The following is a 43,425-nucleotide window of genomic DNA, read 5'->3' as shown; positions in this document are numbered from 1 at the left end:
AAACAAAAAGGCTAATCAACAAAGATTAACCTCATATATTGTTCTTCATAAGTATCACTTCTGAAAGTGCCTATTTAAGCATAGGCGCATGCTTGACCATGCTAAACATGTACATAATAAATTAAAAGAGGCTAATCTGACAGATTAGCCTCTTTTAATTTTTACTTTGCCTTACTTCCGATATTTCCGGCATCAATCCTTCTTCTTCCTAATTTTAGGCAGAGGGGTTTATTTAGCTTTAAATGGATTTACCTTGTGCCCTATATTAAGTTCTATCAGAATAATAGGCCTTGGGTAGCTCACGCAGGTTGTAGCGGTTGGCCATAATTTCTCCATAAGCACCGGCCGATCGAATCGCTATGATATCTCCCCGCTTGGTATGTGGCAGATCAACGGCCTTCCCAAAGCAATCGCTGGACTCACAGATGGGTCCTACCACATCATATTTCTCAATGGCTTCCCGGCTGCTTAGGTTCTCAATTTTGTGATAGGCCTGATACAGGGCAGGACGTATCAGATCACTCATGCCGGCATCTACAATGGCAAATTTAGTGTTAACACCATTTTTTACATAGAGTACGCGACTGAGCAAGCTGCCACACTGTCCTACCATGGAGCGTCCTAACTCAAAATGCAACTCCTGGCCAGGCTTTAAGTCCAGGCATTCATCAAATAGTTTGAAGAAATTTTCAAAGTCGGGTATGGAGTTTCTATCGGGTTGTTCATAATCGATGCCCAGGCCACCTCCCACGTTCACAACCCTTGGAAACAGTTGTTGGTCGATGAACCATTTTTGTAGTTCATTTACACGTAGGCACAGGTCTTTGAAAGACAGCAGATCCATTATTTGCGAGCCTATGTGGAAGTGAATGCCTTCGAGGCTTACATTTTTAAGCTGTTTCAGCACTGTCACCACAGCTTCTAAATCCCACTGGTTAATGCCGAATTTGTTTTCTTCCAGCCCGGTGGTGATGTAATGGTGCGTGTTGGCATTCACATTTGGGTTGATGCGGAGTGCTACTTTTGCAATTTTACCTTTTTTACCCGCCAGCTCGTCAATGATCTCCAGCTCAGGAATTGACTCTACGTTGAAACAGGCAATGTCATTGTCCAGCCCCAGATTAATTTCCCAATCGGCTTTGCCAACCCCGGCAAAGACAACGCCCTTGACATCAAAACCTGTGTCCAGTGCCTTTTTTACTTCGTTGCCACTCACGCAGTCGGCGCCAAACCCTGCCGTTTTAATGGCTTCTAAAATGCGGTCGTTGGCATTGGCCTTTACCGCATAGTGTACTCTGAAACCGTATTTGCCCGCTTCCTGTTTAACGGTTTTAAGCGTTTCGTTTAACAGAGCCATGTCGTAGTAGTAACAGGGCGTTTGCAAGTTATCCGGAGTGTCGGGGAAACTAAAGTTCATTATTTACCTTATTAAAAAGTTTATCACTTAATCGATTTAGAGCCTCCTTTTTATCCTGTGCAGCAATTAATAGCGACAGGTTGTAGTTGCTTCCACCGTAGGAAATCATGCGGATTGGAATATCTTTTATGGCATTAAATATGGTGTTGGCATAACCCTTGTTCTCGGCCACCAGATCGCCTACTACACAAACGATTACCTGGTCGCGATCTACTTCTACGGTACCATATTTTTTTAGGTCGCTAACGATCTCGTTCAGGTGTTTGTTATCATCGATAGTGACTGACACGCCTACCTCCGAAGTGGTAATCATGTCAATGGGGGTTTTATAACTTTCGAATATTTCAAATACTTTACGCAGGAAGCCGTATGCCAGTAACATTCGGCCCGACTTTATTTTAATGGCGGTGATGCCATCTTTGGCAGCCACGGCAGCCATGCGCTCCTTATGTTGTTTGGAGGTGATCATAGTGCCTTGGGCCTTGGGCTCCATCGTATTTAGTAAATGCACCGGTATATTGGCTAATTTGGCAGGTAATACACTGGTTGGGTGCAGAATCTTGGCACCAAAATAAGCCAGCTCGGCTGCTTCGTCAAAGGAAAGTTCAGAGATACATTCTGTGTGCTCCACATAACGCGGATCGTTGTTGTGCATCCCGGTAATGTCGGTCCATATCTGTATTTCTTCAGCCTTCGCAGCGGCACCAATCAGTGATGCTGAATAGTCACTACCGCCCCGTTGAAGGTTGTCAATTTCGCCAAAGGCGTTGCGACATATATAGCCTTGAGTGATATAAATTTTGTGATTGGGTTGAGCTGCCATCACCTTTTTCAGATTCTCCCTGATATATTCCGCATCCGGTTCGTTATTCTTATCGGTGCGCATGAAGTCAAGGGCGGGCAACAGGGCCGAATCAGTACCGTTCTCTTCAAGGTAATAGTGAAATAAAGCCGTTGATATGAGCTCGCCCTGGGCAAGAATGGCCTTTTCTTCAAATACGGTAAACATATCGATAGTATAGGATTTGATAAAGTCAAAATGTGACTTAATCAACTCCATTCCTTTGCTGCGATAGTCATCGCTTTTGTATAAGGTCTTGACTTCCTTTTCGTATTTCTTCTCGAGAGTGCTGATAATTGCGGTTGCGCTGTCGCGATCTTGTTGGTATAGGTAGTTTGCAATTTCGACAAGGCTGTTGGTAGTGCCCGACATGGCGGATAGCACCACTATTTTTTGATGGTCGTCGGCTAAAATATCTGCCACCTCTTTCATGCGTTGTGCCGAACCAACAGATGTGCCTCCAAATTTAAGTACTCTCATTTGTGAATGTTATAAGATGATTAACAAATACGTCTTTGCAAAATTATAAGTTTTTGGGCAGTGATGATAGTCTAAGTGTAAGAAATATGACGGGTTGAATTTTGATTATTAACAAATTACCCTATAAAACGCCGAAAGTCACCAAAAATAACAAAAAGTTAAAATAATAACAAAAAATATTTATTTCATGATTATTGTTAATATATTCAATAAAACTTATTGAATATCTATGTTTTTACTTTGCTTAAATGCTCCTACCTTTGCGGCAAATGTAGCGCATATGCAAATTTTATCGGCACAGTTTCATAAAAGTAGTTCAAAGGCCAGTCAGTGTCCTCAACCCGATCGCCCCGAATACGCCTTTATTGGTCGTTCCAATGTGGGTAAATCATCATTAATTAATAAGCTATGCGGTCGTAAGGCCTTGGCAAAAACCTCCTCTACGCCCGGCAAAACACAGCTTATTAACCACTTTGATATTGATAATTTGTGGTACCTGGTGGATTTACCGGGCTTTGGTTATGCCAAAGTATCTAAAACGGTAAGGGCCACTTTTGGCAAGCTGATTACCGATTACATTTCGAGCCGCACTAATCTGATGTGTCTTTTTGTTTTACTCGATTCACGTATCCCCATGCAGGATATTGATCTGGTATTTATGAATACAATGATTGAAAATGGCGTGCCCATTGCCCTTGTTTTTACCAAAACTGACAAACTGAACAAGTCACAGTATTCTACTAATATGAAGCAATACGAAGCGCAACTGCTCGAGCATTGGGAGGAATTGCCTCCTGTCTTTTATACCTCTTCAAAGAGTGGTGCGGGTGCCGATGCGCTTCTTGATTTTATAGGAGAATTAAATGAAAAATGGTAAGTAATTACAAATCAAGGATATAATATAAAAACAAGGCAATTAGGCTTTTTTATGAAGTTTGTTCGCGCAACAAAAGCACGTTTTGCTTACCTTTGCCGCCAGAAAGCAATATTCAAATAATCTGATAAACATCAAATTAAATGCCTCCGAAAGCTCCAATTAAGATATTTGCAGGAACAAGCACGAAATATCTTGCTGAAAAAATAAGCCTTTGCTCGGGCAGAGAGTTAGGTAGTGTTAACTGCTTGCGTTTCAGCGATGGTGAATTTACTACAATGTATGAAGAGACCGTACGAGGGTCTCATTTATTTTTATGCCAGTCAACATTTCCTCCTTCAGATAATCTTATGGAGTTGTTGATGATGATTGATGCAGCTAAGCGTGCCTCAGCCTATAAAATTGTGGCCGTAATGCCGTATTTCGGTTTTGCCCGTCAGGATCGCAAAGATCAGCCGCGCGTTGCCATTGGTGCTAAATTGGTGGCCGATATGTTGCAGGCGGCTGGCGTAGATCGTGTCATCACCATGGACTTGCACGCCGACCAAATTCAGGGATTCTTTAATATTCCGGTGGATCATCTTTACGCCTCGTCTATTTTTGTGCCTCATATTAAGCACATGAATCTGGACGATCTGGTAATTGCTTCACCTGACGTGGGAGGAACCAAGCGTGCCAATACCTACGCTAAATTTTTGGAAACACCCATGGTGATTTGCCACAAACATCGCTCAAAAGCCAATGTAGTAGATGAGATGCGCATTATTGGTGATGTGAATGGAAAGAACGTAATTATCGTTGACGATATGGTGGATACTGCCGGTACACTTACGAAGGCAGCGGATATGATGCTGGAGGCGGGAGCCAAGAGTGTTCGCGCATTTACCACTCATGCTGTGTTGTCGGGTCCTGCTTACGAGCGTATTGAAAATTCAGGGCTGACTGAATTGTATGTCACCGATTCGATTCCATTAAAGCAGCAATCTGATAAGATTAAGGTCCTGTCGGCGGCGCAGCTTTTTGCCGATACGATTGAAAAAGTATATAATTATCAGTCGATAAGTAATCAATTCTTGATCTAAAGTATTAACTTTGCAGCCGCTTTAGAGCAAGCGTGTGATGGGAAATTTACCACACATGGTTAATTTTGAGTAGCACTTAAATAAAGAATTATGCAAACAATTGAAATTAAAGGTACTGTACGTGCCGAGTTAGGTAAGAAATCGACCAAAGCCCTACGTGCTGAAGGTAAAGTACCTTGTGTTATTTACGGTGGTGAGCAAAACATTCATTTTACTGCTCAGGAGTCTGAGTTCCGTAAAGTGATTTACACCCCTAATGTTTACATCATCAATGTAAATATTGATGGAAAAGTATATCCTACTATTCTTCAGGATACGCAGTTCCACCCTGTTAAAGAGCAGATGTTACACGCTGATTTCCTTGAGGTGAAAGAAGACAAGCCTGTGGTAATCGAAATCCCTGTTAAACTGAATGGTTTTGCAGAAGGTGTGAAGGCTGGTGGTAAATTGCAGTTAGAGAAGCGTAAGCTGAAAGTACGCGGTCTGGCTAAGAACCTGCCTGATACATTGGATATCAACATTGATAAGCTTGGACTGGGTAAGACCATGCAAGTGGGTCAGTTGGAATATGAGAACCTTGAGCTGTTAAATGCTAAGAATGCTGTTGTGGTAGCTGTACGTTTAACACGTGCTGCACGTGCTGCTCAGCAGTCAGCCGAGTAATCATTACAAATGATATACGAAACCTCCATATTTATTTATGGAGGTTTTTGTATTTTAGCCCAACGGTAAATATGGAATATAAATGCTGAGGCTCTTTAAACGATTTTTTAAAAGCGAGAAAGATAATACACCTGCAGACATGAAGTACCTGATAGTTGGATTAGGAAACATTGGTGAAGAATATGATCAAACGCGTCACAACGTGGGTTTTGAGGTTTTGGATGCCATTGCCAAAAGAAATGACGTGCGCTTTGAGGAGGAACGCTATGGTGCTGTGGCTCGGTTTAAATTCAAGGCGCGCAGTTTTATTATGCTGAAGCCCAATACTTATGTGAATCTGAGTGGTCGTGCCATTAACTACTGGCTGCAAAAGGAAAAAATAGCTGTCTCTAACCTTTTGGTGGTTGTGGATGATCTGGCACTGCCTTTTGGTACTTTGCGGCTTAAAACCAAGGGAAGCGATGCTGGTCATAATGGGCTGAAGAGCATACAAAGTAGCCTGGGTACTGCTGCCTATTCGCGCTTACGCTTTGGTATTGGTAATGATTTTGCCAAAGGTAGGCAAGTTGATTTTGTATTGGGCAAATGGAGCGATGAAGAGTGGGTGGATTTGATGGAACGCACCAAGGTAGCCGAAGAAATGGTGAAGGCCTTTGCCACTGTGGGTGCTGCCCGAGCCATGAGTCAGTTTAATAATAAATAGATGAGTGCAACAGGAGTAAGAATTGATAAGTACCTGTGGGCTGTGCGTTTGTTTAAAACACGAAGCCTGGCTGCTGAGGCCTGCAAAAAAGGGAAGGTATCCATTAATGGCATGCCGGTAAAATCATCGCGCATGATTCATCAGGGCGATGAGATTGATATTCGCATCCCACCCATCATCCGTCGCTTTAAGGTGTTGGATGTTGCCGAGAAACGCATGGGAGCCAAGCTGACACCTGATTTTGTGAAGGATATTACGCCGGCCGAACAGTTGGAGATGCTGGAATTATCCCGGCTGGCCAGTAATGCCAACCGCGATAGGGGTACGGGGCGACCCACTAAGAAAGACAGACGTGACCTGGAGAAATTACAGGATGGCGATTGGGATTTTTAAAGTTTAGACTATGATTATAGCGCAACAAAAGAAGAAGGAAAATATTATTGAATACCTCTTGTATATGTGGCAGGTAGAGGATTTGATTCGTGCCAATAAGTTGGATATGGGCCAGATTGATAAGCATATTATTAGTGGTTATCAACAAGCAGAGGATACATTACTTGAGATACGTGACTGGTGGGCTAACTTATGTGAGATGATGCGTTTGGAGAATAAATCCGAGAAAGGTCATTTGCAGATTAATATTAACACTTTAAATGATGTAAATCGTTTGCATAACGCTTTGTTGAAAGCGCCCAATGAAGTGGCTTATCAGCATTTATACAATAGTATGGCGGCCAGTATACAGGAGTTCGATAATAAATCGGGAAATGCCCTGGCCAACGATATCGAAATCTGTCTGACTGCTATTTATGGTGCTTTTCTGATGAAACTTAAAAATCAGACGGTATCGCAACAAACTGATTCGGCACTCAAAAACTACAGTAAGCTACTTAGCCTCCTGGCAAAAAAATATAAGGCTGAACAAGAGGGTACCTTGGATCTATAAAGCAGATAGAATTTAGCTTTGTACTTAAGTGATAGAACAGCTGCGCTTGCCAAAGAATCGATAGCGATTACCGGCCAAGTAGTAGTAGCATCTGCGGCGCCATGGCTTTGGTAGTATTTTTAATAGCCACGCCATCAATAGAAACCCACCACCAAGAATGGCCAATAGTTTAAGCAGGGCTTCATCAGCTATGTAGTGACTGGAACCGTCGGTGAGCATGAGTTCGTTGGGTACATCGTTCATCACCAACTGAAAAGGGATAAGATGCAGCTTGTTTTCAGCACCCACATTTTTTAGGAATATAATTAAGCCATCACAAACATGACACTGTCCATCGTAATAGACAATGGGCAGGGTATTGTTCGTGGAATTGGGTCTCATGGGTTTTGGTTTTGTCAGCCTTCGTTATCGATACAGCTGTGTTGATCATCGGTTTCGCAATCGTTCGGTGACTCTCCCAGATTGCCCGATTTAAGAAAATTATCGACATTATCTACAAAGCCTTTTTTTTGAAAAATATCGAAGATAAATATTTTGTCACTAATGTCTTTGCAGTTGTGTGCCCAGCATCTTATCATATACTTTCGTTTAAAGTGTAAAACAACCTCGCCGACTATGAATGATGTACCCTGGTGCACGCTAAGTTAATGGATAAACCGTTAGTAGGGTTCACTCATTGCCGCACATGAAAAACATCACAAAACGCGAAATAGTTCATTTAAGGCTCAATCACCACCACATCGGCACGCCGGTTAATGATGTCTAATGTTTTGTTTTTACCCTTCCTTTTTTGGATCAACAGGTCGTCTTCTCCCTTGGGATACAGATGGAAGCGCTCTCTATTGATGCCCAGGTCATCTACAAAGTAGGAGAGGACCTCTTCGCAGCGCTTTTGGCTGATGGCTAAATTCTCAGTGGCATCTTCAAGATGATCGTTGTATCCGTATATGTCCACTCTTGCATTGGGGTGTTTAGTCATGTATAAAGCAATGGTGGCCAGTTCAATATGATCCCGCGTATCCAGCTTATTATTGGCTGCGTTAAAGTATACCGATACCATGTGGTTGCTGCCGTAAATGCGCAGGGCATGGTGGCGAATAGTGATGGAATCGGTTTTAATAACCCGCGTGGAAGCATAGTCTTGCAGCTGCTGTTCAAGCATTGCCACTTCATCGGCCAATGGATCTTTCTTGGGCTTGCCAAATACATTGAATCCATAGCCACGGTGTGTCCAGCGGGCATGTCGTTTATTCTTTTTCCCCAGCTTATATGCCAGGTGTATGTTGGTGTACCAATATTTATCGTTATCGGCACCCGACAGCACGTTATCCAGCTTATCTTCGATGGACCAGCGCATTGAGGTTTCAAATCCAATGTCAAAATTGCGATTGATACGGTATTGTAGGCCAAGCGTCATTGGGATAAGTAACTCACTGACGCGTCCTACCTTGCGGTCGGGCTTATGGGCATCATAGCCCAAAACAAGATAGCCTGCCTCTGCATTACGGGGCGCCCAGTCGCGATAGTGCACCACAGCATCGTTGTCTGTATAATGAACGCGTGTTCTATAGGCCGTTAGTCCTGCACCAATTTTCAGAAATACATTCCAGCGATCTCGCATTGGACCGGGATAGGCAAACCATTGATTAATGTAGGTGACGGCATTGATTGAATAATCGTACAGGTTACCAGCACTGTAAAAGGTTTCGTTACCCGAGTGGAAGTCGCTGCTTATTAATTGAAAATCAAAGGCCCAGGCCGGATGTATTTGCTTCGATAATTTTACCATGGGGCCAAAGGTCCAGTGACGATCGGGAAAGACCGCATAGGAAGTTAGGTCGTTTTGCATGACCAATGGGCCATAGCCAATGGCCAGCGACCAGGTGTTGAATACCTTATCACGCGAATATCGCTGGTATTCTTCCAGATTCCGATGATCGGAGGCAAACTGTGCGTTGACGATGTTTGTTATGGCGAGCAGCACAGCTGTACTCAGGGCTATGTTTCTTAATCGTTTCATAGGCTACTCGATAATCACAAATAGATCAACCCTGCGATTCACCAGATGAAGGCCGCGGGGGGCCAGCTTTTGGGTATCCGATAAGAGCTCAGTTTCTCCTTTATAGTCAATTTCAAAGCGTTCGCCATCAATGGCATATTCATCCACCAGTACTTTCATGGCTGCCCGGCAACGACGCTGGCTGAGTTTGATATTATAGTCGTACGATCCCCGTTCGTCAGTGTATCCTACTATTTTCACTCGCAAAGATCGGTCGCGAAGCATGGCCTGAGCCACCTGTGCCAGTGTCATATGTGCTTCTTTCGTAATGACTGATTTATCAAAGTCGAAAAAGATGGAGGCAGCGATATTTTCCTTAAACTCAATTGATTCGGTTATAATTGTACTGGTATCAGCACTGGCTGAGTCTTGCATGGCCAGGTATTCGATCTGTTGTTTTAAGGAATCCAGCTTGTGAGCCATGGGGTCGTGCTCCCGCTGACGGCGGTAATTGAGGTTAAAATCCTTGTAGGTCCAGGCAGCATGTCGCTTATTCTTTTTACCCAGTTTATAGGTCAGGTTCAGCGAAGTAATCATGTACCCATCATTGTCTGCACCCGTGAGGTTAACATCCAGGTTATCGGCATTTAAGTGATGCATCATTATCTCAGCCCCTAAATCGAAATTTCTATTGAGACGATATTTAACGCCTACACCGAAGGGAATCACCACTTCACTGTTGCGTTTAGTCTTTTTATTGGGTGCTCCTTCACCCCGTCGTTCATAGCCCATTACCAGATAGTCGTCATCGGTCCAGCCATGGGGTGTGGGATAGCCACCGATTGTTTCATACACATGCTTTACCTTCAGTATATCACCGGGGTTTAGGTATTCAATCTCGCCGGTCTCAGGATCGGTGTAACTGCCTTCGGTTAATCGGAAGAGTCGGCTTCTAAAGTAGCTGAGCCCGATCCCCAGCTTGGCATAGATGTTCCATTTGTCGCTGATGGGACCAAAAATGGCCAGTTGATTGATATTGAGGGTTCCGTTTAGCGTGATGTCGTACAGATCGCCCTCGAAGTAGCGGGTGTTCTTCTGCCCGTACATATTGGCTCGCATCCATTGCAGATCGAGTCCCCAGGGACGGTTAAACTGCTTGCTGATCATGATGGTGGGTGCAAATTTCCAGTTACTGCTCGGAAATGTAGTGTAGTCAATTACGTCCACATAATAAATAACCGGTCCAGCCCCCACGGTTATCGACCAGGTATTGTATTTATTGCCCTTTCGATATATTTGCTCTTCCGATAATTGTCCGGCATTATTCTGCGCCATTAGTTCCGCAGAAGCAAGCAGGGTATAGCTTAGCAGGAGTAAAAGTTTCTTCATTAGCGTAAGGTTTGTCCCAAAAATATTACGCTAAAGCTATGTTATTTAGTGATTTGTGTAACACTGACCCTACAATATTTTTATTAACTCTTATTTTTACTCCATAAACGCCAGTAAATACTCGTCAAATAAAAAGCCCTTTCTGCATGAGAAAGGGCTTTGTTTGATAGCGAACTATTTCGCTTAATTATTTTTGTATTGCTCAAGGCCGTCGAGCAGCCAGCTCTTGTATGCTTTAATGTCCGGGTTGTAGGCCGTTGGAGTGTTCAATGTTGTCTCCTCTTCGTCGATAATTACATAGTAAGGCTGTCCCTGCTGCTGATAACGTTCCATCTGAAACTCAGCCCATTTTTGCCCTACCGTGCGTATTGTTTTGCCGGTTAATTCGGATACATACGGTTCATCCAGCTTTTTGCGATCATCTACATATAAGGATACTAATATAAAATCGTTGCTCAGCATGTTTTTAATGTCCAGGTTGGACCATACTTTATCCTCCATTTTGCGGCAGTTAGTACATCCTTTACCTGTAAAATCAAGCAGTAATGGTTTGTTAACTTCCTTGGCGTAAGCAAGCGCTTTGTCATAATCTTTAAATGCAGGGATGTTTTGCGGTCCATAGTTCATGCCATCGGGCATGGTAAATTGAGCTGTTCCACCACCCGTGACCGGTGATTGATAGCCAACACCGAATGGCGATTCTGAATAGTCTTTCGAAGGGGGCATTCCGCTAATGAGGTTAACAGGAGCTCCCCATAAGCCCGGAATCATGTAAATGGTGAAAGCTAATGTTGCAATACCTAGCATAAAGCGTGATACCGGTATGTGTTCCATGGGTGAATCGTGTGGTAATCGAATTTTTCCTAAGAAATAGAAGCCCATAGCACCAAAAATAGCAATCCAGATAGCAATAAATACTTCTCGCTCCAAGATGTGCCAGCCCATGGTCATGTCCGCAATGGATAGAAATTTAAAGGCAAAGGCCAGCTCCAGGAAGCCCAGGATTACTTTTACCGAATTGAGCCATCCGCCTGACTTGGGCAATGAGTTAAGATAACCCGGGAACGCTGCAAAAAAAGCAAAAGGTAATGCCAGTGCAGAGGAGAAGCCCAGCATGCCTACAATGGGTCCAATAAGGCCACCACGCGCCGCATTTACCAAGAGGGCGCCTACGATGGGTCCGGTGCAACTAAATGAAACCAGGGCCAGTGTAAAGGCCATAAAGAAGATGCCCAGGAATCCGCCCTTATCCTCATTCTTAGTGGTGAAATTAACCCATGAGCTGGGCATAACAATTTCGAAAGCTCCAAAAAAGGAGGCTGCAAATACAACCAATAGTAAGAAGAAGAACAGGTTAAACCACACACTGGTTGATAATTGGTTAAGTGCGCTGGCACCAAAGATGGAGGCTACGGCAACACCCAAAACCAGATAAATAGCAATGATAGAAAGTCCATAGCTCACGCCGTTGCGAATACCGGCCGCCTTGCTTGAACTTGTTTTGGTGAAGAAGCTCACAGTCATGGGTATCATTGGAAATACACAGGGTGTAAGTAATGCTGCTAAACCACCACCAAAGGCCAGAAAGAAGATGCCCCAATAGGACTGTTCGGTGCTGCTGCTATCTTCACTTTCAGTTTCACTTACTTTCTCGGCTACAGGAGATGAGCTGTTTACCGTTAGTTCAAAGTCAACCATATCGGGTGGCATGCAGGTTTCGTCGTTACAGATCATCGACTCGATATAGCCTTTAATAGTAACTTCGCCTTCTTGCTTTAGCTGAACCACTTTTTTAAAGGTCGCCTTATTGTCAAACCAGCGTAACTCGGCCCCAAAGGTTTCGTCAAAATGAACGGTTGGGGTGGGTTCTTCACTGATGCCATCCAGAACGGTGTAGGCAGGGTTTTCTTCAATTTCGATGTTGGTGGGTACGGCTGTATTTTCGGGCAGTACCGATGAATAAATATGCCATCCTTCGTCAATGCTTGCCTCGCAAACAATCTCAACCTTTCCATCGTCCAGGTTGTTGGTGGAGAATTTCCAGGTGATGTGTTGCTCAAACTGGGCAATACTACCGGATAAAACCGTTAACAAAAGTACGAGTGTTGCTAATGTTTTTTTCATTTTATTTTATTTGTTTTCAGTTACCGTAGAAATACCCTGATGGATGATTTGATTCATCTATCAGGTATCTACATCTGTAGATGTTTGCAAAGTTACAATATTTACCTTGTACAGCATTGGTCACACCTTGTTATCGCAACGTTAATGTAGCTTCCAAGAGTATGATTTTGCGCACGAAGCGTTTCGTTACCATTGTACGATAAAAGACACCTGAAGTGTTGAAGGGGGTGACAGGGAAGGGGATGTATTTGCATGACTTATATCAGTAGAAATAAAAAAAGGTTGACCTATGATAGGTCAACCTCATTTTTATCATTATCTAATATCTTGAACTCCAGTATTCCTAGAGAGTCGGAAGGTAGCACCTTCAGGCCGTGCGTATATTCAAATTTCCATTTCAATACTTGTGATGGAAACCCTTTTTTCAGATACGCATACACCATTGGATGTACATTCAGGGTCAATTTCTTCATTTTTAGGTCATGCACAGCTTTTTTTACAGCAGCCTCGATATTCTCGGCCCAAAACAATGATGGTGCAATGGTACCGGTTCCGTTACATGTGGGACATCCTTCGCTGGTCTTGATATGCAACTCAGGTCGTACTCGCTGGCGTGTGATTTGCATCAATCCAAACTTACTAAGCGGTAAGATGTTGTGTTTGGTTCGATCAGACGCCATGGCCTGTTTCATTTTTTCGAATACCTTTTGACGGTTTTCGTTGTTTTGCATATCGATAAAATCGACCACGATGATGCCACCCATGTCGCGTAAACGCAATTGTCGGGCAATTTCATCGGCAGCAGCCAGGTTCACTTCCAAAGCATTGTTTTCCTGATTGGAAGCTGATTTGGAACGGTTACCACTATTAACATCTATCACATGAAGGGCTTCGGTGTGCTCTATAATCAGGTAGGCACCGCTTTTAAACGAAACGGTTTTGCCGAAGAGCGCTTTAACCTGTCGGTTAACATGAAACTGGTCAAATATACCGGCCGCACCTTTGTAATGTTTTACAATTTTTTGACGGTCTGGGGCAATTAATCCCACATATTCCTTAATCTCCTTGTATACTTCCTCATCATTCACATAAATCGTATTGAATGACGGATTGAGTATATCACGTAATAGCGCTGAGGTACGTCCTATTTCACCCATTACCAGTCCGGGGGCTTTCACATCTTTAATACGTGAAGTGTGTTCTTCCCACCGTTTAACCAGCATGCGGAGCTCCTTATCCAGTTCGGCTGCCTGCTTACCTTCGGCAACGGTGCGGATGATGACTCCGAAATTCTTTGGCTTAATACTCGTCAAAAGTCGTTTAAGTCGGGCTTTTTCTTCGGACGAAGAGAGTTTCTGGCTTACCGACACTTTATCGGAGAATGGTAATAGTACAATATTACGCCCTGCTATCGATAGTTCTGATGTTAATCGTGGGCCTTTGGTTGATATTGGTTCTTTGGCTACCTGAACCAATACATGCTGGCCTCCTGTAAGAACTTCCGGAATGGTTCCGTGCTTATTAATGTCGGATTCCGGTTTAAGCTTGTGCAATGACACTACTCCTTTCTTAGCTTGTGCAATGTTGAGGAATTTCTGTAAGGAACGAAATTGTGGTCCAAGATCTAGATAATGTAAGAAAGCATCTTTCTCGTACCCTACATCAATAAAGGCGGCATTTAGTCCGGGCATAATTTTTTTAACACGGCCCAAATAAATATCGCCTACTGCAAATTGAACATTGCTGGTCTCCTTGCGGAGCTCAACTAAGCGTCTGTCTTCCATTAATGCTAATGAAAGATGATCAGGAGTGACATCTACAAACAGTTCTGCATTCACTATAAGATCGCAATTTTATTTCAAAGATCGTTGTATATAAATACAAACAACAAACAGAAAGTGTTCTACTTTCTGTTTGCAAATTCTTAAAGACTAAAGAAATTACTTCTTCTTCTTATGACGGTTTTTTCTTAATCTTTTTTTACGCTTGTGCGTAGCCATCTTATGTCTTTTTCTTTTTTTTCCACTTGGCATGGCTCAACGTTTTAAATGGTTATAATTATTTTGTTACGTTATTTTTAACTTTTGTTACAAAGCTCTTAGAAGGCTTGAACGAAGGGATGAAGTGAGCTGGGATAATAATGGTTGTGTTCTTAGAGATGTTACGTGCAGTTTTTTCGGCACGCTCTTTAACAACAAAAGAACCAAAACCTCTCAGGTATACATTCTTACCTTTAACCAAAGAACCCTTGATAGTATCCATAAAAGCCTCAACAGTCTTCTGAACTGTAACCTTTTCAATTCCAGTATTTTTTGAAATCTCGTTTACGATATCAGCCTTTGTCATTTTTTCTTAAAATTATTTAATTATCAATTATTTACGGTCGTTTTCTAAAATTCAGACTGCAAAGATAGAGTAAATCTCAATAAAAAAAAACAAATGCTTTACTTTTGCTTAAAAAATTAATAATGACTGATTTCGCACTAATTTTGTCGCATTGGTATAGGAATAACCAGCGTGAGTTACCCTGGCGCAACACCGTGGATCCCTATAAGATATGGTTATCGGAAGTGATACTGCAACAGACGCGTGTGGCGCAGGGATTGGATTATTATCATCGATTTATTGATAAGTATCCAACGGTTAATGACTTAGGAGCGGCTAGTGAAGCAGAAGTACTGCGTCTTTGGCAGGGTTTGGGGTACTACACCAGGGCACGTAATTTACACGCAGCAGCTCGCTACATTGTGAAGGAATTAAACGGTCACTTTCCCGACTCTTATAAAGGTATACTGCGATTAAAAGGAGTGGGCGAATACACCGCAGCTGCGATTGCCTCCATTGCATTTGCTCTGCCGCATGCCGCCGTTGATGGTAATGTTTATCGTTTTTTGGCGCGTTATAAAGGCATCGATACGCCTATCGATAGTGGTCCGGGGAAGAAGGAGTTTGCCGCTGTGGCGACCGACCTGCTCGATGCACAACAGCCAGGGCAGCATAATCAGGCGATGATGGAGTTGGGGGCCACTGTGTGTAAACCAACTAACCCCCTATGTGATAAGTGTCCTTTTGTACTTAGCTGTGTGGCTTACACCGCGCATCAAATTGATAAACTACCGGTGAAGCACAAGTCGGTGACACAGAAGAAGCGTTATTTCAATTATTTTTTTGTTGAGCAAGAGGGAGGTATCTATGTGGAACAGCGTAAAGAAAAAGATATTTGGAAAAATTTGTATCAGCTGCCTTTGCTCGAAACTGTTCGGCATACGGCTGCAACGCGATTGCCGGGAATGAAGGAACAGCAGCTGGTTCTGCTGGATGAAAGAAAGCATATGCTAACACATCAGCTTATTCATGTGCGGTTTTTTGCGGCTGGTGCAGAAGTGCTGCCCTTGTTGGGTGGCAATTACCAATTGGTCCATAAAGAATCTCTTAAACAGTACCCGTTTTCGCAGCTGATAGCGAATTTTATAAACGAAAAAATAGGCCTTGAGCAAGATTAAACTACTTTTGTTTTTACATTAAAGTTTGTAATTTTAAACTTGTAAACTTAATATTTAAGATATGTCGGTTAATAAAGTTATATTGTTGGGTAATGTAGGAAAAGACCCTGATGTGCGGTATTTTGAGAACGATAACGCGGTGGCTAACTTCCCCCTGGCAACTACCGAAAGGGGCTATACTTCACGCGATGGTCAGACCGTGCCCGACCGAACCGAGTGGCATAATATAGTTGCCTGGCGCGGACTTGCCAAAATAGTAGAAAGCTATGTAAAGAAGGGGACCCCACTTTATATCGAAGGTAAAATACGCACTCGTTCATACGACGATAAGGATGGTGTGAAACGATATATGACTGAGGTTTATGCCGATAATATAGAACTGCTGGGACGCAAGTCTGATAATCCTGCTACGTCTCAAAGTGCAGTAGGAGCTGCCTCACAGCAGGCTACTGCCCAGAGTCAGGCACCGGCTAATCCGCCGCAGGAGGACTCGTTTATGGGTGGTGACGAGACAGATGACCTGCCATTTTAATTACGACGATCTAAAAAATATTTTGATTGGAAACCGATAGTATCAGTCAGATAATTCATTCCAGCTCTCAGGGGCTGGAATTTTTACCATTCACCCTGGCTACCCTCATAGCCTTGTTAGTTAATGTATTGCTTTTGTTGCTCTCGGCATTGATTTCCGGTTCCGAGGTTGCTTTTTTCTCCCTCGAACCTGCAGATTTACAGTGCCTGAAGGAGGAGGATAGTAAAAAGAGTCGAATGGTGTTGCGGCATTTGCAAGACAAAGAAACCTTGCTGGCAACCATTCTCATCAGTAATAATTTTGTGAATGTTGCCATCGTTATACTCACTTCTTTTATTGCGGCAGCCATTGTTGATTTTGGGGAGAACGCCACCGTTAAATTTATTTTTGAAATAATTTTCATCACGGGTCTTATCCTGTTTTTTGGCGAGATATTGCCCAAAGTGTATGCTTCACAATATTCGCGTAAGTTCGCTGGTTTTATGGCTTATCCGCTTATGTGGTTTACGCGCCTTCTGAAGCCTTTAAGCCTTATGCTCACGCGTTCGACCAATCTGGTAAACCGGCGTATTGCCCGAAAAGTGGGGAATCTTTCCATGGATGATATTTCGCATGCGCTGGAGCTTACCGGTAGCGATATTTCTGATGAGAAAGACATTCTGGAGGGCATCGTTAAATTTGGTAACATTGATGTGTCGGAGATTATGACGGCCCGTGTTGATGTGATTGATGTGGAAATAAAGAGTGGCTATAACAAGGTGCTGCAGGTGATCATTGATTCCGGCTATTCGCGCATTCCGGTATTTGACGAAACGCCCGATAATGTAAAAGGTATTTTGTATGTGAAAGACTTACTTTCTCACCTTGATGAAGGAGATGATTTTGAATGGCAGCAGTTGATACGCAAAGCCTACTATGTGCCGGAAACAAAGATGATCAATGACTTGCTGGAGGAGTTTCAGGCACAGAAAATACACATGGCTATTGTGGTGGATGAATATGGCGGAACAATGGGTATTGTTACGCTTGAAGATATATTAGAGGAGATTGTGGGCGATATAAGTGATGAGCGCGATGATGATGAGGATTTCTTCACGAGCCTGCCGGATGGCTCACTGGTGTTTGAAGCCAAGGTGCTGTTAAACGATTTCCATAAGATTACGGAAACCGATGAGGAGTTGTTTGCCGACGTAAGGGGCGAGGCCGAAACGCTGGCGGGTCTTATATTAGAGCTGCGTGGTGAGATACCGCAAAAGAACGAAGTGGTAAAGTACGAGAATTGTATATTTACCATTGTGGCCGCCGACAATCGAAGGATTAAAAAAGTGAAGTTTGAGCTAAAGAAATGAGAATGACAGGAAACAAAATAAAATGGATGGGCTTGATAATAGCTGTGCTGTGCATTGTTACGGCCTGTAAACAGCAACATACTCCCAAGCCGAGGGGTTATTTTCGAATTTCTTTTCCTGAGCGGGGCTATCAGGTCTTTAATGAGGCTCATCCCTTTCGCTTTGATTATCCGAATTATGCCCACGTAGTGCGCGACACAAGTGCCAATGCTGAGCAGCACTGGGTGAATGTTGTTTTTCCTGATTTTGACGGGCAGATACACATCAGTTATAAGGCGGTGAATAATAATTTCAATGAGCTTATGGAGGATAGCCGTAAGTTGGCTTATAAGCACACCATTAAGGCCGATGCCATTAATGAGCGAATGTTTTACAATGAAGAGCGGAAGGTTACCGGTGTTCTTTATGAGATTAGGGGAGAAGCAGCTTCGCCCTTACAGTTTTTTGCCACCGATAGCCTGCATCATTTTATCCGGGGTGCCCTTTATTTCAATGCCATACCCAATCAGGATAGCCTGGCACCTGTAATTAATTTTGTCCATGAAGATGTGATGCATCTAATGGAAACGATACAATGGAATAACTGACTCGCCATGCCATTACATGCCTTGATTGATGATTGTCCACCACTTCAAGTGGCGGTATGGGAAATGGAGGAAAGCCTGCCTGATTTACGTAAGCTCATTGATCTGTCTGATGAGGATCGTCAGCGGCTCGAAATGTTTAGGCTCGATCGACGCCGAAAGGAGTGGTTGAGTTGTAGGGTAGCCCTTCAGCAGATGCTTAGCGCATATCCGGCAGTGTGCTATGCCAACAGTGGTAAGCCGTCGCTGATCAACGATAGACGACATATCAGCATGTCGCACACGGCAGGCTATGCAGCGGTGTGCCTTAGTGAGCAGCCCACCGCACTCGATATTGAAATATGCTCGCCCCGCGTTGAAAAGGTGAGTACCCGCTTTGTTCATCCCGCCGAAGTGGCTTATATACCCGGAGACAGAAGGAAAGAGTATCTGACCGTGCTGTGGTCGGCCAAAGAGACGCTCTATAAGTACTACGATGTTTATGGTGTAGTGTTTAAGGAGCAGTTTGTTATTGATCCTTTTGAGCTGAAGGAGGCAGGTGTGTTGTCTGCGTCTTTTTATCATCAGCAGTCAGTCAGGAACTTAAAGCTTTATTATAAGTTCACAGGGGATTATACCCTGGTATATTGCTAATTGATTAATCATGATTTACGAACAGATATATAAGCCTTACCGGAAGGGGCATAAGCAGCTGGCCTTTCTCATCGATCCCGATAAGTTTCCCTTGCATCAGATGGCTAGCCTTAAGCCTTTGTTGGATGAGGCAAAGCCTGATTTGATATTGGTGGGAGGAAGTCTGGTAAGTGTGGATACGGGAGATTTTATTTGTGCGCTAAAAAAGCACATTGATCTGCCGGTTATTCTCTATCCCGGATCGTCGTTGCAGGTTTGTAAGGAGGTGGATGCCATCATTTTTTTGTCTTTACTATCGGGGCGCAATCCCGAATTTCTCATTAGTCACCATGTAACGGCTGCTCCTTTGATCAAAGCCCATGGGATAGAGGCCATACCTACGGGTTATTTGCTGGTGGATGGTGGTAAACCCACATCGGTACAATACATTAGTCAGACACAGCCCATACCGAAGGATAAAAATGATATTGCCGTGGCTACTGCGCTGGCGGGTCAATACCTGGGTATGAAACTCATTTATATGGATGCCGGTAGTGGAGCAGTATCCCCCATTCAGCCGGCTATGATTGCCCAAGTGCATGAAGCCCTGGATATACCCCTGATGGTAGGGGGCGGTATTACCACTACAGACGGTGTTGAGAAGGCTTTTGAGGCCGGTGCTGATCTGGTGGTGGTGGGCAATGTGCTGGAAAAGGATTTATCCTTGCTCCGTGATTTTTGCGCCGTTAGACAATGTTTTAATAAATAAGGTTGGGCAATGGTTCTCCCTCGCAGCCATTGGGAAAAGGGATCTCCAGAAAGGAGCATACGGTTGGTGCAAAGCGTGTCATGGATATGGCCTGATAAACATCCTGAGGGTTAATTTTCCAGCCATAAAAAATCAATGGCAAGTAGGCAGCACTCCAGTTGCGCTTGATGCGTCGTCCATCCGACAGTTCTTCGTACCAGCCCGGCTGTACCTTAATGGCGATGTCGCCCGATCGATCAGGATGGTAGTTGTGTTTTAGACTGTTATAAGAGCTTATGTTAGCTGCGGTGTATTGTAGTTGTGTAAGGGGTATGGCATAAGTCACACCCTGCATGTCGCTAAGGAAGCGAGCCGCCTCTTTTTTCATCTCTTCCCGATTAACTTTTCGCTCGGCGATCAAGTCATGATTCAGGTAGATCTGACCGTCATTGTAGGTCATCACCCATTTGCCTTGTCCATATTTGGCCATGAGGAAAAGATTGGCCAGTGAGGCTGCTTTATCGCCACTAAATAAACCGGTGGGTATATTCTGTTTGATGATATCCTCCATAGGCTTGATCGGTGCTGATACCGAAGTAAGAGCTACTAATGTATTTTCCAGACCCACCTCCTGGTCGATATTTTTCAGTAGATTGGCAATCTCCTCATCCAGGCGCATCAGCATGTCCTGCGTTTCGGCATCGAATCCTCCCTGTAGTTTACCATGTACCGTGCGTGCCGTAAAATGCAGGGTAAGAACATCGGTAACCGGCCCTTTTCCCAATTCCTCATTGATAATTTGGGCCATGGCAAAGTCGCGTATCAGCTTGTTTCCATAGGGCGAATGAATAACCGGAATGTAGGCACCTACTCCTTCTTGTTTATCAAGGGTATATAAAAAAGGCTTGGCATTGGCGCGTTGATCGCTGAAATATCGCATCTGGTGGTACTGTCTCAGGTCTTTCAGAGGTCCCCAGGTGCGGCTGCTGTAGGTTTGCAGTAACTGTTTGTCATTGAATTGCTGAACCCACTCAGGAGCTTTCAGGCTGCTGTCTTGTGGACTGATTAGCTGTATGTCTCCGTGGTGAGGGTTGACACGGTAGAGGTAATCGGGTGCATGACCACCGCTCCATACAAGGTGGCTGGGGTTAATGCCGATGACTGATATACGTGCCCGTTGGTTGTACATCCATTTTAGCTCGTCGCTAATGGTGGATGTTTGCAATAGCCGAGCCGAAGGTTGTTGCCGGGGCGTGTCGGGTAAGGGGTTGATTTCGCCGTAGGCTGCATTGATTTCTTTTTTGCGCACCCGGTCGTACCACCAGTCGGATACAATGCCATGAGTGGCCGGATGGCACCCTGTTGACAGTGTGGCCAGGTTAGTGCCAAAATAACTGGAGGCAGAGGTGTAGGCTGCATTGCGATAGAAAGCTCCCCCGTTGATAAGACGATTAAATCCGTTGTCGGAAAACTGATCACGAAAAGCTACAATCTGCTCGGTGCTCAATTGATCAACTAAAATGAACACCACCAACTTGGGGCGTGAAGAGGCCACTTTTTGACTTTGGCCGGCATGTGCAATTGAAAGTAACAGGATGAAGAAGAGTACAGCTTTTTTAATCATATCTACCATGTTGGGAGGCCAAATATAGCTATGATAGGCAATATGAGCAAGCTGTTGTGCCTGGGTTGTTTTCATTAATATGGAGTTGCGCTATCCGTTGTTGTCCTGTTTCGCATGCTGGTAGATAAGTACTTCGGCCGATTCGCTGAAAATGATACCGCCGGCATTGGCCTTTTCCAGCAGCTTGGCCGCAATTTCAGCGAAGCTATTGATGCGTTCTTCCCGATCCACTAATTCAATGATGATTGGTGTCTCCTGCGACAGTGAAAAAACTTTACTGTCGTTGATCAGGCTGTTGGCACCATACGATATTAGCCCTTTGGTGACGGTGACACCTGCCATCTTATATTTTTTGGCAGCGAAAACGATGGCTTCAAATAAGGGGCGTTGATACACCCTGTCATCCTCGCCGATAATTATCTTTAATTTCTTTGCTTCTCCTTCTATTATCATTGCGCGAGGTTTTTAATGTATTGACATGGGGTAAAAGTTTGATTTAGCCTGTCAGGACGCCTCTGTCGGGTCATTTCAATTAAACTGGTGAATAAGCAAATTACGGATATTAGCTTTCAATTTCAACCTTGTGCCTGTATAGAGGTGGGGGAGTGCCGCTTCATCCCCATGCAATCTTTGCTCAACCGGCAGCAGATGTGGGCACCGTAAAAAGAGGGAAATGCCTGTTTTGTTTGACCTTAATGACTTGCATGTTATGCAAATATTACTAATTTTACAGATACCCATATTTTACCTAAAATAATTACAAACTCTTAAATTAAGCTTTATGAAAGTTTACCAAGCTGATCAAATAAAAAATCTGGCGCTGCTCGGTGGTAGCGGCTCGGGTAAAACCACCCTCGCCGAAGCAATGCTTTACGAAGGCGGTGTCATCAAACGTCGTGGCGACGTTGAGAGTAAGAATACAGTAGCAGATTATAACCGGGTGGAGCATGAATATGGTTACTCGGTTTTTTCGTCTGTACTGTTTACCGAGTACTTAGAAAAAAAATTCAATATCATCGATTGTCCCGGATCAGATGATTTTATAAATGGTGCCATTACCTCTTTAAATGTTACCGATACGGCCTTGATGGTGCTGAATGCTACGCAGGGAGTTGAAGTGGGTACCGAAAACCTGTTTCGATATACGGAGGAATATAATAAGCCCGTGATTTTTGTTGTGAATCAGCTTGATCATGAAAAGGCTAATTTTGACCAGACCATGGATAGTGCTGCTGAAGCCTTTGGTAGCAAGGTGGTTATTGTTCAGTATCCTGTTAACGTAGGTCCTGGCTTTAATGCCGTTATCGATGTGTTGAAGATGAAAATGTATCAGTGGGGTGCCGATGGAGGCGAGCCACAGATACTGGATATACCGGCCGATCAAAAAGAACGAGCCGATGAGTTACATAATGCCTTGGTAGAAGCGGCTGCTGAAAATGATGAATCTTTGATGGAGCTTTATTTTGAAGAGGGAACACTTAATGAAGATCAAATGCGACAGGGTATCCGCAAGGGGCTGATCGGCCGTGATATGTTTCCTGTCTTCTGTGTGTCGGCCAAAAAAGATATGGGGGGTCGTCGTTTAATGGAGTTTCTGGGTAATGTGGTGCCCAACGTATCGCAGATGCCCGTGCCGGTCGCCAGCGATGGTACTGAAGTGCCTTACGATGTAAATGGCCCCACTTCCTTATTTGTTTTTAAAACCAGTATTGAACCTCACCTGGGTGAGGTGTCCTATTTTAAGGTGATGTCGGGACAGGTAGAGGAAGGCATGGACCTTATTAATGTGAATCGTAAGGCCAAGGAGCGCATTGCTCAGTTGTATTGTGTAGCCGGTAACAATCGCCATAAGGTGGACAAGTTAGTGGCCGGTGATATTGGTGCTACCGTAAAGCTTAAAGAGACGCATACCAATCATACATTAAATAGCAAAGGCACAGACTTTATGTTTGATGCCATAAAATATCCTAACCCTAAATATCGCACGGCCATCCGTGCAGTCAACGAGAGCGATGAAGAAAAGCTGGGTGAAATCCTGCAGCGCATGCACGAGGAAGACCCAACCATCAGCGTTGAGTATTCGAAAGAATTGAAACAGATTATTGTGCATGGCATGGGCGAGTTCCATCTTAACACCATGAAATGGCGCATCGAGCATAACGATAAGATTGAGGTGGAGTTCCTGACGCCCCGAATCCCCTATCGTGAAACCATTACCAAAGTGGCACGTGCCGATTATCGCCACAAGAAGCAATCAGGTGGCTCCGGTCAGTTTGGTGAGGTGCACATGATTATTGAACCCTTCTACGAGGATATGCCAACCCCCGGTTCCATGAAGATTGATGGGCAGGAGATTAAGTTGAATGTGAAAGGTTCGGAAGAGCACAAACTCCCCTGGGGAGGTAAACTTATTTACAACAACTGTATTGTTGGTGGCGCCATCGATGCTCGTTTTATGCCGGCTATTCTAAAAGGTATTATGGAAAAGATGGAAGAAGGGCCACTCACCGGTTCTTATGCGCGCGATATTCGTGTGTGGGTGTACGATGGTAAGATGCACCAGGTGGATTCTAACGAGATATCTTTTAAGTTGGCCGGTCGTCATGCCTTTAGTGACGCTTTTAAAAATGCAGGGCCTAAAATTCTGGAACCTGTTTACAACGTGGAGGTGAAGGTACCCAGCGATCGCATGGGTGATGTGATGAGTGATTTACAAGGACGTCGTGCCATGATTGAAGGCATGTCCAGCGAAAAGGGCTTTGAGGTGATTAAAGCCAAAGTGCCCCTGAAGGAGATGAATAAGTACTCAACATCCCTAAGTAGTATCACCGGAGGCCGTGCTTTTTATACCATGGAGTTTGCTCAATATGATAAGGTGCCACCCGAAATTCAGGTGGAGCTAATGAAAGCCTTCGAAAAAGAACAGCAGGAGGCATAAGCTGATATTAATGGAATATAAAATAAGCCCCTTCTTTCCTTATGATTCTGGAGAGAAGGGGTTTTCTATTGCTCGTACGTCCTAATGGGTCAGTATGTCTCAGCCTGAGTAGCCGATCGTTTATGTTTATACAGCTTAGTTGACAATAAGGTGAACAGCGCCTTCCAGGTGGATTTTCTTATCATCTTTATTAAAACCTTCCGCTTCTATTTTGTAGAAATACACACCCGGCTCAGCCTTGCGACCGCCAATGCGTCCATCCCATCCTACCTCGGGGTTATTGCTCTGAAATACTTTGCGTCCCCAGCGGTTGTAAATGAGCATGGTAAATTTATTCACTGAGCGATAAAGTACCCTGAATTCGTCATTTTGTGTGGGGGTGCTGAAGGGCGTAAAGGCATTGGGTACCCTTACCACCATATCGGTGATGCTAAAGTTGAGGGGCTCACTCTCTGCTTCACATTCCGAGTCGTTATTGCGTACATAAAGTACTACGCTGTAATCGCCATTGGCTTGAAAAGTGTAAGGTGTTCGGGCTCCATAGTTCATCAGGGTTTCATTGGCGGTCCACTTGTATTCGGTGATGTGTCCTTTTGATAAGGGCTCGCCCTCAAACTCATCGCCATAAAACTGCACAGTCATGGGTGCAGAACCTTCGGTGGCTTCGTTGTCCGCCACATCTTCGGTTTCGTAATGCATAACGGCCTCAACAGCCATGGCTGTGTAAAAGTGAGCGCCGCTGGACGCCGGTATCGCAGGACTAAATTTACCGCCTACCACCACGCTGTAGTCGGTATCCTCGGTGGGCGCACTGATGCGAAAGGTGTAATCGTTTTGTTCATTGGCCGGACCGGCAGGCTCTGAGCTCCATTCATAACCGTAGTCCACCATTACTTCGCTGTGATCGCTGCGGTGGCGGTAATAACTTAATATTTTGTTACTCGTGTATGCCATTACACGCACGTCGTTGCACGATTCAATCGGGATTCCCACAGAGTCAACCTGGGCAGCCGGCACAAAGTTCCAGCAATAAAGAGCTTGTCCATCCACATCAACCCGGTAGCCGCTTTCGGTAATGTTGGTGAGGGAGGGCATGGTAGCTCCTGCAATGGGTTCAAAGCTATTGCTTGCTTCGGCATAGCGATACCATTGATACGTGCCTCCAAGAGGTGCCGTTAATGTGGCTCCGGCAATGTTGGTATAGAAAAAAATAGAATCTTCCTGGGTACCGTCACCGTATTGTGTGGTCTCAGTGTAAAAAGCATTGGAAGTGATTTGAGCATATACAGGTATTCCTGTGCTGAGGATAAGTAAAAATAGGAACACTCTACTGGCGACTAAATATCTTGGCATGGCTCGAAGACTTTATTAAAATGGGCAGTTATGTGCTTAATAGCCCGCTTTTTATTAAATGTTGTTAGGTTGTTGCATGCGGATGTATGCTAACATGCAACAGATAAACTTTTCTTCTCAAATCTATAATAAATATTCAAACGATAAAAAGGTTAATATTATTACATTTCGCTTTCGTTCTCTCAAAATGAACTTCTATTTTTGTAGTATCAAGTACATCATTTATAAATCAGATTTATAGTGCAGGATTATTTAGAGGGATTAAACGAGTCGCAGCGAAATGCTGTTGTGGAAACAGAAGGGCCGTCGCTGGTGATAGCCGGTGCCGGATCGGGTAAAACACGCGTTTTAACCTATCGCATCGCTCACCTGTTAGAGCAGGGCGTGAAGCCTTATCATGTGCTGGCGCTTACTTTTACCAATAAGGCAGCGCGGGAGATGAAGGAGCGTATTGGCGCCGTGGTGGGTAAACATGTGGCCGGCAGCCTGTGGATGGGTACTTTTCACTCCATATTTGCCCGTATCTTGCGTTATGAGTCAAAGCATTTGGGCTATCCCTCATCGTTTACGATTTACGATACGCAGGATTCTAAAAACCTAATAAAGAGCATAGTGAAGGAGATGAAACTCCCCGAGAAAGCCTATCGCCCCGGTAGTGTATTGTCGCGTATTTCATCAGCCAAGAATGATTTGGTAACGCCCGCTACCTATGCGCGCGATGTAAATCGCACAGCGGCCGATAAAGCCTCGCAGATGCCTATGGTGTACGAAATATACACGCGTTATATGAAGGCCTGCTATAAATCGGGAGTGATGGATTTTGATGATTTACTACTCAATACCAATATTCTTTTTCGCGATTTCCCGGATGTGCTCAAGAAGTATCAGAGTCAGTTTAATTATGTGATGGTCGATGAGTATCAGGATACTAACTATTCGCAGTACTTGATTATTAAAAAACTGGCCGAAGGTCATCAAAACATCTGTGTGGTGGGCGATGATGCCCAGAGTATTTATAGTTTTCGCGGTGCGAAAATTGAGAATATTCTGAATTTCAGGAATGATTACCCCGGCTATAAGCTTTTTAAGCTGGAACAAAACTACCGTTCGTCTCAGAATATTGTGAATGCGGCCAATAGTATTATCGAAAAGAATAAAGGACAGATTCATAAAAATGTATTTTCGGCCAACGATGTGGGCAGTCCGATAAGGGTACTCAAGGCCTACTCCGATGTTGAGGAAGGCTTTTTGGTGAGTAACGATATTGTTGAGCGTCGCATGAAATCGCACAGTGAGTTTAAAGATTTTGCCATACTTTATCGCACCAATGCACAGTCGCGTGTTTTTGAGGAGGCCTTGCGGAAAAAGAACCTGCCATACAAAATTTATGGTGGTCTGTCTTTTTATCAGCGCAAAGAAATAAAAGATTTACTGGCCTATTTCCGTCTGATTATCAATCCCACCGATCAGGAGGCCTTGAAGCGTGTAATTAATTATCCTACACGCGGTATTGGTAAGACTACCATGGATCGTCTGACTGCTGCCGCCAGTGCCACTGACCAGAGCATTTGGCAGGTGATGATAAACCCTAATTTGACGCAGATAGGTATCAATGCCGGCACCCAAAAGAAACTTTCCAATTTTGTGGCCATGATTGCGCAGTTTAAGGCACAACTCGATAATCTTTCGGCCTACGAGTTGGCGGCTGAGGTGGCTTCGGCCAGTGGCGTTATGAAAGACCTCAATAGCGATTCGTCCATTGAAGGCAAGGGGCGTATCGAAAACATTGATGAACTATTAAACGGTATAAAAGAGTTCACTGAATCGCGTCAGGAGGAAGGAGAACCTGCCAATCTGGTTAACTTCCTGGAAGATGTAGCTTTGCTGACGGATCAGGATAATGAGAAGGCCGACGATATTAATAAAGTAACCCTCATGACCATTCACTCGGCCAAGGGACTCGAGTTTAAGAATGTTTACGTAGTAGGTGTGGAAGAGGGTTTGTTTCCGGCTACCCAGTCAACCGACAGTGAAAAAGGCCTGGAAGAAGAACGACGCCTGTTTTACGTGGCCGTCACCAGAGCCGAACAAAATGCGACTATCTCCTTTGCCCGCTCGCGCTATAAATACGGTGAGTTAACGCATACCCGCCCCAGTCGTTTTATTGGCGACATTGATCCGGCCTATCTTGATATCAATCCTGAGGATTTTGTGCGCAACGAACGGCCTCAACCCAACTTCAGAAAGCCACAAATGAATACCGGCAGTGCGCTGAAGCCCCGCATTCGTATGAATTATAAGCCTGAAAGTGCGGCATCGAAGCCCAAAATTAATATTAGTACCGGTGCTGTTCAGGGCTTGCAAGAAGGTATGCGCGTTGAGCACGAGCGCTTTGGGCAGGGCGAGGTTATCAAAATAGAAGGAGAGGCACCCAATGTAAAAGCTACTGTGAAGTTCATCAATGCAGGTCAGAAACAATTATTACTCAAATTTGCCAAACTAAAAATTTTGAACTAGCTTTGTGGCATTCAGTTACTACGCTAATAAACAATTAAGTAATACTTCTCCGAAAGGAATTATTAAATTAAATTCCGTTAAACAACCACCGTTTGAAGGATATAAAAGTAAGATTTTAATACCAATTGATGGATTACAATTCTAATCGTAAAAACCTGATTCTGCCCGAATATGGTCGTCATATTCAAAAAATGGTTGACCACGCGTTAACCATTGAGGATCGCGAAGAAAGAATGACATGTGCCAATACAATTATTGGCATTATGGGCAATATGTTTCCCCACTTGCGTGATGTCAATGATTTTAAGCATAAATTATGGGATCACCTGGCAATCATGGCCGATTTCAAGCTCGATATTGAATACCCCTACCAGCTACTAGAGAAAGAAACCCTGACCAAACGTCCCGATAAGATTCCGTATAAAAACAGTAAAATACGCTATAAGCATTATGGCGAGCTGGTGGAACAGATGATTGATAAGGCGGTTTTATTAGAAGATGAAACCGAGCGTAAGCATCTGATTATGATGATTGCTAATCACATGAAGAAATCACTGGCTGTTTGGAATAAGGATGCGGTTACCGATGATCGTATTTTTGATGATTTAAAGCGGCTGTCGAAGAATCAACTGGTGGTTGAGGAAGGCACCAGGCTGATAGAAATAAAAGAACAGCATCAGCCGCGCAACCGAACCAACAAAAAACGTCCGCAAAACAAACCCAAGAAAAAGTAAGCCTTTACTTATTCAAATCAACGTGTTATGAATTGCTTCGAAATTGAAGGCGGTCACCGCCTGAAAGGAGAGATTACGCCTCAGGGTGCCAAAAATGAGGCCTTGCAGGTTATTTGTGCTGTGCTGCTCACGGCCGAAAAAGTCACTATTACAAATATTCCGGACATCGTGGATGTGAATAACCTCATTGACTTGCTTGGTCAAATGGGCGTTGTCATCGATCGTATTGATCGTAACACCTGTGCTTTTACGGCGTCAGATGTAAATCTTGAGTTCCTGCAAACACCGGATTTCAAAAAGCGTGCTTCATCGCTGCGTGGATCCATTATGATTATGGGGCCACTACTGGCGCGTTATGGCAAGGCTTATTTTCCAAAGCCCGGAGGAGATAAAATTGGACGTCGACGCCTGGATACCCACTTTATTGGTTTTGAAAAATTAGGTGCGCATTTTAATTTCGATGCCGAGGATATTTTTTATACCGTAGAGGCAACTCAGATGAAGGGTACCTATATGTTGCTTGATGAAGCCTCTGTAACTGGAACGGCTAATATTTTAATGGCGGCGGTGCTCACACCGGGTAAAACCACCATTTATAATGCTGCCTGTGAGCCTTATCTGCAACAGTTGTCGCGTATGCTCATTGCCATGGGTGCGAATATTAAAGGCATTGGATCCAACTTGCTGGAGATTGTTGGTGTGGAAAAATTGAGTGCTTGCGAGCACCGTATACTGCCCGACATGATTGAGATAGGTAGTTTTATTGGTATGGCTGCCATGACAAGTTCTGAGATTACCATTAAGAATGCCGCAGTAGATCAGCTGGGTATTATCCCTATGATGTTCCGTCGCATGGGCATTGATCTTCAGTTTGTGGGCGATGATATTTTTATACCTGCTCAGGAGAATTATGAGATCGACACTTTTATTGATGGCTCCATAATGACGATTGCTGATGCACCCTGGCCGGGACTCACGCCCGATTTATTAAGCGTATTTCTGGTGGTGGCAACACAGGCGAAAGGCAGTGTACTTATTCATCAAAAAATGTTTGAAAGCCGTTTGTTTTTTGTGGATAAGCTCATTGACATGGGGGCACGCATTATACTCTGCGACCCACACAGGGCAACCGTTATCGGTCTTAATAAAGAGAATGCTCTACGGGGGGCAGTACTCACATCGCCTGATATTCGTGCGGGTGTGGCTTTGTTAATAGCTGCATTGTCGGCGCAGGGAACAAGTACAATACAAAATATTGAGCAAATCGATCGAGGATATCAAAATATCGATGGCCGTTTGCAAAAATTGGGTGCCAAAATAAAACGATATTAAGCTTTTCGGCTTCTTGAAGGAATTTGATATACGCATGTAAATCATGCTATTGAGTATTATTACAACTGTCTGTTAGTGTACTGTGTACATCATTAATCACTGGTAGACAGTTGTTTATAGATATCTACTTATTCTTTTTTTCGCATATTCATTGCAAAAAAGACAAAAAATTACTCCGGTTTCCCCTGTGTTTTACAAGGCGAAATAAACTGCTTATCACGAAAATTGGCATGTTTATCTAAAAAGAAAAAATGCTACGCATATTTTTCTGAAACTTTACACCGAAAACAATTTCAACTATAAGTATCATGAAGCAGCTAAAATTAATATTAGCTACGATGATTGTGGGCTTGTTCTTTTTATCATTTATGGTCGATAGAAAGGGCTCCGTCGTTGGTTTGGATACGGGCAATAAAGCGCCGGTATTTCAAGCTGCGCTGATGGATGGTACGGCGTTTAATCTGGAAGATCTGAAGGGTAAGATGATTCTTCTTAATTTTTGGGCGTCGTACGATGCGCAATCCAGAATGAATAATTACCACCTGCTTGACTTACTGAAGCACTATGAACAGAAAGCGTTCATCAGTGGTAAGGAGTTAATCGTGGTGAGTATATCGCTGGATCGTTTCAAAGCACCACTCAAGCTTGCCATCGAGCAAGATCAAACCATGAGGTTTAGGCATATTTGCGACTTTATGGGCGCTAATAGTAGCATTAGCAAGATGTATAACATCGAAGAGCCGGTTAATATTCTTATTGACGGTGAGGGACGTATTATCATTAAAGACGTCAAGTATTCAAAGATTGAGAAATCGCTAGCCTACCTGTCAGCGATTTAATACCCAAACAAATTTTTTATGCATATGAAGAATGTACATCCGGCCTGGATCATACTGTGCCTTTTGCTGTGTTTTAATTGGCCGGCGCAGGCACAAAAAACAGGAACGGCTATCGGTCAAAAGGCACCTAATATTAAATTGCGGAACCCTGATGGTAAGATGATGGAGCTGGAGGCACTGCGGGGTAAGATGGTGCTGATTGATTTCTGGGCCAGTTGGTGCGGCCCCTGCCGGCGCGAGAATCCGGTGGTTGTAGCAGCTTATGAGGCCTTTAAAGATAAGGCCTTTAAAAAAGGTGAGGGCTTTACAGTATTTAGTGTGTCATTGGATAAGAAAAGAGCTTCGTGGGAGCAGGCCATCGAGGATGATAAGCTTGAGTGGCCCTATCATGTGAGCGATCTGGCGGGTTGGAATAGTCGTGCCGCTGCCCTGTATGGTGTCAATGGCATCCCCATGAATTTTTTAATCGATGAAGAGGGTATTATTATTGCCACTAATTTGCGGGGCTATGCCTTGAAAGCGACGCTGAAAAAACTACTTAAGTAATATAAAAAAGAATGGCATTTAGGCACCTACAATTGAGTTTGTGGGTGCCTTTTGTCATGTTAGGGTCTTATGTTGACCTCTTTTGTTGCTTTAACTGTCATTTTGTCTTTGTGTTATAACTTGGCAGAATAATTGTAAATTTGCATGCGCTATGTCCGCGTTGAAGGATGCATAGTACAAATGATTAAAAAAATAAAAAATACGATATAATGGATAATAAATCATCTAAGAAAGAGAGAGCGAAAGAAAAGGCGCTTGACGAGCAGGCTGCTGAAGAAATTAAGGATTTATTGGAAGAAGAAGTAACGGACGAGGCAGAGACGTCTGAATTGGAGACTCCGGAATCGGAAACGGCTGAGCCCAGCAAAGATGAGGCAGAGCAGGGTGACGAGGAAAACATCTTGAAGAAGTATAATGAAGTGAATGACAAGTATCTGCGCCTTAGTGCTGAGTATGATAACTATCGTCGTCGGACGCTGAAAGAAAAAATGGAGCTGACCAAGACTGCCGGTGAGAGTATATTATTGGCCCTGCTGCCCGTTATTGACGATATGGATCGTGCTGTGGCGCATATGGATGAAGCCAAAGATATGGAGGCTCTTAAGGAAGGTATTAAGCTTATTCGTACTAAGTTTAATGATTTTCTGGGTCGACAGGGAATGAAAGAGATTGAAGCCAAAGACAAAGAATTTGATACAGATCTGCATGAGGCAGTGACAAAAATTCCTGCACCAACAGACGAGATGAAGGGTAAAGTAATTGATTGTATCGAGAAAGGGTATACCTTAAATGAGAAGGTTGTGCGTTTTTCAAAAGTTGTTGTAGGCGAATAAACAAGCTTTACTATGTCAAAAAGAGATTATTACGAGGTACTGGAGGTATCTAAAGGAGCTTCTAAAGAGGAGATAAAGAAAGCATACCGTAAGAAGGCCATAAAATATCACCCTGATAAAAATCAGGGAGATAAGGCTGCGGAGGAAAAATTTAAAGAAGCGGCAGAAGCCTATGAAGTGCTGTCTAACGACGAAAAGCGTCAGCGCTACGACCAGTATGGTCACGCCGGTGTAGGCGGTGCTGCGGGTGGCGGCTTCGGCGGAGGCGGTATGTCCATGGACGATATCTTCTCTCATTTTGGCGATATCTTTGGTGGTGGCTTCGGCGGTTTTGGTGGCTTTGGCGGTTCGTCTCGAGGGGGACGACGTGTTAACAAAGGCTCTAATCTGCGTGTAAAAGTGAAGCTGAACCTGAGTGAGATAGCCAACGGTGCCGAGAAAAAAATCAAGGTTAAGAAGTACGTTGAGTGTAAGCACTGTAGTGGTTCAGGTGCCGAAAATGGTTCTTCCTACAGTAATTGTTCAACGTGTCAGGGAAGCGGCCAGGTAACGCGCATATCGAATACTATACTTGGGCAGATGCAAACTTCATCGACCTGTCCTACGTGTAATGGTGACGGTAAGATCATCACCAATAAATGTAAATACTGTAACGGTGAGGGTATTATGCGCGATGAAGAAATCATCAGCCTGAATATACCGGCCGGTGTAGAAGAGGGTATGCAGTTGTCTGTTTCGGGTAAGGGTAATGCAGCCCGTCGGGGCGGTATTAATGGCGATCTGCTGGTGCTCATTGAGGAAGAAAGACACCCCGAGCTGGTGCGTGATGGTAATAACCTTATTTACAGTCTGAATATCAGTATCCCCGAGGCTATCTTAGGCAAGACAGCGGAGATACCCACGGTGGATGGTGCTGTTAAGGTGAAGATTGAGGCGGGTACCCAGCCCGGTAAGATCCTTCGATTGCGTGGCAAGGGGCTGCCCGAGGTAAATAGTTATGGTAAGGGCGATCTGCTGGTTCATGTGCAGGTGTTTATACCAAAGGAGCTTAGCAAGGAGGAACGTAAGTCGGTTGAGAAGTTGCAATCGTCCGAGAGTTTTCAGCCTCAAAAAGGCAGCGGTGAAGGTTTTTTCAGTCGTATGCGAAATATGTTTGAATAATAGTGTTTTGAAGCAAGCACTTCACCCTGCTGATATTCCAGTGGTGTTAGTGGCTAATGTTGTGCTGTTTCAGTCTTGTTTGTACATAATATTAAAAGATAAAGCCGGTTTTTGCCGGCTTTTCTTATTAAATATTCCCTGTTATTTGTAACATTCGTGGCCACCTTGCGTTTATTGCGATTATATTTCTTGTTGGGGCACTGCTTTATTAAAGCAAATAATCTGTGCTGCTGCAGGGTTAAAAGTTCCTTGTTTATAATAAAACTAACTGTATATGAAAAAGATGTTGATGGCCTGTCTTGCTGTGTTAATGCTGGCAGGCTGTGTAGGTGATGAGTTTAATACCGATCGTTTGGTGGACGATGTGCAGGGTAGTGTGGGAATTTCCATCCCACTGGCAAAGGCAGATGTGAGTATAGGCGATATACTCTCCGATCAAACCGATATGGTGAAGTATGATGGTGATCGTGTTATATTATTTCAGGAGAATGACTCTTTGGAGTATGTGGGTATCAATGACTTCTTTAGTCTCTCATCTTCATCTGTGGATGTACCGGTGCCGTTTCAAGCCTTTAATCTGGAGCCTGTGCTATCAGCAGATGTACAATTTTCTTTTTCTCTTCCTCATGCTTCTCTTTCGGTGGCCGATCTCAATTATACCCTTTCAGCCCGGGGCAGTAATCTTGAAGTACCTTTGTTAGTAAGTATCATCCTACCCGCCGATAATGGGCGTGTGATTGAACTGGAAGTGCATAATAATAGTACTGTAGTAAGAAGTTTCAGGGGCGATCGCTTTCCTTTAGCCGACAATAAAATAAATATACAAGTTAATGTAAGGCCGCTTTACGGTAGTAATTTTGGTAGCACTATGGGAGCACTCAGTCTTACACTGGGTGATATGTCCTTAAATTATATTAGGGGAAGTATGGGGGAATACACCGTGAATATGAAAGAAGGAACGTACGCCCTGGATTTTGATGTGCTTAACGATATTCCCGGAGAAATTGAATTTGCCGATCCCCGCCTACATATCATAGTGGATAACGCAACCCCTTTTGCCGGACTGATTGCAGCCGATATGACGGGTCGCCTGGCAGATGGATCATCTATTAAGCTCACATCCTCACCTTTTACCCTCGAAGGAAAAGCAACAGATGAGCTTACGAAGCGTTCGCTTATGGAGTTGAATAAGGGTAATTCCAGTATCCAATCTTTTATCGCGCAAACACCCGAGGAGCTGAACTATGCCGGACTGCTTACCCTTAACCCGGGAGGTATTGTCAGTGATGAGATTGAGATTTATGATGCGGATCGTATCTATGTGGGTTATGGATTTGAAGTACCGCTTGAATTAATGTTTAATGCGGCCTTGGAAGAGGAGGTGATTGCCCTGGATGATCTGGATGTGCTGGATGAGTTAACACAGGGCTCATTGGTCTTCACCTCAGAAAATGGGCTTCCCCTTGGGGCATCGGCCACGGTGAAGTTTTATGACTCGGTAAGCGCTTCGGTGATTGAAACCATGGATGTTGACATTGTGGACGCGGCAACGGTTGATGCAGAAGGTAAGGTTAATATGACTGCAACTGCTGTGAATGAGGTGGTCTTAACATCATCGCAAATTGAAAGTCTGCAACAGGCTGATGAGTTGCGTGTTACCGTGCAGCTGAATACAAGTGACTATGATAAGGGTCAGATAGTGGTTTTTCAAAAACAAAACCGACTATCACTACAACTAGCCATCCGTGGTAAGATCGAATACAATAACTAATTCATAATAGCAAGCATAATGAAATATCTATATAGTCTTATTATGGCTCTGGCAATGGTGTTTACTGCCCGGGCGCAAGACAATACCTTAATGTTTACAAAGGGCATTCCGCAGGCAGCACAAATGAATGCGGCCTTTCGCCCTGTAAATAACTGGTATATCGCCATGCCGGCTTTGGGCAGTGTTCAGTTCAAAGGGGCCAACAGTGGCTTTTCCTGGAGCGACATTATACGTGAGGGAACAGGTCTTCAACGCGACTCACTCATCATCGACCTTGATTATGCAGCGGCTCAGATGAAGGATAACAACCTGCTGGCAACGGAAGCTTCCCTTCAGGTGCTGGGTTTTGGTTTTGCTGCCCGACATTGGTTTTTCACTGTTGATGTGAACCACAAGTTCAAGGCACAGGTAAATTACCCTCTGTCACTGATGGATTTGCGTTATGGTAACTGGGATTATGATACGCAAAAACCCATTAATCATTCTCTTTCGGATATGCATGTGAATGGTCTTGATTATCATGAGCTGGCATTGGGTATTTCGCGCGAGATAACGGAGCGACTGACCCTTGGGCTGCGGGTGAAATATCTTATTGGTGTGGCCAATGTGGAGTCGGAGTACCTGACGCTTGACATGGAAACTTTTGAAAATGGCGATATGCGTCTTATTGCGGATGCGGCCTTTCGCACCAATGTGCCGCTGGATGTGATCTATGATGCTGAGGGTTATGTTGATGAGTTGTCTGTTAGTGATTCGGCTGAGGATCTGCTAAGTTCAACAAGCAATACAGGCTGGGGCTTTGATGTGGGGCTCACCTATCGTTTGGGTAATAAGCTTACCCTGGGTGCTGCCGTTAACGACCTTGGTTTTATCAACTGGAAAGAGGGTACCTCGCGGCTTTATACGCAGGGAAGCTTTGACTATAATGGAGTGGACGTATCAGATGAACTGACGGGTGATGAGGGTGATGCCGACTATCTTGATCAGCTGGCCGATGATTTTAAAGAGACATTTCGTTTTAGTAACGATGAATCAAGCTATAAAACCAATTTGATGGGTAACTTCAATGTGTCGGCTGATTATCAGCCTGCGAAGTGGATTAACCTGGGGCTGGTCTCCAAAAACTATTTCGTTAACGACCAAGTTGTGCCTGAGCTTACGGTGGCTGCCGGATTGCGCGCCGGACGTTTCCTGTCAACCGCCATCAGCTATTCGTATATGAAAAATGCACCGGCCAACCTGGGTGCCGGCCTTGCTCTTAACTTTGGTGCCTTGCAGGTGTATGGTGCTACCGATAATTTAAACGCAGCCTTAAAGCCGTCGACTGCTAAGTATGTTAACGCTCGTGTGGGTATTAACTTTGTGTTTAACAGGCCCTGGATTGAAGAGGAAGCGTCAGAAGAAACAAGTTGGGAGTAGAACCATCACTACGATAAGATATTTGCACACACAAAGCCGCTTAGTTAATAAATAAACTTGGCGGCTTTTTTGTGAGGTCTTATTTCCCCCTCTTGGCTAATGAATTCTTTATTTTGTTGCTCATCAAGAAGGATAGGTAGGGAGCCATCAAACCGCCGCGTGAACCCAAGCCATTGAAAATGCCAATTTGTGGATAATTCTCTAGGAAGGTGGACACAGCCTGGCGGCTGGCCAAAGTGGGGCGCAGGCCTGTAAGCTGCCTGTGAATGGTAAGCGGCAAATCCGACAGTACCGACCATTTTTTCAGCAATTCGTTTCTTTTTTCGATGCTCGGTGCCAGGCTGTTCCAATGGTGGTCATAGGTGGCGCCCAGCTTAAAGTTACCATCACCTGTAGGCATCACAAAAATTCCTTTGCTAAGTATATTGTTGATGGACAGATTCTTAATATTGACATCCAGTAGCTCACCTTTGGTATTATTCCACTTCAGGTACTTAAAATAGGAACTTTCGGCATCGAAGGCACCGCGGCAAAATACAATACGCCTTGCATTTATGTTGTGCCAATGCACGGCATTGTTCCCTAGCGTTAAATCCGTATCCTTAAAATTTGCTTCAATCAGCAGCTTGTGCGTGATAAGATACTGTCGATAGCTTTTTAGTAATTGCGCCATGTTAAGCCTGGCAGACGGTAGAATACTACCGTAACCATAAGGTTGATGAATACCCTTGGGTAAATCGTAGCGTGCAGGGGTGGATATATAGTTGCCAAGTTCTTCTTTGGCATTGCGTTGTTGCCAGAATACTTCATCCTGAGCATCGTATATTTTATTGATGGGCATAGGGTGATAAACATCTGTTTCCAGCATCTTCTCTAAGGTTTGGTAGAGAGTGGCAGCATAGGGATGAAACAAGTCGGCCTGCCAGGCCCGTTTCATGCGTTTTACAACAATGGGGTTAATAAGGCCTGCTGCTGCTTCCGAGGCACGTCCATCAACTGCAGTGTCTACTACCTTGTGGCTTATTTTTTTCTTCAAAAGTTGGTAGGATAATAGGGTGCCGGCAAGTCCTTGTCCAACTATCAATATATCAGTGTGTTCTGTTTTTGACATGGTAAAATTGTTGCAGTATTGCTATCAAAAGAAAAAAGATACGGCACATTTGTTCAATTATCTGTAACAGGATTTCAATTCAGTGGTGTTAAAGCTTGCTATATTTCGCACTTTAAAATAAAAGGCAGAAATTACGAATTGTAATCGCTAAATGATTTTAATTATGAAAAAATTGAATTTTTTAATGACCTGGCTCTGCATTTTTATTCTTACGATGTTGACTGCTTGTCAGACAGTGGATGATATATCATCAGCCAAACATTTTGTGTGGATGGGTGAGGGTAAAAGTGAAGGTTCTGATGAGCTGGAGCAGATGTTTATCAAACTTAAAAACACCGGGATTGATGGCGTGATGTATCAGTGTGGTGTAGATAAGTATCCGGCAGTTGTGGCATTGGCTCATAAGCACGGCCTTGAATTGCATGCCTGGCAAACCATACTTCGTCGTTATGATGATCGCCTGCTAAGTGAGCATGCCGACTGGTATACCGTCAGTCGCGATGGCCGCTCAACAGCGGAGCATCCGCCTTTTGTTGATTATTATAAATGGCTGTGTCCTACCAAGCCAGAAGTAAGGGCTTACCTTACAGAATTGGTGGAATCCATAGCTGAGATCCCTAATATTGATGGTGTGCACCTCGATTATATTCGTCACTCAGATGTGATATTGGCTCGCGACCTGTGGGATGTATATGGATTGACCATGGATAAGGAATATGCACCCTACGATTTTTGTTATTGCGAAGACTGCATTGAGCGTTATAAAAAAGAAACGGGAGAGGATGCCGGTACCTTCGGTGATGCGGCACCTGATAATGAGCGTTGGCGTCAGTTTCGTTACGATATGGTAACTGAAACAGTGGATGCCCTGACAAAGGCAGTACACGCAAAAGGCAATAAAATAAATGCTGCTGTATTCCCAACACCTACTATCTCAAAAAAACTGGTACGCCAGCAATGGGATAATTGGAACATTGATGCCTACTACCCTATGAATTATCAGAGCTTTTACCGGGAGGACATTGACTGGATTGAGCAATGCTGCATTGAAGGGGTAGAGGCGATAAATGGGCGTGTGCCTCTTTATAGTGGCCTGTACATGCCGGCCATGAAAACACCAGAAGATTTTCGTCTGGCCATTCAGGCTTCGAAGAGAGGGGGTGCTTCAGGCGTGTGTGTGTTTACACCTTATGGTATGAAAGATGCGCATTGGGCTATCTTAAAAGAAGAAATTGATAAATGGTAATATTACCGGATGACTGACATCGGCAGATGCTGACAAAAATGAACTTTCTATGAAAATTAAACAACTGATGGTACTGGCACTTGCTCTATTAATGCTGGCCTGTGCTAAAAATGATGATGACATGGCCCTTAATTTAATCCCTTACCCGGTTGAAGTGCAACGGCAGGATGGATTTTTGACCCTTGATGTTGAAAACCTGACGGTATCCGGTGATGCCGACTTTGCAGTCGATCAGCTTAATAATCAGATGGCTAAGCTTTTAAACTGCCAGATGAAAAAAAGTGATAAGGGTATTATTCAGTTTAGGCTGGTGAATGATACTGATTTGCCCAGCGAGGGATATCGATTAAGGGTTGACGATGAAATTATTATTGAGGCCACCGGTAAAGCAGGTTTACTGTATGGTGCCCATACCTTGCGTCAGTTGTTTCAGCGTGAAGATGATAAGCTGATGGTGCCGCGGCTTAGCATTACTGATTATCCACGTTTTGCCTGGCGGGGCATGCATCTCGATGTGTCGCGTCACTTTTTTAGTGTGGATGAAGTGAAGCAGTTTTTGGATTACATGGTAATGAATAAACTCAACACCTTTCACTGGCATCTCGTTGATGATCAGGGATGGCGCTTGGAGATTAAGAAATATCCGAAGCTCACTGAAGTGGGTGCCTGGCGCGATAACATTGGTTTTAGTGCCAACCAGGAGAAAGGACTGAATACAAAAAATACTAAACCTTATGGCGGGTATTATACCCAGGACGAGGTAAGAGATATTGTGGCCTATGCCGCTGATCGCAATATTACCATCGTTCCGGAGATTGAATTACCGGGGCATTCGGCAGCTGCCCTCGTGGCTTATCCCGAATATTATTGCCGCAATGCCGGTTCCCTCAGTATTTGGGATCAGGCCGGTGTGTCGGCCGGTGTGTATTGCGCGGGTAAAGAGTCTACTTTTCAGTTTCTTGAGGATGTGTTGGCCGAAACCATGGATCTATTTCCCGGAGAGTTTATTCATATTGGAGGTGATGAAACGCCCAAGGATACCTGGTTGGCTTGTCCTGACTGTAAAAAGCGTATGAAACAGGAAGGTGCCCACGATGAGCATGCACTGCAAAGCTATTTTGTCCATCGCATCGAAAAGTTTCTTAACCAGCATAGTCGTCGCCTGATTGGATGGGATGAAATATTGGATGGAGGCCTTGCGCAAAGTGCTGCTGTTATGTCATGGCGGGGGGTAGCCGGGGGCGTTAAAGCTGCTGAAGCCGGTCATGATGTGGTGATGACACCCATGTTTCCCTACTATTTTAATCATACACAAAATCATCTGAGCACATCTCCCGGTCACCCCGGTATCAGTACCCTGCGCGATGTTTATACTTTCCCGTCGATACCTACAGATATTAGTGCGGAGAAGCGAAGTCATGTTATTGGTGTGCAAGCCAATATGTGGAGTGAGTATATGCCTGAATTTGAACATATCGAATATAATCTCTTTCCGAGGGTCTTTGCCATTTCTGAGGTAGCGTGGAGTCCTGCCATCAGGAAATGGGAAGATTTTTACACGCGGGTGCAGCATCAACTGAGTGTAATTGAACAGCTGGGCGTTACCCCAGGCGATATCAGTTATCATGTACGCATTAATGTGGAGCCCGATTATGCTGATAAGAGTGCTGGTATTGAATTTGTGACAGAGCGCCCCAATCCTGTGTATTATACTATTGATGGCACGCAGCCCACGCCGGATAGCAAGCTGTATGAAGGGTCTTTTCGTCTGCGCGAAGATGCCCATATCAAGGCGATTCAGTTCAAGGCCGATGGTAGCAGCACGCATCAATCCGAAAAGGAGTTGATTTTTCACAAGGCTTTTGGTAAGCCATATAAATTGAAGTATGCCTATGCCCCACAGTACGATGGTGGAGGTGAATACGGATTGACCAATGGCTTTTTAGGTGTTGAAGTGGGTGTTGAAGAAAAACCCATTGATTTGGTGATTGACCTGGGTGAAGTAACCGATATCAGCCATATTAACTCGCGCTTTAAAAATGCGCCCATGTCTTGGGTTTTTGGTCCTAAGAAGGTGACGTATCAGGTGTCGGCCGATGGTGAATTATTTGAGCAGGTGGCTGTTTTTGAGCCCGGCGTTACGCAAAGTGATGTTAATGAGATGGTGGATTATCCGGCCGATTTCGAGCTAACTAAGGCGCGTTATGTGCGGGTGGTTGCAGAGAGTGTGGGCATCTGTCCATCTTGGCATCCGGCGGCCGGCGGTAAGGCATGGTTGTTTTCCGATGAGGTGATTGTGCGATAGTATATCACCTCAAAAAAATATGTTTGGTGTAGTAGTTTAGCGCCTCTTCGTTGCCTTTATGGTAGCAAGAGGCGTTTTGTTTTACCATCGTATGGGTGCTTTACCGTGTTTGGTAAGGTAGCTGTTGCTTGTACTGAAATGTTTGTTGCCAAAGAAACCCCGGTGTGCCGATAAGGGAGAGGGATGCACTGATTTTAGTATCAGGTGTTTACTACTGTCTATCATCGATGCTTTTTTTTGTGCGTAGGCACCCCACAGCAAAAACACAAGATGTTCACCTTGTTCGGACAGTGTTTTAATGGCTGCATCAGTAAATTGTTCCCAGCCTTTTTTCTGGTGCGAACCGGCCTTGCCCGCTTCTACAGTTAGGGTGGCATTTAGCAATAATACCCCCTGCTGTGCCCAATGACTAAGGTTGCCATGTTGAGGGCGCGCAAGACCCATGTCAGTGCTTAGCTCTTTATAGATGTTTACCAGTGAGGGCGGTATCTTAATTCCTTTATTTACCGAAAAGCAAAGTCCGTGCGCCTGTCCCGGTCCATGATAGGGGTCCTGTCCCAGAATAACCACTTTTGTTTCCTGCAGTGGGCACAGGTTAAAAGCCGTGTATATTTCTTCTTGCGGCGGATAGATGGTATGTTGTTGATAGGCTTCCTCAACATAGGTCATCAGTTCTTTAAAATAGTCTTTGTCAAATTCGGCACTGAGTGCCTGGTACCAACCGGCTTCTAGTGATGCATTCATGCTTACAGATTCTGGAATATAAACAGAGGACAAAAATAGCGGGTAAAGCTCAATTTGCAAGTGTGTGCCATACGAAAAAAAGCGGCAGGAATAATTCACTGCCGCTTAATATCTATGGAGATACTCGAAATTGGTTTTATTTGGTGGGTTGTGCCCAGCCTGCCGCCCAGTCGGGCATAGACTTTCCATTACCGGCACCGGTGGCATTTGCCTTTTCAGTAAATGTGATGCCATCCACCGCTTTAATGGTGTTACCGGCTCCCATATCAACAAAGGCCACACCATTGATGGTGATGCGTGAGGCATCAAAATCGTTATCGCCCTCTGAGGCATAGAAATAGGCCTGTTTCGACTGGTCGCTAAGACCTCCGATAACGCAGTTGGTGATTGTTTGTATGCCGGCACCTTCTTTTAGGAACCAAGGCTTTTCTCCCATTTTGTAAATGGTAACATTATTGATTGTTGCTGTTGTCATAGGTGTTGCGGCACCATTAGTTCCGTTGTTTGAACCTTCAATACCTGATTTAGCCGAGTTATAAGCGTACCAGTAATCACCAGTACCCGACCATCCGTCAGCAAAGTCAATACCGTCATCGTTTGAGTCAATAGATACCAGGTGATCAGCATTTACGGTACCCCCGAAGAACTCAATACCATCATCGTTACCTTTGTATGAAGATACATAGCTAACTTTTGTGCCTGCGCCAACTCCAAAGAACGAAACACCGTTGAACTGCTTCTCGTTAGTAAATACGTAGCCCGTATATTCTACACGTAAGTATTCAATAGCGCCTGAGTTATCTGAAGCATCCGAACCACCATATGGCAGGTTGCCTACTTCTGAGACACCACCATTACCCGTGTTAACAGGCGCCTTGCCACAGAGTACTAAACCACCCCAGCTACCCGGCTCTTTTACATCAGAAGTCATTATTACAGGATTGGTAGCAGTGCCTTCAATAAAGATTTTACCTCCCTGAGCAACTGCAATGTAAGAAGTTGATCCTCCTTTAGCAGTAATTTTTGTTCCTGCAGGAATAGTTAATGAACCACCTTCTGCAATAACTAATGCACCGTCGAGTTTATAAGGTGTTGCCGCATTAAAT

Annotated in this window: 39 protein-coding genes (1 of these 39 only partly in view); 24 read left to right on the top strand and 15 right to left on the bottom strand. The window is 44.2% G+C overall.

Annotated features, from left to right (window positions below):
• Positions 1-265: 265 nt before the first annotated feature.
• Together lysA and ACRD7A_RS09410 are read right to left on the bottom strand one after the other, a co-directional pair.
• A complete protein-coding gene (gene lysA / locus ACRD7A_RS09415; RefSeq protein WP_430810529.1) occupies positions 266-1,417 on the bottom strand; it encodes a diaminopimelate decarboxylase in 1,152 nt (383 codons plus the stop codon).
• On the bottom strand, positions 1,407-2,738 hold the full coding sequence (locus tag ACRD7A_RS09410) for an aspartate kinase (protein ID WP_430810530.1): 1,332 nt from the start codon (positions 2,736-2,738) through the stop codon (positions 1,407-1,409). Before ACRD7A_RS09410 ends, lysA begins: the two co-directional genes overlap by 11 nt.
• Before the next feature lie 280 nt (positions 2,739-3,018).
• On the opposite strand from ACRD7A_RS09410, the gene yihA reads away from it, so the two are divergent.
• From yihA to ACRD7A_RS09380, 6 genes are all read left to right on the top strand, one after another.
• Positions 3,019-3,615 (top strand): ribosome biogenesis GTP-binding protein YihA/YsxC, encoded by a 597-nt coding sequence (gene yihA, locus ACRD7A_RS09405; protein WP_430810531.1) that lies wholly within the window; start codon positions 3,019-3,021, stop codon positions 3,613-3,615.
• Positions 3,616-3,755: 140 nt separating this feature from the next.
• Complete coding sequence (locus ACRD7A_RS09400; protein ID WP_430810532.1) at positions 3,756-4,694, top strand: ribose-phosphate pyrophosphokinase; 939 nt, start codon at positions 3,756-3,758, stop codon at positions 4,692-4,694.
• Positions 4,695-4,784: 90 nt separating this feature from the next.
• Positions 4,785-5,357, top strand: a complete 573-nt coding sequence (locus ACRD7A_RS09395; protein WP_430810533.1) for a 50S ribosomal protein L25/general stress protein Ctc — start codon at positions 4,785-4,787, stop codon at positions 5,355-5,357.
• Between the two features lie 139 nt (positions 5,358-5,496).
• The gene (gene pth, locus ACRD7A_RS09390; RefSeq protein WP_430810534.1) at positions 5,497-6,060 is read left to right on the top strand and encodes an aminoacyl-tRNA hydrolase; all 564 of its coding nucleotides are present in this window, start codon (positions 5,497-5,499) and stop codon (positions 6,058-6,060) included.
• Positions 6,061-6,453, top strand: coding sequence for an RNA-binding S4 domain-containing protein (locus ACRD7A_RS09385; protein WP_430810535.1), 393 nt, complete (start codon positions 6,061-6,063; stop codon positions 6,451-6,453).
• Between the two features lie 10 nt (positions 6,454-6,463).
• Entirely contained in the window at positions 6,464-7,006 is a 543-nt protein-coding gene (locus ACRD7A_RS09380) for a DUF4924 family protein (protein WP_430810536.1), read from the top strand.
• Positions 7,007-7,030: 24 nt separating this feature from the next.
• On the opposite strand, the gene ACRD7A_RS09375 is transcribed toward ACRD7A_RS09380, so the two are convergent.
• From ACRD7A_RS09375 to ACRD7A_RS09345, 7 genes are all read right to left on the bottom strand, one after another.
• Entirely contained in the window at positions 7,031-7,387 is a 357-nt protein-coding gene (locus ACRD7A_RS09375; RefSeq protein WP_430810537.1) for a thiol-disulfide oxidoreductase DCC family protein, read from the bottom strand.
• Positions 7,388-7,401: 14 nt separating this feature from the next.
• Entirely contained in the window at positions 7,402-7,584 is a 183-nt protein-coding gene (locus tag ACRD7A_RS09370) for a hypothetical protein (protein WP_430810538.1), read from the bottom strand.
• A 140-nt stretch (positions 7,585-7,724) separates the two neighbouring features.
• Entirely contained in the window at positions 7,725-9,026 is a 1,302-nt protein-coding gene (locus ACRD7A_RS09365) for an OmpA family protein (protein WP_430810539.1), read from the bottom strand.
• A 3-nt stretch (positions 9,027-9,029) separates the two neighbouring features.
• Positions 9,030-10,394, bottom strand: a complete 1,365-nt coding sequence (locus ACRD7A_RS09360) for an OmpA family protein (protein ID WP_430810540.1) — start codon at positions 10,392-10,394, stop codon at positions 9,030-9,032.
• A gap of 183 nt (positions 10,395-10,577) precedes the next feature.
• Complete coding sequence (locus ACRD7A_RS09355) at positions 10,578-12,518, bottom strand: protein-disulfide reductase DsbD family protein (RefSeq protein WP_430810541.1); 1,941 nt, start codon at positions 12,516-12,518, stop codon at positions 10,578-10,580.
• Between the two features lie 287 nt (positions 12,519-12,805).
• A complete protein-coding gene (locus tag ACRD7A_RS09350) occupies positions 12,806-14,356 on the bottom strand; it encodes an Rne/Rng family ribonuclease (protein ID WP_430810542.1) in 1,551 nt (516 codons plus the stop codon).
• Between the two features lie 220 nt (positions 14,357-14,576).
• Positions 14,577-14,864, bottom strand: coding sequence for an HU family DNA-binding protein (locus ACRD7A_RS09345; RefSeq protein WP_430810543.1), 288 nt, complete (start codon positions 14,862-14,864; stop codon positions 14,577-14,579).
• A 122-nt stretch (positions 14,865-14,986) separates the two neighbouring features.
• Between ACRD7A_RS09345 and mutY the strand changes: the two genes are divergently transcribed.
• From mutY to ACRD7A_RS09315, 6 genes are all read left to right on the top strand, one after another.
• Positions 14,987-16,021, top strand: coding sequence for an A/G-specific adenine glycosylase (mutY, locus tag ACRD7A_RS09340; protein WP_430810544.1), 1,035 nt, complete (start codon positions 14,987-14,989; stop codon positions 16,019-16,021).
• Positions 16,022-16,082: 61 nt separating this feature from the next.
• The gene (locus tag ACRD7A_RS09335; RefSeq protein WP_430810545.1) at positions 16,083-16,553 is read left to right on the top strand and encodes a single-stranded DNA-binding protein; all 471 of its coding nucleotides are present in this window, start codon (positions 16,083-16,085) and stop codon (positions 16,551-16,553) included.
• Positions 16,554-16,579: 26 nt separating this feature from the next.
• Entirely contained in the window at positions 16,580-17,902 is a 1,323-nt protein-coding gene (gldE, locus tag ACRD7A_RS09330; RefSeq protein WP_430810546.1) for a gliding motility-associated protein GldE, read from the top strand.
• A gap of 2 nt (positions 17,903-17,904) precedes the next feature.
• Positions 17,905-18,489: a gliding motility lipoprotein GldD gene (gene gldD, locus ACRD7A_RS09325; protein ID WP_430810547.1), complete on the top strand. Its 585-nt coding sequence runs from the start codon at positions 17,905-17,907 to the stop codon at positions 18,487-18,489.
• A 6-nt stretch (positions 18,490-18,495) separates the two neighbouring features.
• Positions 18,496-19,119: a 4'-phosphopantetheinyl transferase superfamily protein gene (locus tag ACRD7A_RS09320; protein WP_430810548.1), complete on the top strand. Its 624-nt coding sequence runs from the start codon at positions 18,496-18,498 to the stop codon at positions 19,117-19,119.
• Between the two features lie 10 nt (positions 19,120-19,129).
• Positions 19,130-19,867: a phosphoglycerol geranylgeranyltransferase gene (locus ACRD7A_RS09315; RefSeq protein WP_430810549.1), complete on the top strand. Its 738-nt coding sequence runs from the start codon at positions 19,130-19,132 to the stop codon at positions 19,865-19,867.
• Here ACRD7A_RS09315 and ACRD7A_RS09310 read toward each other — a convergent pair.
• Together ACRD7A_RS09310 and ACRD7A_RS09305 are read right to left on the bottom strand one after the other, a co-directional pair.
• Positions 19,857-21,545, bottom strand: coding sequence for an alkaline phosphatase family protein (locus ACRD7A_RS09310; protein WP_430810550.1), 1,689 nt, complete (start codon positions 21,543-21,545; stop codon positions 19,857-19,859). The genes ACRD7A_RS09315 and ACRD7A_RS09310 overlap by 11 nt on opposite strands.
• 15 nt (positions 21,546-21,560) lie before the next feature.
• A complete protein-coding gene (locus tag ACRD7A_RS09305) occupies positions 21,561-21,923 on the bottom strand; it encodes a DUF190 domain-containing protein (RefSeq protein ID WP_430810551.1) in 363 nt (120 codons plus the stop codon).
• A gap of 328 nt (positions 21,924-22,251) precedes the next feature.
• Between ACRD7A_RS09305 and ACRD7A_RS09300 the strand changes: the two genes are divergently transcribed.
• Entirely contained in the window at positions 22,252-24,408 is a 2,157-nt protein-coding gene (locus ACRD7A_RS09300; protein WP_430810552.1) for an elongation factor G, read from the top strand.
• A gap of 135 nt (positions 24,409-24,543) precedes the next feature.
• On the opposite strand, the gene ACRD7A_RS09295 is transcribed toward ACRD7A_RS09300, so the two are convergent.
• Positions 24,544-25,761, bottom strand: coding sequence for a T9SS type B sorting domain-containing protein (locus ACRD7A_RS09295; protein ID WP_430810553.1), 1,218 nt, complete (start codon positions 25,759-25,761; stop codon positions 24,544-24,546).
• A 240-nt stretch (positions 25,762-26,001) separates the two neighbouring features.
• Between ACRD7A_RS09295 and ACRD7A_RS09290 the strand changes: the two genes are divergently transcribed.
• The 9 genes from ACRD7A_RS09290 (at position 26,002) to ACRD7A_RS09250 (ending at position 36,913) form a co-directional block, all read left to right on the top strand.
• Positions 26,002-28,278 (top strand): ATP-dependent helicase, encoded by a 2,277-nt coding sequence (locus tag ACRD7A_RS09290; protein WP_430810554.1) that lies wholly within the window; start codon positions 26,002-26,004, stop codon positions 28,276-28,278.
• A gap of 128 nt (positions 28,279-28,406) precedes the next feature.
• A complete protein-coding gene (locus tag ACRD7A_RS09285) occupies positions 28,407-29,012 on the top strand; it encodes a DUF4290 domain-containing protein (RefSeq protein WP_430810555.1) in 606 nt (201 codons plus the stop codon).
• A gap of 27 nt (positions 29,013-29,039) precedes the next feature.
• Positions 29,040-30,344 carry a UDP-N-acetylglucosamine 1-carboxyvinyltransferase gene (murA, locus tag ACRD7A_RS09280; protein ID WP_430810556.1) on the top strand — a complete coding sequence of 435 codons (1,305 nt, stop codon included), beginning with the start codon at positions 29,040-29,042 and terminating at the stop codon, positions 30,342-30,344.
• Between the two features lie 308 nt (positions 30,345-30,652).
• Positions 30,653-31,183 (top strand): TlpA family protein disulfide reductase, encoded by a 531-nt coding sequence (locus tag ACRD7A_RS09275; protein WP_430810557.1) that lies wholly within the window; start codon positions 30,653-30,655, stop codon positions 31,181-31,183.
• 24 nt (positions 31,184-31,207) lie between these two features.
• Positions 31,208-31,729, top strand: a complete 522-nt coding sequence (locus tag ACRD7A_RS09270) for a peroxiredoxin family protein (RefSeq protein ID WP_430810558.1) — start codon at positions 31,208-31,210, stop codon at positions 31,727-31,729.
• 209 nt (positions 31,730-31,938) lie between these two features.
• Entirely contained in the window at positions 31,939-32,562 is a 624-nt protein-coding gene (locus tag ACRD7A_RS09265; protein ID WP_430810559.1) for a nucleotide exchange factor GrpE, read from the top strand.
• A gap of 12 nt (positions 32,563-32,574) precedes the next feature.
• Positions 32,575-33,723, top strand: a complete 1,149-nt coding sequence (gene dnaJ, locus ACRD7A_RS09260; RefSeq protein ID WP_430810560.1) for a molecular chaperone DnaJ — start codon at positions 32,575-32,577, stop codon at positions 33,721-33,723.
• A gap of 274 nt (positions 33,724-33,997) precedes the next feature.
• Positions 33,998-35,494, top strand: coding sequence for a hypothetical protein (locus tag ACRD7A_RS09255; protein WP_430810561.1), 1,497 nt, complete (start codon positions 33,998-34,000; stop codon positions 35,492-35,494).
• A gap of 18 nt (positions 35,495-35,512) precedes the next feature.
• Positions 35,513-36,913 carry a DUF5723 family protein gene (locus ACRD7A_RS09250; RefSeq protein WP_430810562.1) on the top strand — a complete coding sequence of 467 codons (1,401 nt, stop codon included), beginning with the start codon at positions 35,513-35,515 and terminating at the stop codon, positions 36,911-36,913.
• Positions 36,914-36,992: 79 nt separating this feature from the next.
• Here ACRD7A_RS09250 and ACRD7A_RS09245 read toward each other — a convergent pair whose 3' ends face one another.
• Positions 36,993-38,024, bottom strand: coding sequence for an NAD(P)/FAD-dependent oxidoreductase (locus tag ACRD7A_RS09245; RefSeq protein ID WP_430810563.1), 1,032 nt, complete (start codon positions 38,022-38,024; stop codon positions 36,993-36,995).
• Positions 38,025-38,187: 163 nt separating this feature from the next.
• Between ACRD7A_RS09245 and ACRD7A_RS09240 the strand changes: the two genes are divergently transcribed.
• Together ACRD7A_RS09240 and ACRD7A_RS09235 are read left to right on the top strand one after the other, a co-directional pair.
• Positions 38,188-39,270 carry a family 10 glycosylhydrolase gene (locus tag ACRD7A_RS09240; protein ID WP_430810564.1) on the top strand — a complete coding sequence of 361 codons (1,083 nt, stop codon included), beginning with the start codon at positions 38,188-38,190 and terminating at the stop codon, positions 39,268-39,270.
• Positions 39,271-39,319: 49 nt separating this feature from the next.
• Positions 39,320-41,575 (top strand): glycoside hydrolase family 20 protein, encoded by a 2,256-nt coding sequence (locus tag ACRD7A_RS09235; RefSeq protein WP_430810565.1) that lies wholly within the window; start codon positions 39,320-39,322, stop codon positions 41,573-41,575.
• A gap of 81 nt (positions 41,576-41,656) precedes the next feature.
• On the opposite strand, the gene ung is transcribed toward ACRD7A_RS09235, so the two are convergent.
• Together ung and ACRD7A_RS09225 are read right to left on the bottom strand one after the other, a co-directional pair.
• Complete coding sequence (ung, locus tag ACRD7A_RS09230) at positions 41,657-42,319, bottom strand: uracil-DNA glycosylase (protein ID WP_430810566.1); 663 nt, start codon at positions 42,317-42,319, stop codon at positions 41,657-41,659.
• A gap of 136 nt (positions 42,320-42,455) precedes the next feature.
• Positions 42,456-43,425, bottom strand: the 3' portion of a protein-coding gene (locus tag ACRD7A_RS09225; RefSeq protein WP_430810567.1) for a hypothetical protein. 128 nt of this gene lie beyond the right edge of the window; 970 of the gene's 1,098 nt are visible here — the last part of the coding sequence; its start codon lies off the right edge, out of view — the gene reads right to left on this strand; it ends in the stop codon at positions 42,456-42,458.

Origin of the sequence: Carboxylicivirga longa (genome assembly GCF_050589825.1) — a bacterium.
Classification (GTDB): Bacteria; Bacteroidota; Bacteroidia; order Bacteroidales; family Marinilabiliaceae; genus Carboxylicivirga; species Carboxylicivirga longa.
Note: the sequence above shows the minus strand (reverse complement) of the source record. Positions and strands in the feature narration are given on the sequence as shown.

What these genes read in the sequence shown, in the direction of transcription:
- lysA (WP_430810529.1), bottom strand. Translation starts at nt 1,417, where the DNA reads ATGAACTTTAGTTTCCCCGACACTCCGGATAACTTGCAAACGCCCTGT.
- ACRD7A_RS09410 (WP_430810530.1), bottom strand. Translation starts at nt 2,738, where the DNA reads ATGAGAGTACTTAAATTTGGAGGCACATCTGTTGGTTCGGCACAACGC.
- yihA (WP_430810531.1), top strand. Translation starts at nt 3,019, where the DNA reads ATGCAAATTTTATCGGCACAGTTTCATAAAAGTAGTTCAAAGGCCAGT.
- ACRD7A_RS09400 (WP_430810532.1), top strand. Translation starts at nt 3,756, where the DNA reads ATGCCTCCGAAAGCTCCAATTAAGATATTTGCAGGAACAAGCACGAAA.
- ACRD7A_RS09395 (WP_430810533.1), top strand. Translation starts at nt 4,785, where the DNA reads ATGCAAACAATTGAAATTAAAGGTACTGTACGTGCCGAGTTAGGTAAG.
- pth (WP_430810534.1), top strand. Translation starts at nt 5,497, where the DNA reads ATGAAGTACCTGATAGTTGGATTAGGAAACATTGGTGAAGAATATGAT.
- ACRD7A_RS09385 (WP_430810535.1), top strand. Translation starts at nt 6,061, where the DNA reads ATGAGTGCAACAGGAGTAAGAATTGATAAGTACCTGTGGGCTGTGCGT.
- ACRD7A_RS09380 (WP_430810536.1), top strand. Translation starts at nt 6,464, where the DNA reads ATGATTATAGCGCAACAAAAGAAGAAGGAAAATATTATTGAATACCTC.
- ACRD7A_RS09375 (WP_430810537.1), bottom strand. Translation starts at nt 7,387, where the DNA reads ATGAGACCCAATTCCACGAACAATACCCTGCCCATTGTCTATTACGAT.
- ACRD7A_RS09370 (WP_430810538.1), bottom strand. Translation starts at nt 7,584, where the DNA reads ATGATAAGATGCTGGGCACACAACTGCAAAGACATTAGTGACAAAATA.
- ACRD7A_RS09365 (WP_430810539.1), bottom strand. Translation starts at nt 9,026, where the DNA reads ATGAAACGATTAAGAAACATAGCCCTGAGTACAGCTGTGCTGCTCGCC.
- ACRD7A_RS09360 (WP_430810540.1), bottom strand. Translation starts at nt 10,394, where the DNA reads ATGAAGAAACTTTTACTCCTGCTAAGCTATACCCTGCTTGCTTCTGCG.
- ACRD7A_RS09355 (WP_430810541.1), bottom strand. Translation starts at nt 12,518, where the DNA reads ATGAAAAAAACATTAGCAACACTCGTACTTTTGTTAACGGTTTTATCC.
- ACRD7A_RS09345 (WP_430810543.1), bottom strand. Translation starts at nt 14,864, where the DNA reads ATGACAAAGGCTGATATCGTAAACGAGATTTCAAAAAATACTGGAATT.
- mutY (WP_430810544.1), top strand. Translation starts at nt 14,987, where the DNA reads ATGACTGATTTCGCACTAATTTTGTCGCATTGGTATAGGAATAACCAG.
- ACRD7A_RS09335 (WP_430810545.1), top strand. Translation starts at nt 16,083, where the DNA reads ATGTCGGTTAATAAAGTTATATTGTTGGGTAATGTAGGAAAAGACCCT.
- gldD (WP_430810547.1), top strand. Translation starts at nt 17,905, where the DNA reads ATGACAGGAAACAAAATAAAATGGATGGGCTTGATAATAGCTGTGCTG.
- ACRD7A_RS09320 (WP_430810548.1), top strand. Translation starts at nt 18,496, where the DNA reads ATGCCATTACATGCCTTGATTGATGATTGTCCACCACTTCAAGTGGCG.
- ACRD7A_RS09315 (WP_430810549.1), top strand. Translation starts at nt 19,130, where the DNA reads ATGATTTACGAACAGATATATAAGCCTTACCGGAAGGGGCATAAGCAG.
- ACRD7A_RS09310 (WP_430810550.1), bottom strand. Translation starts at nt 21,545, where the DNA reads ATGAAAACAACCCAGGCACAACAGCTTGCTCATATTGCCTATCATAGC.
- ACRD7A_RS09305 (WP_430810551.1), bottom strand. Translation starts at nt 21,923, where the DNA reads ATGATAATAGAAGGAGAAGCAAAGAAATTAAAGATAATTATCGGCGAG.
- ACRD7A_RS09300 (WP_430810552.1), top strand. Translation starts at nt 22,252, where the DNA reads ATGAAAGTTTACCAAGCTGATCAAATAAAAAATCTGGCGCTGCTCGGT.
- ACRD7A_RS09295 (WP_430810553.1), bottom strand. Translation starts at nt 25,761, where the DNA reads ATGCCAAGATATTTAGTCGCCAGTAGAGTGTTCCTATTTTTACTTATC.
- ACRD7A_RS09285 (WP_430810555.1), top strand. Translation starts at nt 28,407, where the DNA reads ATGGATTACAATTCTAATCGTAAAAACCTGATTCTGCCCGAATATGGT.
- murA (WP_430810556.1), top strand. Translation starts at nt 29,040, where the DNA reads ATGAATTGCTTCGAAATTGAAGGCGGTCACCGCCTGAAAGGAGAGATT.
- ACRD7A_RS09275 (WP_430810557.1), top strand. Translation starts at nt 30,653, where the DNA reads ATGAAGCAGCTAAAATTAATATTAGCTACGATGATTGTGGGCTTGTTC.
- ACRD7A_RS09270 (WP_430810558.1), top strand. Translation starts at nt 31,208, where the DNA reads ATGAAGAATGTACATCCGGCCTGGATCATACTGTGCCTTTTGCTGTGT.
- ACRD7A_RS09265 (WP_430810559.1), top strand. Translation starts at nt 31,939, where the DNA reads ATGGATAATAAATCATCTAAGAAAGAGAGAGCGAAAGAAAAGGCGCTT.
- dnaJ (WP_430810560.1), top strand. Translation starts at nt 32,575, where the DNA reads ATGTCAAAAAGAGATTATTACGAGGTACTGGAGGTATCTAAAGGAGCT.
- ACRD7A_RS09255 (WP_430810561.1), top strand. Translation starts at nt 33,998, where the DNA reads ATGAAAAAGATGTTGATGGCCTGTCTTGCTGTGTTAATGCTGGCAGGC.
- ACRD7A_RS09250 (WP_430810562.1), top strand. Translation starts at nt 35,513, where the DNA reads ATGAAATATCTATATAGTCTTATTATGGCTCTGGCAATGGTGTTTACT.
- ACRD7A_RS09245 (WP_430810563.1), bottom strand. Translation starts at nt 38,024, where the DNA reads ATGTCAAAAACAGAACACACTGATATATTGATAGTTGGACAAGGACTT.
- ACRD7A_RS09240 (WP_430810564.1), top strand. Translation starts at nt 38,188, where the DNA reads ATGAAAAAATTGAATTTTTTAATGACCTGGCTCTGCATTTTTATTCTT.
- ACRD7A_RS09235 (WP_430810565.1), top strand. Translation starts at nt 39,320, where the DNA reads ATGAAAATTAAACAACTGATGGTACTGGCACTTGCTCTATTAATGCTG.
- ung (WP_430810566.1), bottom strand. Translation starts at nt 42,319, where the DNA reads ATGAATGCATCACTAGAAGCCGGTTGGTACCAGGCACTCAGTGCCGAA.